Origin of the sequence: Massilia yuzhufengensis (assembly GCF_900112225.1) — a bacterium.
In the GTDB taxonomy this organism is placed as follows: domain Bacteria; phylum Pseudomonadota; class Gammaproteobacteria; order Burkholderiales; family Burkholderiaceae_D; genus Telluria; species Telluria yuzhufengensis.
Genome location: NZ_FOLD01000036.1, coordinates 1 through 54,931 on the forward strand (window position 1 = coordinate 1; position 54,931 = coordinate 54,931).

Consider the following 54,931-nt stretch of genomic DNA (forward strand, 5'->3'; position numbering starts at 1 on the left):
CGCCGAGATGGTAGTGATGCGATGCGTGCGCATTGAAGCCAGTTTCGAGGGCGCGCAAACTCGGCGCTCCGCTGGCCTGCGCATACACCATCGCCGTCATGTGATTCCAAGGCTTGAAGTGCTTGGTATATTTGGCGGCATTGTGGCGGGCGACTGCCTGATCGAAGGCAGCGCGGGGCAGCCCCTTCATTAATTCTTGAAATGTCGTTATGCTGTACATGGTTGCAGGTTTGGTTTTTAAGTCGGCAAACCGAGGTTAACCCTCGTAAACCAATGCCTGCAACCCCTCCTTGCTAAGTCAAGCAAATTATTCCGGACAGCAGTGCGCGCAGGCGGGAACCCAAGTTCAACTCACCCTCAATCCGCCTTCTTCTCCTTCTTCACCGGCACAAACAGCAAATCCTGGAAGTCATAACTGAAGTCCGTCTCCGTTGAAATCGGCTTCATCCGCATCCGTTCGATGCTGCCGTCATGGTCGAGCGAGAACGTCACGTAGGCATCCGCATTGAAGTTGCGCTCCTTCCAGCGCACGATGAAGGTATCGTGCTGGAAGTGCTCCATCTCGCCGGTCAGGTCGGGCGTCTTGGCGAACGACAGCACCAGCTTCTTGCCATCGCGGCGGATCGCCGCCTTGCCGTACCAGGCGTCTTCATACTCGCCCTCGTACGAAGCCAGCGGCAACGACGGCTTCGAGGCCACCGCGCGCGTGGCGGTTTCCTTCTTCAGGCGCGCCGCTTCCTTCTCGGTCATCTCGCGCTCGACATCGGCCACGCGGCCGATCCAGTCGGTTGGCGCCAGGCCCAGGTACTGGTCCAGCAGGCGGTACTGCAGGGAGGACAGCGAGGAGCCACTTTCGGCATTGGTCAGGATCGCGATGCCCAGCTTCGATTCCGGCACCAGCAGCACGCGCGAATAGAAGCCCTGCAGCGCGCCGCCGTGCATCGCCACCATCTTGCCCTGGTAGTCGCGCAGCTGGAAGCCCAGGCCGTAGGCGTAGAAGTTTGGCTTGGTGGCGGCCAGTGGGGGACGCGGCTGGCTGATCTTCATCGGGGTTTGCGGGGTCCACAGCTCGCGTGCCTGCTTCTCGCTGAACAGGCGCACGTCCTTGCCGTCCGCGCCTTTCGCCACGCGGCCGCTGTCGAGCAGCACGTTCATCCAGCGCGCCAGGTCTTCGGCGCTGGTATTGATGCCCACCGCGCCGACCGCGTTATCGACCGGCATCGGCTTGACCGCGGCGATCTTGCCGTTGATCTTGCTGTGCGGGGCCGAGACGTTGGTGAACTTCGCGTTTTCCGCCAGGCTGGTGGTGGTGCCGGCCATGCCGACGGGCTTCAGGATCCACTCGTGCATCGTCTCGCCCCAGGTCTTGCCCGACTTGGACGCGATGATCTTGCCGGCCACGATGTAGAGCAGGTTGTCGTAGGCGTAGCTGTTGCGGAAACTCGTGGCCGGCTTGATGTAGCGGAGGTTGTGGATGATCTCGTCGGTGGTGAATTGGGTGGTCGGCCACCACATCAGGTCACCGGCGCCCAGCCCCAGGCCGCTGCGGTGGGTCAGCAGGTCGCGCACGGTCATCTCGGCGGTGACGTAGGCGTCGTACATGCGGAAGTCCGGCAGGTGCTTGATCACCGGGTCGTCCCATTCCAGCTTGCCCTGGTCGACCAGCATGCCCAGCGCGGCGGCGGTAAAGGCCTTGGAGTTCGAGGCGATCTCGAAAATGGTCTGGCCGTCGACCCTGGCCGGCTCGCCCAGCTTGCGCACGCCGAAGCCCTGGGCGACGACGACCTTGCCGTCCTTGACGATGGCGATCGCGATGCCCGGGACCTGGAACGCCTTCATCACGCGGGTGACGTCGGCGTCGAGATTGTATGCAGGCGCCTGGGCGGCGGCGGTGGTGGACGCCGCGTCCTGCGCGAGCGCGGCGCCGGCGGTGGAAAAAGCGATCAGGATCGCGGCTGCAATGCGGTTCATGGAAAGCACGGGGTTCGATCCTTATTTATTCATCTGTTTGTCGACGCTGCCCTGGGTCTCAGGGTGGTAGCGCTCGCGCGCGGCCTTGTAGATGCGCTCGGCAAAGGCGCGGTCGTCGGCCTTGGCGCGCAGCGCGCCGTAGAGCGGCACCACGAACTTCTGGCGGCCCACGCTCATCAAGAAGGTCTCCAGGTTCGGGCGCACGCCACGGTAGCCGGCATGCACCGCCGCGCGGTAGAAGCGGAAGGCCACTTCGTTGTTGCCGGTTTTCGCCAGGCCGAAGGCCTTGTCGAGTTCTTCCAGCTTTGCGGCACTGGCCTTGTTGTCGATATCGTTCAGGAACTTCATCCACTCTTCCGCTTTCCAGCCCTTGGTATCGAGCTGCGCGGTCTTGATGTCGCCCTTGAGCCAGCGCTCGGTGGTGTCGTTCAGCTTCGTCAGGCGTGCCGAGACGGCGCGCTGGGCGCTGGCCGGGATGCCCGGGCCGTACAGCCATTCATCGAGCTCCGCGTCGCTCATGATCTTCGGGTTCTTCGCCAGCAGGTTGGCGCGCAGGTAGGCGACGAACTGCTCGGTGGTCACGCTCTGGAAGGCACGCTGGTCGAACCAGCCGCGCAGGAAGGGGTCGAACGCGGCGCGGCCGGCGCGCTGCTCGAGGGTGCGCAGGAACCAGGCGCCCTTCGGGTAGGCCAGGCCTTCATCGGTGTAGTGCTCGCTGGAGGTGTCCGGATCGCGCGTGAGCAGCGCCTGCTTGGCCTTGGGCAGGTCCTTGAGCGAGGCCAGCGCTTCTTCCTGCTCCAGCTGCAGGTTCATGGTGGCCACTTCTTCGCCATACATCTTCTCGAGGATGCGGGTGGTCACGTAGGTAGTAAAGCCTTCGTTGAGCCACCAGTGCTTCCACGAGGCGTTGGTCACCAGGTTGCCCGACCAGCTGTGCGCCAGCTCGTGGGCGATCAGGTCGACCAGGCTGCGGTCGCCCGCGATCATGGTGGGCGTCAGGAAGGTCAGGCGCGGGTTTTCCATGCCGCCGATCGGGAAGGACGGCGGCAGCACCAGCATGTCGTAGCGTCCCCAGCGATAGGGGCCGTACAGCGATTCGGCGGCGGCCACCATCTTCTCGGTGTCGGCCAGTTCGTACTCGGCCGCCTTGATGCGCTGCGGCTCGGCGTAGACGCCGGTGCGCCCGCCCAGGGTGCGCGCTTCCAGCTCGCCGATGCCGATCGCCAGCAGGTAGGACGGAATCGGCTGCGGCATGGTGAACTTCCAGCCGCCCTTGCCGGTAGCCTTGGGGTCGTTATCGGCGCTCATCACCACGCGCAGGCCTTGCGGCGCTTCGATGCGGGCGGTGTAGGTGAAGCGCACCGCCGGCGTGTCCTGGATCGGCACGAAGGACCGCGCATTGATCGGCTGCGACTGGCTGAACATGAACGGGTGCTTGCCCGACATGGTCTGCTTCGGCGTGAGCCACTGCAGGGCGGGGGCGGTCGGCGCGGTATGGTAGTGGATGCGCACCTTGCCCGGCTGGCCGGGCAGCGCCACGTGCAGCGCCTGGCCCTTTTCCTTGTCCAGCTTGTCGAGCGTGTACTTCACCGGCTTCCACGCGCCCGCCGCATCCTGGGCCTCGATCTTCGAGATGGTGAGTTCGCGGGTGTCGAGGTCCAGCGTGGTGGCCGACTTGTCGAGCCAGTTCAGCGTCAGGTCGGCATGGCCTGACAGGGTCTTGCGCGTGAAGTCGGCCTTCAGGTCCAGGTGCAGGGCGGTGGTCCTGACCTGGTCATACCTGGCATAGCTGAGGGGATCGAGTGCGAACGCGTAGGCGCTCCACTGGGTGACAAAGGCGCAGGCCGCGGCGCGCAGCAGGGTGCTTTTCTTCATGGTCTCTCGCAGGATGGTAGCTCGCAAACATCGCAGCCCCGTATAGGGGCTGGGGGCGCGAGAAGAATAGCATCTTCACCTGCGGGGGGAAAGCACGCGAAATTGTATTGACGGCCGGCGTCGCAGCTGCACCGGCAGCGTTTGAACGCGCGGCCGGCGAAGCCGGCCACCCTACTCCTGCGTGACCCACACCGGCGCCGACCACAGCACGTTGCCGTCGTCCTGCGTCACCCTGGCGTAGTAGAAGTGCTGGCCGCGCGAAGGCGTGATGGTCGCCGTCGCATTCGGCAACAACTCGGTCACCGCTCCGTTGCGCAGCGGGACGCCTTCCATGATCGCCATCGCCGCGACCTTCTTCCCGGAGGTCGAGGCGAAGTTCACCTTGAGCGTGAGCGGGCCGCGGTTGGTGAAGCGCTCGCCCATCAGTTTTCCATTCGCGGTAAAGACCAGCTGCGAGGTCTTGTCCATGGTGGCGAACACGCGCCGCGCCTTGAGCGCGTCGATGAAGCTGTCGCGCGTAAGCGGCGTCCCGGCGGGCAGCAGCACGCCGGTGCGGTTGGTGTAGGAGGCGCCCCAGTTGGCACAGTGGTTGTCCTGGTTGGTACTGAAGGCCACGTGGTAGCCGGCTTCCAGCAGGCGGTTGCAGGTCTGCTCGAAGTTGCTGCGCCGGGTTTCCGTTTCGGTATCGTTGGTGGAGAAGGCGGTGCTGTTCATCACCTCGCACAGCGCCATCGCCGCGTCGCCGTCGGGCGTGTAGCCAAGCGCCATGCCATCGACCTTGAACTGGCCGTCGCGCGCGGGATGGTTGAACTGCCCCACCCAGCCGCGCTGGCGCATCAGGGTGTAGAGCGCGGCGTAGTCGTTGCGCGGCGTGGCGGTGTCGGCCATCAGCTCGCCCCTGGCATTGGTCTCCCAGCCCAGCAGCTCGTCGCTGTTGAAGATATTGATGTGGCCGCCGTTGTTGATGACGCCCCACTCCATCCCGTACAGCGCCAGGAAGCCGGGCTTGGTGGCGGTGAACGCCGCCGCGCTGGCCAGTCCGGACTGGTACAGCGCCTTTGCCGCCGCCGCGTCGGCGCTTGGGGCGGTGCCGTCCGAGCCGTCGTACATGTGGTTGTGTTCCGAGACGGCGAGCACGTCGAGCCCGCGCCCGCGCGCATAGGCGAACGCCGCTTCGGGGCCGAACCTGGCCTTGAGCGGGTCTTGCGCGCCCTTGCACTCGCCGAGCGCGGCGCCGCCATCGCTGTGGTTGCTCTGGCTGTGCAGGTTGGCGAGATAGACCGTGTAGGGAAGCGATGCAAGCGCCGGCGCCATGGCGGCGCCGCTGTCGCCCCGGCGCACGCCCTGCAGCGGGGCGAAGCGCGGCATTGTTGGCGCCGGCCGGGCGCCCACCAGGATCTGCCAGTCCTGCTCGACCGGCGCTTCATGGTCGCCGCGCAGGCCGGCGCGCAGGCGCACCTGGTACAGGCCGGCCGGGGCCCGGGCCGCCTTGATGCGGCCGTCCCAACTAACCTGCACCGGTACCGGTTCGCCGGAAAACGCATGGCTGCCGCGCCAGCGCTGGACCACGCGCCCTTGCGGATTCACCAGTTCCAGCTGCCAGTCCACGGTACCGGGCTGCTCCAGGCCGGGATAGTGGAAGCTCAGGCTGAAGGTCCGGCGCGCATCGGCCTTGGCCTGGAAAGGCGCATGCAGGGTCGCTTCGAATTCCTTGTGCTCGGCTGGCGCCGCGACCACGTTGCTGCAGCACAGGGCCAGCAGCAGCGCACGGAGGGAGGGGGGCAGAATTGTGGTTTTCATAATGCAATTTTTGCAATTGCACTGAAATTCATCTTGCGCCGATCCGACTCGGCTGTTGTAAATTTATCTACAACAGTTGAGCCAATTCAAGTGGGCCGCGGAGTCCCCTGAATGGCCCTAGAAATGGACGTCCGCCCGCAGCATCGGCGTGCTGGCGCGCTGCCCCGCCCCGCCGGTGCTCGCGCGCGAATTCCCGAACTTGTTGTTCCAGAACTGGTAGCCGACACCGACCCGTATCTTCTTTTTCGCGTAGCCGAGGCGCGGGCCAATATCGAACATGAGCGCCATGTCGAGGTTGGTCTCGGCGCTGGTCGGGGCGCCGGTTTCGTCGAGGCCCTTGGCGGCGATGACGTTCAGGTAGCCTTCGAAGGACCATCCTTCGGCCACCGGGATGCCCCAGCTGGCGCCGAACATCGGGTGCGTGTCGTAGGCATGGCGTCCCCGCACGTTCGAGATCGGCGCGAAGGCGCCGCTTGGCGCGTTACTCTCGCGCAGCCACAGGATGCTGGTGCTCAGGAAGCCCGGCACGTCCCACATCAGGGTCGGCCCCAGCACCAGCATGCGCTTGCGCGAGTTGTAGCCGACGTCGTCCTTGTGGTTGATGTCGAAGCCGGCCGTGAGGCCCACACCCTTCACCTTGCCGTAGCGGATCTCGGACCCGCGCAGCGCGCCGAGGTCGAGCGTGTGCCGGTACAGCAGGTAGGCTTCGCGCGCGCCGCTGCTGCTGCCGAGCGAGCGAGCGTCGCTGCGGTCGGACTTGAGCAGGTCGAGGTTGAGGTAGTTGCTGCCGTACCGGTAGCCGCTGGCGTGCGTGAAGGCCAGCACGTGCTTCTTGATGTGGCTCGGGTTGAAAGGTTCGGCGAAGCGGGTGCCGTAGCGGTAGCCCAGCGCGTTGTCGCTCCAGTCCATGGCGCTCGCCGGCGCGGCGCAGCACAGCGCGGCGGCGCACGCCGCGATGCCGCGTCCTCCAACAGTCTTGTTCATGCCCCTGGTTCCTTGCCGTGCTGCCCGGTGAGTGCATCTCCCGGCTTGCGTTCCACGTACACGTCCACCTTGTGTTCGCGCCCATCGTCGACCAGCTCGATGGTGTTGGCCTGCTGCGTCTGCCCGTCGAGCACCAGCAGCTCGCCCACCGTCGCACGGCGCACCGTGACATGGTAGTCGGTGCGCCCGGCGCGGTAGCGCAGGCGCAGGCTTTCCCAGCCCTCGGGCAGCAGCGGCGCCAGCGCCAGGCGGTCGACCGCGCGGCCGATGCCGAGCAGGCCATCGGTCAGCAGCATGCAGGACCAGCCGGCGGCCTCCCCCGCGCCACCAGCATCCATGATGACGCAAGGGGCACCGTCGGAGCGCACGGCAGCCGCGGCCAGTTCCCAGGCGCGCGTACCGGCGCCTTCGCCGGCCAGGGCCAGCGCACTCCACGCCAGCGTGCGCGCGTCCCCGGAAGCCGCGGCATCGACGCTGCCGAGCGCCGTCACGACGCGCCCAGGCTCGGCGCCTGCCAGCGCGGCCCAGGCCTGGGTGGCGGCGTCGCCGTAGGTGGCGCCATCCCAGCCGTGTTCCGCAGCCTGCGCCTTGAGCGCCAGCGCGGCGCCGCGGCAGGTGGTGGCGAAGCCGAAATCGGCGCGGCGGTCGGCCACTTCGGCAAAGCGCTGCAGCACCGTGGCGAGCCGGAAGGCCAGCCCCACGCTTTCGGGTCGCAGGTCCATGTCCGGGTCGTCTTCGTGCATGCGCGCGTCCACCAGCGGCAAGCCGCGGGCGCCGAAGCGCAGGCAGCCGCGCAGGCCGTGCACGCAGTACTGGTACAGGTCGTCGCGCGCCAGGCGCGTGCCGCTGGTCGGGTCGCCGCCGGCCACTTCGCGCAGCACGCCATAGTCGCCGGTCACGCTGACGTAGCGGTGCAGCGCATAGGGCAGCCACAGGAAATCCTCGACCAGCGCGGCGGTGCTGCCGATGTCGTCGCGCGCCGCCCGCAGGAGCGCCGCGCGCAAGGTGGCGGGGCCGCCGTGCACCGCGGCCATCGCGCCTTGCAGCTGCGCAGCCGGGGCGCCGCCCATGGCGCAGGACAGCGCAGCATAGGGCAGCCAGCCGTTGGCAGCGAGGTCGAAGGCCGGGTCGGGTGTGGCCACCTGTACGCTGCCGAGCAATTCGTCCCAGTAGGCGTGCACCTGGCGCAGCGCCAGCGCCGCCCCCTTGGCGCCGCCGTGCTGCTGCACGATGCGGCTGGCGGCCAGGCTGTCCGGCCCGGCCGCGCCGAGCAGGAACACCAGTTCCACCTGTTCGCCCGGCTGCAGTGCGAGCTTCGTTTGCAGGGCGGCGCAAGGGTCGAGCATGGCGCCGAGCGCGCCGCCCAGGCTGCTGCGTTCCAGCGCGGCCGGCTTCGCCAGGCTGCGGTGGCGCCCGACGAATTCGCGCCGGTCGGACGTGTGGGCCACCTGCGCGGCATCGAGGTGGAAGAAGCCGACCTTGTCGCCGAAGCCGGTGCCGAAGGCGTTGCGCGCAACGAGCGCGCCGCTGGCGACGTCGATGCCGGTCACCACCTGCAGCCCGGGCGCGGCGCCGGCTTCGTCGAGCCACCATTGCACAAAGCCGGTCACGGCCAGGCGGCGCGCCGCGCTGGAGAGGTTGCGCAGCTTGAGTACCGCATATTTGAGCGGGGCAGCGGGCGCCACGAAGCTGCGCAGTTCGGAGCCGATGCCATGCGCCGTATGCTCGAACAGCGTGTAGCCGAAGCCGTGGCGGGTCACGTAAGGCTCGCCCGAGGGCATCGGCCACGGCGTCGGCGACCAGGCCGCGCCGCTGTCCTCGTCGCGCAGGTAGAAGGCTTCGCCCTGCCCTGCCGTTACATGCAGTTCGCGCCGGCCGCACCAGGTGGAACCGGGTCCGGTTGCCGGCAGCACGGCGCCGAAGCCGCCGTTGGCCAGGGCGTTCTCGCACGGGGTCGGGAGCGCCTCGGGATTGTGGATCACGGCTTCGCGGCCGTTCGCCGAGTAGCCGCCGAAGCCGGTCTCGAACTGCAGCGCTTCGTCCGGCGCGGCCGGCGCATCGGCGGTCCACGGCGCCGGCTCGGCGTCCGGTACGAACGGCGGCGGCAGCGCAGGCATGGGCGGCGCCGCGCGCCGCAACTGGTCGGCCAGCGCGCCGCGCTCTTCCAGCAGCAGCACCTGCGCCGCCGACAGCAGCAGGATGCGGTCTTCGTGCGGCACGTCTTCCAGCAGGTGAACGCGGCTGGCGCCCAGACTGGTGACCTGCGCGCGGATCTCGCGGCTCTCGCACAGCACCAGCAGGTCGGCCTCGAGGCCGCGCGCACGCCAATAGGTGTGCGCACCCAGTGCTTCGCGCACCAGGACGCTGTCGGGGCCGGGCTGCAGCACCACCAGCGGGCGGCTGCCGTCTACCCCATAGGCGAGCAGGGCGCCGCGGCCGCGCACGTTGCGCTCGATGATCCCGGCCTCCGCCCGCATGCCCGGCACCGGATCGAGCAGGCAGCCGGCCAGGCGGTTGTAGAGCTGGGCCTGCGCTTCGCTCACGCCAAGCGCCCGCAGGAAGGCCTGGCCATGGGTCCATGCCGCCTCCACGGCCTGCGCCACGACCCCGGCGTCGGCATGGCGCGCCGCCACTTCGCGCGCCGCGGCCGGTGTGGCGGCCGCGCCCAGCACCAGGTCGACGGTGATTTCCTGGAACGGGGCCAGGCTGATGCTACGGCGGATCGCCAGCATCGGGACCTGCGGCCCAGGCTCCAGCGGCGGCAGCACGGCGGTGGGATCGGTGCAGCTGCTGCTGAAGGCGGGCGCGCCGGCCTCGCCGCGCACCGCCATCTGGTGCAGCACCGTCGGCGCGCCCGACCCGAACGAGCACAGGATGGCCTGCGACGCCTCGTCGATGCGCACCGGCGGGCTGTGCGCGTCCCACGCGCCGCTCGGCGGCGGCGCCAGGACGGCATGGCTGGTCAGTTCGAGCGTGCGCGGCGTGTCGCGGGTGTTGCGGATGCGGATGCGGCGCAGCTCGACGTCGTCCTCCGGCGCCACCACCACGTCGGCCAGGATGACCAGGCCGCGGTCTTCGCGGCGGAAGCTGGCGCGCCCTTCGGCGAACACCGCCTCGTAGCGTTCCGGCTCGCCGTAAAGCGGCGCGAGCGTGGCCGACCACCATTCGTTGCTTGCCGTATCGCGCAGCACGCAGGCAAGGCCTCCGCGCGCGCCGAGCGGGTCCGGCTGCCAGCGGGTCAGCGTCAGGCCGCCCCACTGGCTGTAGCCGGCGCCGTCGCTCATCACCACGACGTGGTAGCTGCCGTTGGACAGCAGCTGCAGTTCGGGCGCTGCGGCGCCGGCACGGTCGATCACCCTGCCCTGCGCGGCGCCCGATGGCGCGCCGGCGCTGTCGTAGGCGGCCGGCTGCGAAGCCCCGCAGGCCGGCATCGCTTCGTGCAGCAGCGGCAGCGCGGCGCGCAGCTCCGGATCGGCGGCGAAGCGGCGCTGCATCGGCGCGTCGTGCAGCAGCTGCAGCAGCGCGAGCAGGCCCATGCCCTGGTGGCGGGCGGCGAGCGCGCGCACCACATGGCGCCGCTCGCCATGCGGGAGCCGGCCCGGCGTGTAGTCGACCGCGTCGAAGAAGCCATAGTCGCCCGCCAGGCCTTCCTGGGCCATGCGCTCCAGGTTGGCCAGCGCCGCGCCAGGCGCCAGGGGCAGCGCCAGCATCGCGGCGTAGGGAGCGGCGACCAGGCCGTCGCCGGTTCCGCGTTCGAGCGCGGCGGCGGGAATGCCGAAGCGGCCGAACTGGAAGCGCAGGCCGGCGTCGACCGCATTGCAGGCCGATTCCGAAAAGCCCCAGGGCATGCCGTGGCTGCGGCCGTGCGCCTCCTGGGCGCGCACCGCGGCGCGCCCGGCGTGGTCGAGCAGGGACTCGCGCCATGTGGGCATCAGGAGCTGCGGCGCCAGGTAGTCGGACAGCGCGCCCGTGCGCGACAGCAGCAGCTGCTCGCCGCCGGCGATGCGCATGGGCCGCCCCAGCGCCCACCAGTGGCGCTGGCCGAGCTGGCCCTGCGCGACCGCCACGAAAGCGGCCATCCGGGCTTCGGAGGCCAGCAGGTCGCAGCTGTCGGCATCGAGCCGCGGTTCGCGCACGTGGCAGCCGGCGGCCAGCAGGCCGGTAGCGCCGTCCTGCAGCGCGCCGAAGTCCATGCCGGCGAAGGTGCGCGCCTGCGCCGACAGCCGCCCGCATTCCGCCAGCAGCTTCTGGGCATGCTGGCGCCCGTCGCGCACCAGGCGCGCCAGGCCGTGCTGCGCGCCCTCGGGTGTATCGAGGGCGGCCAGCTCGCGCAAGGTCGGGATGCGCGTGAGGCTGGCGTCCAACACGTACTCCTGCGCCGCCCGCAACCACGGCGCCAGCGCCAGCAAGTCGTCCTGCACCGCACGGCATTGCAAGCCCAGGCGCGCCACCCAGTCGCGCAGCGCGGGGGCGGCGCCTGGCGGGAGCCCTGCCGCCAGGGCGTCGGCGGCATCCAGGACGTGGCGCAGGCACTCGGACAGGCCGGGCAGCGTATCGGCGGCGCGGCAGCGCGGCGGGTCGAGCGCGCCCCAGACGGCGGCGACCAGGGCGCGGTCGCCGTGCGAGCCCTGCTGCGCCAGCTCGTCCACGACGTGCAGGGCCGCGCGGATACCGTCCAGGGTATGCGGTCCGGCGATCGGCCCGTCTTCCAGTTCGTCCAGGCCGGCGGCCAGCGTGCGCAGGCCGAGCGCCAGCCAGCCGCTATCCACGGTGGAGACATAGGCCGGCTCGCAAGGCGCCAGCGTGGCGTTGTCGTAGGCGGCCAGGAAATGGCCGTTCCAGCGTTCCAGCAGCGCCAGCGAGGCCAGCGAGGCGTCCAGGCGCCGCAGCAGTTCGCCCGGCGGCACGAAGCCGAAATCGCGCGCGGCCAGCGTGGAGAGCAGGAATATCGCCATGCCCTGCGGCGTGGTGCGCGCGTCTTCGACCTGGTGCGGATGGTCTTGCACGCTTTCCGGCGGCAGCCAGTTGTTGGCGGGGCCGGCATGGTCTTCGAAGAAGCTCCAGCTGCGCCGCGCCAGGCGCGCCAGCAAAGCCTGGCGCGCGGCGGACAGGCGCGGCAGGCGCCCGCGCAGCGGCAGGCTGGTCCACCATGCCAGCAGCGGCGACAGGAACCACACCAGCAGGATGGGCGCGGCGGGGAACACCGAATACGGATTGACGAAGGTGAGCAGCACCGCGGTGGCCACCGCCAGCACCGGCGCGAACCACATGGTGAGCCAGTTGTTCTCGATGACGCGGGCCGGGCGCGCCAGCGCGGCCGGGCGCCATTCGAGCTGGCGCCGGCGCGACACATGGCGGCGCCATACCGCGCGCACCAGCGCATCGACCTGGCACCAGGCGGCGTGCGGCAGGAAGCTGGTCGCCAGCGCCGCCCGCACCAGCGGCACGCGCGCGCCGCGCGCCCAGCTGTCGAGGTGCTGGCGCCAGGGCGCGTCGTGCGGCCGGTCGATCAAGGCCACCAGGCCGCCCACCAGCGCCGGCAGGAAGAACACCGACAGGACCGCGGCGCTCCAGAAGGCGGGCGCGGACAGCGTGCTCCAACACAGCACCAGCAGCAGCAGCATCGCCGGGGCGACCAGGCTGTCGCGCAGGATGTCGAACAGCTGCCAGCGCGCGCTGGCCGTCATCGGGTTCGATGCGACGGCGCCTTTGGCGCCGATGCGGCCGCGTACCCAGCCTGCCACTTGCCAGGCCGCGCGCACGATGCGGTGGCGGCGCACGGCATGCTCGCCATAGCCGCAGGCCAGCGCTTCCTCGAGCCGCACGCCGCAATCGATGCCCGCATGCAGGCAGCCCTCGTCGACGGCGCCGGGAACCGGCAGTGCGTCGTCAGGCAGGCGCCCGCGCAGCACGCGCTCGTAGGCATCGACGTCGTAGATCGCGGCCCAGCGGAACATGCCGTCCATGGCGCTTTCGCGGCGCGCCGGGCCGGCGGCCCAGGTGCCGCGGCCATCGGCCCACAGCCGCTGGTAGCGGCAGGCGTGCGGGCCGGGAATGGCGCTGCCGGTGATCGGGCGCAGCATGCCATGACCTTCGGCGATGTGGTTGCCGCTGGCGTCGAAGGCAGGCTGGTTGAGCGGATGCGCCATCGCGCCGGCCAGGAGGCGCGCCGCGTCGCGCGGCAGGTCGGTGGCGGCGTCGAGCGCGATGACGTAGCGGATTTCGGCCAGCCCGGCGCTGTTGCCCGCCACGGTAGCGAAACGCTCGCGGCCGGCGCCGGCCAGGTAGGCATTGAGGTCGGCAAGCTGCCCGCGGCGCCGTGCGCGCCCGATCCATTCGTGTTCGCCGCTGCTCCACACGCGCGGGCGCTGCAGCAGCAGGAAGGGCTCGACGCGGGTGCGCGCCGTGGCGCCCTGGCCATCCTCGCCCAGCGTGTCGAGGGTGTACGTGCGCGCATGCTTGCGGTTCAGGGCATCGATGGCGGAGGCCGCGTGGCCGGCCAGCGCGGCGTCGCCCGGCATCGCCTCGGCCGGCGCGTCGTGCAGGTCGGCCAGCAGGCAGAAACGCAGGCGCGGATCGCGGTTGGCAAGGTAGCGCACCTCGAGGTCGCGGCACAGCGCGTCGACCTGCGCCGCGCTGGCCAGGCGCGCCGACACCGCCACCAGCGCCTGCGCATCCGTCGGCACGCCGCCTTCGAAGTCCATGCGCAGCGTGGGGGCCGGCGCGGGCAGCCACACCGCCATCATGTCAAGCAGGGCGTGGGCCAGCCCGCTGGCGCCCAGCAGCGCCAGCAGCCCGGTGGCGGCCTGGATCGGCAGCCCCGCGCCCTGCTGGCGCGCGCATACCACCACCGCGGCGGTGAACAGCAAGCTCAACACCGCCTTCGCGCCGATGTGCAGCGCCAGCGGCGTGTTCCGCCAGCGCCGCTGCAGGCGCGCCTTGATGCCGGGGTCGGGCTGCAGGCGCAGCTCCAGGGCCGCCAGGCCCGGCCCGGCCAGGTAGTAGCCGATGTGGCGGCGGCGCCGGTCGAGGCCACCTTCGGCCGGTGCGCGGTTCACGCCGGCCAGCGCCAGCGCTTCCTGCGCCACCTCGGGCTCGGTGCGCCCGGTGCTGCGCGCCAGCCGCTCCACGGCCAGGCGGTAGTGGTCGCGGGTGGGACCATCCATGCGTGGGTAGCTGCCGTCGGGGTCGGCGCGCAGCAGCGGTTCCACCGGGCTGGCCTGTTCCAGCAGTGCGCGCCAGTCGATCCCGCCCAGCTGGCGCAGGCCGGCCAGGCTGCTGGCGGCATTGATGCCGTCGGCCGCCGTCAGCTCACGTTCGGCCTGCACCTGGCGGGCGATGCTCGAGCCGTCGTCGGCCAGGCGCGCGTCGATCCACGCCAGGGCCTGCGCCACGCTGCTGCCCTGCCCCTGCAGGCGGCGCGCCAGTTCCGCCACGAAGCTGCTGCCCATGGGCTGCACCGCACGCGCCATGTCGGCGACCTGCAGCACCAGGTCGCCCGAGCGCCGTTCGGCGGTGTCGATCATGCGCCCCGCCCATTCGGCCGCAAGGGCCCGCTCGCGGCAGGCTGCGGCGCCGCGCTCGGCCACCCCGCGCAGCCGTTCGAGCAGGGCGACGCGCAGTGCCGCGGGAAGCATGCGCAGTTCGGCCAGCGCCAGCGCCGCCTCGTGTTCGCGCGCGGCGAGGAAGTGCGCCAGGGCGTCGCGCTCGATGCGTCCGCCGTCCTGCGCGGCCAGTTCCTGCGCCAGCACGTAGACGCGCGCGACGCCGCCGCTTGCCGGCAGCACGCCGCGCTCGTGCAGCAGCTGGCCGCGCGCCAGGCGCAGCTGGGCGTCGAGCAGCGGGGCCTGGTCGAGGATGGCGCCGGCGGCGGGCGGCAGCGCGCCGCCGCCGCGGCGGGCGGCGTCGAGCACGGCGCAGGCGGTCTCCAACGCGGCCGCGTGCCCGGACAACAGCGCCTGCAAGCCCGCGGCGCCATCGGCGGCGGAAAATTCAGCCTTCGGGTGTTTCTCTTGATTCAACAGGGACCTCGACACAGAGGCGTGCGCTGTTGACCGCTGGCGCGCAGGGGCGCCCGGGGCGGTTCAGTGGGGCGGTTCAGCTGGACAAAAGCTGCAGGGTGCGCACGGCCACCGCCATGCTAGAAGAAGCGGGTCTTCACCACTGTGCGGTGACGTACACTGGCGCCGGATCAGCCGGCCAGCGCGAGACCGCCGGCCAGGTGCCAGGCCTGGGCATGGCCCAGGCGGCGCAGGGTGCGCGCGGCGCGCGCGCTGCGGTTGCCGCTGCGGCATACGAACACCAGCGCAGGCGGTGCGCCGCGCAGCCACTGCGCGGCCTGCCCGGCCAGCTGCGACAGCGGCACGTTGTGCGCGGCGCGCCCGCCGACCTGCGCCGCGGCGGCGGCATGCTCGGCCAGCTCGCGCACGTCGACCAGCAGCGCATCGGGGTGGGCGCGCAGGAAAGCCTCGGCCGCGGCGGCGTCGAGGTCGATGCCGTCGTCCGGCAGCGAAGCCGCGCCGGGACGCGAGAGCGCCGGTTCGCCGATCCGGTGGCAGCACAGGGTTGCGCCGAAGCTCGCCTGCGGTGCGAGCGCCCCGAACGCGAAGCGCACGGCATCCGCGGCCAGCACGCCCTGGTCCGGACGCCCGAGCAGGAAGGCGTCGCCCGCTTTCGCCAGCACGTCCTGGCCCAGGGCGATGGCGTCGAGCGCGCTGCCGTCGGCCAGCAGCACCTGCTGCGCCCCGCCCGGCCAGCCGGGGGTCATGTCCAGCAGTTCGCACAAGGCGTCGGCGCCGCCGGCGCCATGGCTGGTGTCGAAACAGGCCAGCAGGCGCGCGCCGCGTGCGCGCAGGTCGGCCGCGATGCGGGGCGCGTGCGCGGCCGGCGGGTCGATCGCGATGCAATGGCGGCCATCGGTGTCGAACAGCAGCCAGCCGCTGGCGCCGTGGGATTCGAGCTGCTGCAGCGCGGCCGCAGGCTGGGCCGCAGCCAGCGCGCGGCCGCAGTGCAGCAGTTGCGCGCAGGCGGCGTCGATGAAGGCGTCGTCCACCAGCGGGCCAAACGACAGGCGCACCGCCGACGCGCTGCGCGCCACCGGCACGCCCATCGCATCGAGCACATAGCTCGGCGCCGCCTTGGCGGCCGAACAGGCCGAGCCCGCGCTGACGCGCACGCCGGCGGCGTCGAACAGGTCGAGCAATTCCTTGCTGCTGATGCCGGGCACCGAGAAATTCAGCGTGGTCGGCAGCGCATGTTCGAGCGGCGCGTTGAAGACCAGGCCGGGAAAGGCGTCCAGCAATGTGGCGGCCAGGCGGTCGCGGTAGGCCAGCAGCTGGGCGTGGTTGCGGAAGGTGCCGCCCTGTTCCAGCGCGCCGAGCACGGCGCCCAGGGCGGCGATGCCGGCCATGTTCTCGGTGCCGGAACGCTGCCCGGCTTCCTGGCCGCCGCCGTACATCAGCGGCGTGTAAGGCGCGCCCTCGCGTACATAGAGCAGGCCTACGCCCTTGGGGGCATACAGCTTGTGGCCGGAGAACGGCGCGTAGTCGATGCGGGTGCGGTCCAGCGCCAGCGGCAGCTTGCCGAGGGCCTGCACGCAGTCGACCATCCACAGCGCGGGGCTGGAGGTTTCGGCCAGTACGCGGGCGATGCCGTCCAGGTCGGACACGACGCCGGTCTCGTTGTTGGCCGCCATGGTGCAGACGAAGGCCGCGCGCGGCGCCAGCTCGCGCAGCACCTCCAGGCGATGGCGGCCGTCGGCGTCGACCGGCAGCATGCGCAGTTCCAGGCCGGCGCCGAGCAGCCGGTTCCAGTGCGCCAGGCTTTCCGGCACCGCCTTGTGTTCGGTGGCGCCGACCACCAGCAGGTCGCCGCAGGGCTCGCCGCGCCGGCGCCGTTCGGCCACCGCGCACAGGGCCGACAACACGGCGGTCTGGATGCCTTCGGTGGCTCCGCTGGTAAACAATACCCGTCCGCTGGCGGCGCCCAGCACCCGGCGCGCCTGGCCGCGGGTGGCGTCGAGCAGCGCCTTCGCGCGCAGGCCACTGGCGTGGCTGCTGCTCGGGTTGCCGAAACAGGCCTGCATGGCCGCCACGGCCGCGTCGATGGCGGCCGGCAGCACGGGCGAAGTGGCGTTGGCGTCGAGGTACAGTTCAGTGCTCATAAGAATAATTACAAAAAGGTAATTAGTTGCTGCGGATCGTGTTATTGTGAGTGAGTATGTTACGGAGTCGTGGCGGTAAAGATATCCTAAATTCTCTGCCTTGCGGCGCAGAATTAGCATATGTATTCTCCATATATCGTTATTTGGAAAATGAACTCACTCGACAAGTTTGATTGCGCCATTCTCGCCGCTTTGCAGGCGGACGCTACCCTCTCCATTTCCGGCCTCAGCGAAAAGGTCGGCCTGTCCAGTACACCCTGCTGGAAGCGCGTCAAGCGCCTCGAGGAAGAGGGCTATATCGAAAGCCGGGTCAGCATCGTCAATCGCGAAAAGGTGGGCCTTCCGGTCACGGTGTTCGTCAGCGTGCGCACCAGCGAGCACGATGAAAAATGGCTGGAACGCTTCGCCTCGGCGGTGCAGGCGCTGCCCGAGGTGCTCGAATTCCATCGCATGAGCGGCGACGTCGACTACCTGCTCAAGGTGGTCACCACCGACATCGCCGGCTACGACCGCTTCTACAAGAAGCTGATCAAGGCAGCGCGCCTGACCGGCGTGTCGTCGGCCTTCTCGATGGAACAGATCAAGTGCACCACGGCGCTGCCGCTGGAACTGATCTCGCACGGGCTCGCGACCTGACGCTGCGGCCACGCGCGGCTTAACCGGCCGCGCAAATCATGCGATGATGGCGTCCGTTCGGACTACAACGGAGACTCAGGTAATGCCATCCAAACTGCACATGGCGCCGCTGGCGCTGGCCGCACTGCTCGTCATCGAAGCGGCAAGCGCCACCACCGCCAACGCCGCGGAAACCCTCGTCAAGATCGGCGTGAGCGGCCCGCTGTCGGGCGCCAACGCCTTCGCCGGCAAGGACAACGAGAACGGCGTGCGCCTCGCCATCGAGGAACTCAACGCGCAAAAGCTCCAGGTGGGCGGCACTACCCTGCGCTTCGAGCTGCAGTCCGAAGACGACCAGGGCGACCCGAAACAGGGCGTGAACGTGGCGCAGAAATTCGCCGACGCCAAGGTGAAGTTCGTGCTCGGGCCCTACAACTCGGGCGTGGCGATTCCCGCTTCGCGCGTCTACAACGACAGCGGCATCCTGATGTCGACCGTCGGCACCAATCCCAAGATCACCCAGTCCGGCTATGCCACGGTGTTCCGCATCGTCGCCAGCGACACCCAGGTGGGCGGCTCGATGGCGGCCTACGCCGCCAAGGAACTCAAGCTGAAAAACGTCGGCGTCATCGACGACCGCACCGCCTTCGGCCAGGGTATCGCGATGGAATTCAAGCGCCAGGCGCAGGCCGCCGGCATGAAGGTCGCCGGCCACGAGTACACCACCGACAAGGCGACCGACTTCGCCGCCATCCTCACCGCCCTCAAGGCCAAGCGCGTCGACGCGGTGTTCTTCGGCGGCTACGCCCCGCAGGGCGCCCCGATGGCGCGCCAGATGAAGCAGCTCGGCCTGAACGTGCCGCTGCTCGGCGGCGACACCCTGTGCAGCCCCGAGATGGCCAAGCTGGGCGGCGCGGCCGTGGGCGAAAACGTGCGCTGCGCCCAGGCCGGCGCGATCGTCGCCAGGCAGCCGGGCGGCCCGGCCTTCATCAACGCCTACAAGGCCCGCTTCAAGCGCGACCCGGACGTGTACGCGCCCTCGTTCTACGACCAGACGAAGTTCATCGCGCAGGCCATGAAGAGCGCGAATTCGATCGATGCGGCCAAGGTGGGCGCGGCGATGCACGCGATCAGCTACCAGGGCGTGGTGGGGACCTACGGCTATGACCCGAAGGGCAACCTGAAGAAGACCGCCGTCACCGTTTACACCTTCAAGGGCGGCGTCCTGAGCCCGCTGGCCAGCTATTGATATTCAAGGACCACGCATGAAAGCACACTTCACCGCGCTGGCCGCGGCCGCGCTGCTGGCCTGCGCGCCGGCGTCGGCCGCGCCGGCCACGCCGCCCAAGCCGGCATCGGCTGCCGCCACCGTAGAAAGCCGCCAGATCAACGCACTGGCCGACGAATACTACGAATCGCTGGCGCGCTTCGAGCCGGTATGGGCCACCGAGAACGGCGACAGCCGTTTCAACGACAAGCTTGGCCTGTCGATCTCGCCAACGATCCGCAACAAGCAGTTCGCGCTGTACCGCAGCTACCTCAAGCGCCTCGCCAGCATCCCGCGCGATCGCCTGGGCAGCCGCGACCAGACCAGCCACGACATCCTCAAGTTCGAGCTCGACACCGCGCTGCGCCTGGCTGCTTTCCCGGAACACCTGATCCCGATCGACCAGATGGTCAGCATGCCGGTGATCCTGGCCAACTACGCCGGCGGCCAGGGCGCCCAGCCCCTGGGCACGGTGCGCGACTACCGCGCCTACCTGGCCCGCCTGGCGCAGCTGGTACCGCACATCGACCAGTCGATCACCAACATGCGCGAAGGGATCCGGCGCGGCGTCGTGCAGCCGCGCGAGCCGATGGTCTCCGCCCTGCCCCAGTTCCGCCAGCTGGTCGCCACCAAAACCGAAGACAGCATCTTTTATACGCCCATCAGGAACATGCCGGCCAGCTTCACGGCGGCGGACAAGCGCAGCCTGAGGGACGCCTACCGCAAGGCGATCGCCAACAAGCTCAATCCGGCGCTCAAGCGCCTGTCGACCTTCCTGGAAAAGGACTACCTGCCCAAGACCCGCAGCAGCGCCGGCTGGAACGCGCTGCCGAACGGCGCCGCCTGGTATGCGGCGCGCGCCGCCGCGATGACCACCACCAGCCTCACGCCGGCGCAGATCCACGAGATCGGCCTGAAGGAAGTGGCGCGCATCCAGGGCGAATACGCCGTCACCGGCCCGAAAATGGGCTACACCGGCCCCGCCGCCGGCCTGCCGCGCTGGGTGTCGGAGCAGCCGAAGTTCAAGCCGTTCACGTCCGAGCAGCAGGTGATCGATGTCTACCGCGAGCTCGACGCCAGGGTACGCACCAAACTGCCGGCGCTGTTCACCCTCATGCCCAAGTCGCCGCTCGACCTGCGCCTGGAACCGGAACTCTCGCGCGCCACTGCTTCCGACCACTACACCCCGCCGGCGGCGGACGGCTCGCGTCCGGGCGTGTTCTGGTCGGTGGTGAACGACCCCAGGCTGTACGGCAGCACCGGCATGGTCACGCTCTACCTGCATGAAGGCCAGCCGGGCCACCACTTCCACATCGCGCTGGTGCAGGAACTGGGCCTGCCGAACTTCCGCAAGTTCGGCGGCAACAACGCGTTTACCGAAGGCTGGGCGCTGTACGCCGAAACCCTGGGCAAGGAGATGGGCCTGTTCGAGAAGCCGGAAGATTACTTCGGCCACCTGAACGACGAAATGCTGCGCGCCGCGCGGCTGGTGGTGGACACCGGCCTGCACGCCAAGGGCTGGAGCCGCAGCAAGGCCATCACCTATTTCCAGGACACGCTGGGCTACTCGGAAGCCGAGGCGCGCGCGCAAATCGAACGCTACATGGTGTGGCCGGGCCAGGCGCTGGGCTACAAGATCGGCTCGCTGAAGATCATGGAACTGCGCAAGCGCGCGCAGGACGCACTGGGCGACAAGTTCAGCCTGCCGGCATTCCACGCGATCGTGCTGGGAGAAGGCACGCTGCCGCTGGCGGTGCTGGAGGCGAAGGTGGACCGGTGGATTGCGCAGTCGAAGTAGACCACCCCCACCTTCGCACCTTCGGGGTCAGGTCTGACATTCGGACACGACCTCGACTGTAAATCAGGCCTTCTACACAAAGCGTGCTTTTCAGCAATTTTCCCCTGGCGCTGGAACCATGAACAACGTTGTTTCAGTCGCTCTATAGCCGAGCTCGTGTCCAAATGTCAGACCTGACCCCGAAGTGACGACAGATGCCCCGTGCACGTCGTCCCGGCGCAGGCCGGGACCCAAGTTCTTGCGCGTGCCACCGAGGTCTCAAGCAGTGGGTGGGCGTGCAAGATTGGGTACCGGCCTTCGCCGGTACGACGGTTCAGAGGATGGGGTGCCAAGGGTGAAGTGGCCGATCAGGCGATCATGTAGACCGGGTAGCGGCGCCATTCCGGCTCGCGGTAGCGCTCGCAGTTGGCAAAGATGAAGTCGAGCACCGCTTCCTGGCTTGCCACCAGGGCCGGGTTGGCTTCCTTCCACGCTTCGAACTTCGCCGCCAGTGCCGGTTCGTCGTTCAGCAGTTCGGCCGCGTGGTCTTCGAACACGTAGTCCGAATACGCTTCCTTCTTTTCCAGCACGCTGTTGAAGAAGCCCCAGCGGAAGAAGCTGTCGTGGGCCAACGGCTCGAGGGTCTCGACGGCGTAACGCGCGTTGTCCTGGTCCAGCGGCACAATGACGTCGCCCGCGCGCAGCTGGACAGCACCGCGGCGCTTTTCCAGCACCACGTCGTCGTGGAACATGTGGCCTTCGTACGCATTGGGACGCGAAGTGACCGAGGCGATGTGGTAATACTCCACCTCTTGCACGCGGTCGGCTTCCACCCGATCGAGCTGCACGCCGTTCCACTCCAGGCGCTCGATCGCTTCGCGCCACTGCTGCGGCACCACGTAGGCGCGCGGCGCCGGCACGGTGATGTCGGCCTTGAAGTTGTTGAACCAGGCGATGTCGCGCTCCCACGGGCTGCTGCGGTCGTACCACAGGCGCGTGTAGGTGCCCAGCACGCTCGGCTTGTATTTCGCCTCATATCCCTTGAAGCGGAACGACGACGGATTGGCTTCGTCCATCGCCCAGTGCACCGGCCACTCGGCGCGCGTGCGGCCGGCCTGCTTCGCGGCGCGGCGCAACTGCTGGATCTGGGCAGCGTTGTTCACCGTGAAATCGAGCGCGGTCTCGACCAGTGCGCGCATCGACTCGTAGCGGTCCTGGAAGGGCTTGAGCATGTGCGTCTCGGGCATGAAGCCGATCGTGTGGTGCAGGGCCGCATAGCCGGTCGAGAAGCGCGCGGTCTCGAGGAAGTCGGCGATGCCGTGGTCCGGGCTGTCCTTGACCGGGTTCACGTAGGGGCAGGTCGGCCAGCCGCGCGCCTCCATGCCGGCGTACATCGCGGGCAGCATGGTGGTGGCGAGGAAGGCGCCCAGCTCTCCGCCCAGCTTGTCGGCCTGGGTATGGATCAGGGTCATGGTGTAGCTGTAGTCGGCGCCGTTGGATGTGTGGGTGTCGACCATCACGTCCGGGTCCCAGGCGGTGAACAGCTTGTTGAATACCTGCGCGGTGAGCGTATCGCACTTGACGAAGTCGCGGTTCAGGTCGAGGTGGCGGCTGTTGCCCCGGAAGCCAAACTGCTCCGGGCCATCCTGGTTCACGCGCGAGGTGTCGGCGCGATTCAGGCTGCCGTCCACGTTGTACAGCGGGACGAACAGGAACACCGTGTCCTTCAGCGCCGCAAGGCGCTCGGGCTGGGTGCAGAAGTCGCGCACCAGCGCCATGCAGCTGTCCACGCCTTCCGGTTCGCCCGGATGGATGCCATTGTTGTTGAAGAAGACCGGGCGCCCGGCGCGCTTGATTTCCGCGCGGTCGAACACACCGTCGCCGCTCACCACGCCCGCGTAGATCGGCACGCCCGCATCCGATACGCCGGCCTGCTGGAAGCGCAGCACGGTGGGATGGCGGCGCGCCAGGTCTTCATACCAGGCGATGCATTCGGCCAGGGTGGTGGTCTGGTTCAGGTTGCCCTTCTCGTAGGGCGTCAGCAGTTGTTCGGACATGGTTGCTTCTCTATGGGGTGGATACTAAAAATGCGATGCGACGGGAACCGGTGCGGGCACGGGGGCATTGAGCGGCAGCGTGATCGCCAGCACGGTCCCGCCGCCGGGGCTGGAGCGCACGTCCATCACGCCGTGGACCGCGTACACGCGCTCGCGCATGCCGATAATGCCGATACCTTCCGACGCGCTGGCCGGGTCGAACCCGTTGCCGTCGTCGGCCACGACGATGCGCAGGGTCTGCGCGCCTTCGTCCAGCACCAGGCGCACCTGGGCGGAAGTGGCGTGCGCATGCTTCATCACGTTCGACAGCGCTTCCTGCACGATGCGGTAGGCGGAAATCGCCAGCTCATTCGACAGGCGGGAAAAATCGCCTTCGCCGTGGAATTCGAAACCGCAGCCGGAGCCGCTGTCGTAGTGGCGCACCATCTCTTCCACCGCGCCGTGCAGGCCGAGCATGTCCAGCACCTCGGGGCGCAGGCGCCGCACCAGGCGGCGGCCGTTGGCGTACAGGTCGGCTGCCAGCTTGGTAATGGCCTGCGACTTGCGCCCGATTTCCTCGATCTCCGGGCCGGGAGCGGCCTTGGCGGCCAGCGCGCCGATGGCCTGGGCTTCCAGGCGCGCGGCAATGATCGAGGCATTGAGTTCGTCGTGGATCTCGACCGCAATGCTCTTGCGCTCGTCCTCGATGATCGAGTTCACCTTCTGGATCAGCTTGCGCTTGTCGGCGTCGGCGCGCAGTGCCTCGTTGCGCGAAGCCAGCAGGTCGCGGGTGCGCTCGGCCACCTTGTTTTCCAGGTCGCGCTTGGATTCGTCCAGCGCCAGCGACATCTCGCCGATCGACGCCTGCAATTCGCCCACTTCGCCGCCGGTGCGCACCGGCAGGTGCACGCGGTAGTCGCCGTTGCGGATCCGGCTCAGCGCGCCGATGGCTTCGCGCAGCGGCACCGTGAGCGAGCGCGCCAGCACCCAGGCCAGCACGCCGCTGGCGGCCAGCGCCAGCGCGGCGATGGAGAGCTCGAAGCGGAAACGGCGGGTCTGCTTGTCCATCATGTTCGAGGGCGACATCGTCACCTTCACCCAGCCGACGATCTCGGTGGTGAGGGTGGGCGGGCGCAGGTCGCTCGAGGCCGACACGTGCGGCGTGCCGTTGTCGGTGAACAGGTTGATCCACACCACCTGCTTCTTGATCGGCGCCTCGTAGTGGTGCGGCTGGGCGTCGCTGGCCGATTCGGAATCGACGCGCACCGCCTGGGTGCCGTCCACGCCCACCACCTCGACCCGGTAGATGCTGCGGTCGGACTGCACCAGGCCGTTGATGGTCAGGCGCAGGTCGGACAGGTTGCCCGAGATGACGTTGTATTCGCTGGTCTCGGCCAGCGCGCGCGCCAGGATGCGTCCGCGCTCGGCCAGCTCTTCGGCCACCTGGGCGCGGTGCGAGTACCACGAGTACCACACGAAGGAGGTGAACAGGCAGACCACCGGCAGCATGGTGATGAAGGTCATGCGCCGGCCGATGCTCCAGCCGCGCCAGAAGCGCAGCGTCATGGCTTGGGCGCCGCGGGTGCGGGTACCGGCGCCACCCGCGCAGGCACGCGTGCAATCGCGGGCGCCGGCGCGGGCAGGCGCACCGGCAGGTGGGCGAAGCGGCGCGCGCCGTCGGTCACGCGCACGTCGAGCGAGCGCGCCACGCCTTCGTTGACCAGGGTGCGGAAGTAGCGCGGGAACTGCGGCGGCGGCAGCTCGCCGGTGACGACGAAGGCGGCCGCGATCTCGGCCACCTGGGTGTTGATGTCCTCGATTTCCGAATAGGTGGTCGCGAGCGCGCCGACCTTGACCATGTCGGCCGAGAAGCCGATCACGCCCTGCTTGCGGCGGTAGGTCGAGAGCAGGATGTTGCGCACATTCTCGGGGTTGTAGACGTCGCCGTCGGGCAGCGCCAGCAGCACTTCGGCGCGCGTCATGCGGTTCAGGGCGTGGTTGATGTCGTCGCCCGGCACGAAGGGCTGGATGTCGACGTCCGACGCCAGGGCCGGGGCCAGGAAGGCGGTGTCGCGCCCCAGCACCGCGCCCACCCGCACCGGGCGGCCGTACAGCAGCGCGGCCAGGCGCAGCTGGTCGGCCGGCGCCGGTTCGGCATATACGGCGGTGAGCAGGCCGGCGCGGCTGGCCGGCGCCTTGGCGGTGAGGACGCGCCACACCTGGCTGGAAGTGAAGGCCGAGATGACGACGCAGTCGCAGCGGCGCGCCACCGCGTCGCGCAGGGCCGCGGGGCCAATGGCCACGTACAGCATGCGGCGGCGCTGTCCGAGTTCCGTGCGGAAGGCGGCGAAGGTCGGCACCAGGCGCTTGTACAGGTCTTCGGCGATGCGGCGCGTGACTTCGCTGTCGTCGCCGGTGACGATCTGGAAGCGGTAGCCGGTGGCTTCGTCGTCCCGGGCCGGGTCGGCCTGCGCCGCGCCCGCAGCGCCGCAGAATGCGAGCGCGAGCGCGGCCAGGACCGCATGCATGTGCCTCGTGGGACGCATCGCGGTGCTTACGGTTCGATCAGGCCGTGCTTGACGGCCAGCAGGGTGATGTTGGCCTGGCGGTGCACGCCCAGCTTTTCCTTGATCGACTGGCTGATATTGCTGATGGTCTTGGTCGACAGGTCGAGCTTCTCGGCGATTTCGGCGTTGGTCAGGCCTTCGGCCATCAGCTTGAAGATCTCGAGCCCGCGGTCGTCCAGCTGCGATTGGGGCGTGACGTCGCCGCGCACCGCCATGCTGGCCAGGCGCGAAGCGATCTGCGGCAGGAAGTACAGCTTGCCGTCGTGGGCATGGCGCACCGCCGTCACCAGGTCGGACGGGTCGCAATCCTTGGTGACGAAGGCGTGCGCGCCCATGCGGTAGGTTTCCTTGATCAGGCTGTCCTGGTCAAACTGGCTCAGGAAGATGATCTTCGCGCTCGGGTCGTCCCTGAGGATGCTCTGCGCGGCGTCCAGGCCCGTGAGTTCGGTCCCGAAGCGCATGTCGAGGATGACCACGTCGGGCTTTTCGGACGCGTACAGCGCCACCGCCTCGCTCGGGGTCTTGGCCTGCCCTACCACCTGCATGCCGGCCGCTTCGAGCGACATGGCAAACCCGGTCATGACGATCGGGTGGTCGTCCGCGAGCATCACGCGGATCGGTTTTTTCTGTTCGGACACCACAATTACTCCTGTTTTTTCGCCCGCTCATTTGGCCATTTACATTCGCTTACCAATCTGTGGCACCTATGTGTGCCAATGGACGGAAAGGATACGGGTACCTGGGTGATTATTTCATACAACGCGTCGTGACGCGAGTGCCTATCTATTATCGCTTCCCGGCCAAGAGCGCTTACATATGGAAGCAAAATTACTACGAATTAGCTTTACACACTGCTAGGACCTAGCATATATTCATTCCATCAGCTGTCGAACAAGCATCTTTCCTGAAGCACAAAGCCTTGCGACCTAGTTGCAGGCTACCTATAAGGAGATCGCCATGCACTTCACACAAATCAACGATGGGACCGGCGGCAAGGCCGGTAAGTTCGCCCTCGTCACCGGCCTGCACGTGCTGGTGGCCGTGGGCCTGGTCAATGTGATGAATTCGAAGACGATCAGCATGCCCAAGCTGATCGAGGACGCCACCGTCTGGATCCAGCCCGAGATCACCCCGCCGCCGCCGCCGCCGGAGCCGCCGCAGCCGCGGGTGGAAGTGGCCAAGCCGCAGGTGGTGGTGCCGAAGGTGGAAGTCGAGACGCCGCCGCCACCGGTGCAGGAACAGGTGCAGGCCACCACCGAAGCGCAGCCGCAGCCGGAGCCTGCGCTGCCTTCGTCGAACGACGCGCCGCCGGCCCAGCCAAGCAGCAATACCAACCCGGGCGAGATGCGCAGCGCCGTGCTGGCGGACGCGAATGGATGCGCCAAGCCGGACTACCCGGTGAACGCCGCGCGCAACGGCGACACCGGCACCGTGACCCTGGCGCTGATGGTGGGCGCGGACGGCCGGGTGCAGGGTTCGCGCGTGCAGAAGTCGAGTGGCTCGCGTGAGCTGGACCGCGCCGCGGTGAATGCCCTGAGCCTGTGCCAGTTCAAGCCGGCCATGAACAACGGCAGCGCCGAAGCCGGATGGGCGCAGATCGCCTACGTCTGGACGCTCGAATAATCGATTTCTCGTTTCCCCTTTCAGCCCGCCCCCCGCGGGCTTTTTTTCGCCCCGGCCAAGGAGACCGCTTCCGTACACACCCGCAGGACCGACAACAACACCAATAACTGGAGAGACAAGCATGCTTACCGCTGGAATACCGACGGCGCCGCCGCGCGCCCCGAGCCTGGCCGCGTTCGCGGCCGGCCTGGCTGCCTTGACCGCCGTGCTGGCGCTGGCCTGGCTGGCCCTGGCCTCCCCTGCCCCACCCGCGCAGGCCGCCGCGCCCGCCCTCAAGCACATGCTGCGGCACGTGGCGGTGCTGGCGGCGGCGCCGCGCCCCATCGCCACCCCGGCCAATGCGCAGGCGCGCGACTACATCCTGGGACAGCTGCGCGGCATGGGCCTGGCCCCGCAGGTGCAGAAGACCACCGTGCAGAAATCGACCATCCAGTACTGGGGCGGCACCCACGTGACGCTCGGCGTGGTCCACAACATCGTCGCGCGCCTTCCCGGCAGCGCCCCGGACCGCGCCCGGCGCCCCGCGCTGCTGCTGGCCACCCATTACGACACCGGGAACGCCACGCTGGGCGCGGCGCGCGGGGCGGCGCAGGTGGCGGCCCTGCTGGAAACCGCACGCGCGCTGCGTACCGGCGCGCCCCACGCCAACGACATCGTGCTGCTGTTCGCCGACGGCGAGAGCGTGGGCGCACTCGGCGCCAAGGGCTTCGCCGAGCAGCACCCGCTGGCCACGCGCGTGGGACTGGCCCTGAAATTCGACGGCGCCGGCAGCGCTGGAGCGCAACTACTGGTTGACGCGGCAGGGGCCGATGGCGCCGTGCTGCAGGGCTGGACCGGCGCCACCGGTTCCTCGCTGGCCGCGCGGCTCTACAAGCTGCTGCCGGACACGCCGCGCATCGGCCCCCTGGGCACACTGGACGCGCCGGCGCTGCTGTTCGTGAACAGCGAACAGCGCTTCGAGCGCGCCGGCACGCTCGACACCCCGGCCCGGCTCGATCCGGCCATGCTGGCGCAGCTGGGCGCCGGCATGCTGCAGCTGGCGCGCCACTTCGGCGACGCGCCGCTGGCGCGCGGCGCGCATGCGGCACATGCCTGGTTCCACTTGCCGGTGCTGGGCCTGGTGCAGCATCCAGCCATCCTGTCGTGGGGACTGGCGGCGCTGGCCGGCCTGCTGCTGGTGCGCGCCTACCGCAACGCGCTGCAGGAGGCCGATACCACCGTGGCGCCGCTGGTGCAGGGATTCTTCGGCATGGCGGTGATCCTGCTGGCCACCCGCATGGTGCTGTGGGAACGGCGCGAGGAGCTCGGCGCCCTGGCGCGCGCCGCCGGCGCCGAGCCGGCCCTGGCCTTCGCCGCCGCCGGCGCCTGCCTGTTCGTCGGCGCGCTCTATCTGCTGCGCTGGGTGGCCGGTGCGGTAGCGGTGTTCCTGGGCGCGATGGCCTGGCTGGGCGCGGCGCTGGTCCTGGTACTGGTGATCTCGCCCGATGCGGCCTGGCTGCTGGCCTGGCCGCTGGCCGTGTCGCTGGCCGCCTTCACGCTGCTGCAATCGCCGCGCGCGGCGTTCCTGCGCCTGCCGCTGCTGGCGTTGGCGCTGGCGGTGGTGCTGCTGCTGTTCCTGCCGGCCCTGCGCGACAGCTGGACCGCGCTCGCGCCCGATGGGCTCTACCTGCCGGCCGCTGTCATCGCCGTGCTGCTGGGGTGCTTTGCCAGCCTGCTGCTCCTGCTGCCGGTCGGGCGCCCCGCCGGCGCCGCACTGGCGCTGGTGTTCGCGGCCCAGGCCGCGCTGCCGGTCAGGGCGACCGCGCCGCTGCCGCAGGAACTGCCGGCGCTGGAACCGAACCGCCTGGTGTATTTCAAGGACATGAACAGCTGGCGCTCCTACTGGCTGCTGCCGCCGCAGCCGCTGGACGCCTGGTCGAAGCAGCTCTTTCCCAATCTGGCGCGGCCGGCGATCCACGTCGACGTGTTCGGCTGGCACAGCCCGCGCCAGTGGTATGCGATCGCGCCGCGCGAAGACCGCATCGCCTTCCCGGAAGCCTTCCTGCTGAAAAACCCGGCGCTGGGCAAAGCCGGCACGCGCCAGGTGGAATTCACGCTGCGCTCGAAGAACCGGGCGCCGCACGTCGAGCTGTGGGCGGGCGGCACCAAGCCGCTGCGATCGACGGTCAACGGGCGCGTGCTCACATCGAAGGAAACCCGCTGGTCGCTGTCGCTGTACGGGATGGAAGACCAGCTGCTGCGCTTCACGATCGACGCCAAGGCGGACGAGCTGCTGGCGGTGGTGGTCGAGGAACGCATTCCGAGCCTGCCGACCCACCTGCTGCCGCCGGGCGCACCGAACTGGATGCCGGGAACGGGCATGACGATCTCGTCGGACGTGTTGCGGTTTTACTGAGCGCTTGGCATACAATGCGCGATGCACGCCGTGCACACCCCATCAACTCACGCAGCAGGATTCCATGTACAAGATCGTCTCCTCCGTTGTCCTCACCGCCCTCGCAGGCAGCCTCGCACTGGCCTATCCGGCCCACGCGGCCGGCGCAGCCAAGTCGCAAGTGGCGACCGTCAAGGAAGCGCCACTGCGCGCCCACCTGGCCTTCCTGTCGTCCGACGCGGTGGAAGGACGCGGCACCGGCCAGCGCGGCGGCGAACTGACCGTCACCTACCTCGAAACGCAGGCCGCCGCGATCGGCCTGCAGCCGGGCGCGAATGGCAGCTTCCGCCAGCCGGTGAAGATCGCCGGCGTGCGCTCGCTGCCGGAGAAGAGCAGCATCGGCGTGGTCGCCGGCGGCCAGCCGCTGCCGCTGCAGTTCGGCGCCGACTGGGTCTGGGGCCCGGGCGACGCGAAAGCCGACCACACGCTTGACGCCGAGATGGTCTTCGTCGGGTACGGCATCAATGCGCCGGAAGAAGGCTGGGACGATTTCAAGGGCCTGGACGTCAAGGGCAAGGTCATCGTCATGATGGTGAACGACCCGGCGCCGACCGCGGCCGAGCCGAAGCGCTTCAACGGCGCCGGCCTGACCTACTACGGCCGCTGGACCTATAAACTGGAAGAAGCGGCGCGCCAGGGCGCGGCCGGCGTGCTGCTGATCCACACCGATGCCTCGGCCTCCTACGGCTGGAGCGTGGTGCAGAACAGCTGGGCCGCGGCCGAGCGTTTCCAGCTGGCCGAGGGCAAGCTGGGCACCGGCCTGCAGGGCTGGATGACCGACGCCACCGCGCGCAAGCTGTTCGCCGCCGGCGGCCAGGACCTCGACAAGCTGCGGGCTGCCGCCGAAAGCAAGGACTTCAAGCCGGTGGTGCTCAATGCCCGCGTCAAGGGCGAAGCGCGCGCCGAAGTGCGCTCGCTGAACGAATTCAACGTGGCCGGCATCGTGCCGGGCACCGACCCCAAGCTGAAGGACGAGCTGGTGGTCTACAGCGCGCACTGGGACCACATGGGCAAGCAGGGCACGGAAGGCGACACCATCTTCAATGGCGCCGTCGACAACGCTTCCGGCACCGCCGCGCTGCTGGCGATGGCCCAGGAAGCCGTGCGCAACCCGGCCAAGCGCAGCCAGATGTTCCTGTGGGTGGCGGCCGAAGAACAGGGCCTGCTGGGCAGCGCGGCCTACGCCGCCAAGCCGCTGTGGCCGATCGAGAAGACCGTCGCCAACCTGAACCTGGACAGCCTGAACTTCGTGGGACTGGTGAAGGACGTGAGCACCCCGGGCAGCGAGCGCACCGACCTGGGCGCGATGGCGGCGACCACCGCGAAAGCCATGGGCCTGCAGATCGCCGCGGCCAAGCCGGACCTGGGCGGCGGCTACTTCCGCAGCGACCACTTCAGCTTCGCCAAGGCCGGCGTGCCGGCGTTCTCGGTGGGCGCGGGACACGGCTGGGTGAAGGATGTGGAAGCGAGCGACGCCAAGCAGAAGGCCTACCGCGCGCGCTACCACCAGGTGTCGGATGAATATGATCCGAGCTGGGACCTGGCGGGCATGGTGCAGCAGGCGCAGTTCACGCTGAACCTGGGACGCATGGTGGCGGATGCGCCGAAGGCGCCGCAGTGGAAGGCGGGGGATCCGTTTGGGAAGGCGCGCACGGCGGCGAAGTAAGCGGCGTATCGACTTCGGCAAATAAATTGGGTACCCGCCTTCGCGGGTACGACGTGCCTATTGTGTTGGCCTCAATACCGTCGTTCCCGCGCGGGCCCCCAGCATCGACCCCGTCTCCCGATACCGCACGTGCCACGAGAACGCCTTCTCCAGCACGTGCGGCGTCTGCCCTCCTCCCCGGTTCGCTTCTTCCACATAGTCCCGCAGCATCTGCCGGTACGGCTCGGCCACGCATTGTTCGATGATGCGCTGCGCCCGTTCGCGTGGCGCCAGGCCGCGCAGGTCGGCCAGGCCGACTTCGGTGACGACGATGTCGACGTCATGCTCGTTATGGTCCACGTGCGACACCATCGGCACGATGCTGGAGATCTTGCCGCCCTTGGCCACCGACTTGGTAGCGAACACCGATAGATAGGCGTTGCGGGCGAAGTCGCCGGAGCCGCCGATGCCGTTCATCATGTGGGTGCCGGCGACGTGGGTGGAATTCACGTTACCGTAGATGTCGAACTCCAGCGCCGTGTTGATCGCGATGATGCCGAGGCGGCGGATGACTTCCGGGTGGTTGCTCACCTCCTGCGGGCGCAGCACCAGGCGGTCCTTGTAGCGTTCGATATTGGCGAATACCTGCCGCCCCTTGGCCTCGGACAGCGTGATCGACGAGCCCGAGGCGAAATCGAGCTTGCCGGCGTCGAACAGTTCGAAGGTCGAGTCCTGCAGCACTTCCGAATACATGGTCAGGCCGCGGAACGGGCCGTCGATCAGGCCCGACACCACGGCGTTGGCGATGGTGCCGATGCCGGCCTGGATCGGCATCAGGCGCTCGGTCAAGCGGCCCTGGGCGATCTCGTCGACAAAGAAATCTGTCAGGTGGCCGGCGATCGCCGCCGTTTCGGCGTCCGGCGGCAGGATGGTGGACGCGCTGTCGTGCTTCTCGGTCATGACGATGGCGACGATTTTTTCCGGCGGGATCTCGATGGCGCTTGTGCCGATGCGGTCGTGCACGTTCATGAGGGGCATCGGCTCGCGCTGCGGGCGGTGCTTCGGGATAAAAATGTCGTGCAGGCCTTCGAGGGCCGGCGATTGGCTGAGGTTGATCTCGACGATTACCTTGTCGGCCAGGATCGCGAAGCTGGCGCTGTTGCCGACCGATGTGGTGGGGATGATGGCGCCGGTCTCGGTGATGGCCACCGCTTCGATCACGGCGACATCCACCGGCGCGATCTGGCGCGTGCGCAGCAGCTCCACCGTTTCCGACAAGTGCTGGTCGACGAACATCACCTCGCCGCGGTTGATCGCCGCGCGCAGCGCCGGGTCGGCCTGGAAGGGCATGCGGCGTGCCAGCGCACCGGCTTCGGTGAGCGTCTTGTCGATGTCGCTGCCGAGCGAGGCGCCGGTCATGAGGGTAATCTTGAGCGGTTCGCGGCGCGCGCGATCGGCCAGCGCCAGCGGCACCGCCTTGGCGTCGCCGGCGCGGGTGAAGCCGCTCATGCCGACAGTCATGCCGTCATGGATCCATGCGGCCGCCTCTTCGGCGCTGGTGATGCGCTGGCGCAGCAGCGGCAGGCGGATGCGGTCGTGCCGCAGGTGTTCGTCGTGGTGCATATGGTCCTCGGCAGGTGCATCAGGTAAGGCAGTAATTCACGGCGGCCAGCGGCGGCGGCGGGTCTTCGTCCCCCAGCGCGGTGCGCAGGTCGATCTCGATCGCGCGGCAGATGGCGTCCAGCGGCAAGTCGTTGTGCTCCACGCCGAACGGCTCTTCCAGCTCGTCCCCCAATGCGTCGAGCCCGAAGAAGGTGTAGGCGACGATCGCCACCACCAGCGGCGTCATGAAGCCGATCGTGTCGACCAGGCCGAAAGGCAGCAGGAAGCAGTAGAGGTAGGCGGTGCGGTGGAGCAGCAGCGTGTACGAGAACGGGATCGGCGTATTCTTGATGCGCTCGCAGGAGGCGGCGGCCGCGGTCATGGCCGACAGGGTGGCGTCGATGTTGGCGGCCAGGCAGGCTTCGATGCGGCCTTCCTTCAGGCTCTGGCGCAGGTCCTGGCCCATCTGCTGCATCAGGAAATCGGGCTGGTTGGAGGCCTGGGCCATCCGCGCGAATTCGCCGGCGGGCAGCAGGCGGGCGGTGGCGGCGTCGGTTGGCAAGTTGCGCAGCAGGTCGCGCAAGGCATGGGAGAATGCGATGGCGCGCAAGACCATGCGGACCCGCACATCCTGCATGCCGTTGCGGATGTGGGCCGGTTCGGCCCCGTCGATCAGGCTTGCGCATTGGCGCGCCAGGTTACGGCTGCGCAGCACCAGCTCGCCCCACAGCTTGCGCCCTTCCCAGAAGCGGTCGTAGGCCGAGTTGTTGCGAAAGCCGAGGAAGATCGCCAGCGGCAGGCCGATGAGGGTGAAGGGAATGGTGGTAAGGGTGATCTTGACGTCCCACAGGTCGCCGTGCGACCAGGTGACCAGGGTCGCGACGATGACGTTGACCAGCAGCGAAGGCAGGATGCGCGGCAGCACCGAGCCACGCACGAGCAGGAACAGCTTGAGCCCCGAGGGCCGGTCCCGGATAATCACGGTCGTTGTCGCAAACGTAAGAAGATGGAAGTGGACGAGCGTTATTCGCTAATATGTTCGTAAGTTAATCACTAATGTGTTAGCGAGTCAAGGCATCATCCTGCCTTGGCATGTGTACCGATACAGACTGGAGATCCATTTTGGCCCGCCGCATTTCCCACCGTAACCTGCCGCAGCAGCTATTGAAGGCGCGCGATGCGCTGATGTCGCATTTCCGTCCCGTGCTGAACCACTTCGGCGTGACCGAGCAGCAGTGGCGCATCCTGCGCGCGCTGGACGAGCGCGGCCCGCTGGAGCCGCGCGAGCTGTGCGAGTTGTGCCAGATCCTGAGCCCGAGCATGGCGGGCGTGCTGGCACGCATGGAAGAGCTGGAGCTGGTCGCGCGCGCGCGCGTGGCGGCCGATGGGCGCCGTGTGATGGTGAGCCTGGCGCCGGAGGGCGACCGGCTGTTCGAGGAGATCGCGCCGCTGATCGAGCGCCAGTACCGGCTGATGGAAAAAGCCTGGGGCAAGCGGGTGGTCGACGATGTGTCGGCTGCGCTGGAGGGGTTCATTGCGGCGCAGGCGACCCCGGTGCCGCAGGTGGAACTGCCGCCGCATGGGCGGCGTTCGGATTCCTGAGCCTAGCGTTTGCGCCGGCGGGTAAAGCCCAGCAGGGCGGCGCCTCCGACCGAATCCTGCAGCGAGCCGTCCAGGTTGAACTGGTGGATCAGCGCTGCATGGCTGCTGGAAGCGGCGCACAGCAGCGCCGCCGCCATCAGGGAGTGAAATTTCATTTCGTTTAATCCTTATTTCTGAAATTTTATTTCATCCCTGATCCTCCAGGGATGGCTACTTGATGACGCCGCAGGCCATGCGCGCGCCGCCGCCGCCCAGTGGGGCCGGGTGGTCGGCATGGTTGTCGCCGCCCGCGTGCACCATCAGGGCCTTGCCCTTCACGTCCGCCAGCTTCAGGCGCGGCGCCAGCACCGGGTTGGTGGACGCGCCCTTGTCGTCGACCGCCAGCGCCGGGAGGTCGCCCAGGTGGCCTTCGCCCCATGGCAGGCCGTGCTTGCCGGTCTTGGCCGGATCGAGGTGGCCGCCGGCCGCGCCCGCAGCGACCGTCTTGCCGTCCTTCTGATTCGGGCCGCAGCTGCCGTTTTCATGCACGTGGAAGCCGTGCAGGCCGGGCGGCAGGCCGGTGAGCGCCGGGGTGAACACGAGGCCGTGGCGCGTCTCGCTGATGGTCACGGAGCCGGCATCGGCGCCGTCTCCCTTTTCGGTCGCCATCTTCATGGTGACCTTCACGTCGGCAGCATTGGCAACGGCACAGCTGGCGCCCAGCACAACAGCGCACATCCATCGAATGTTCATGGCAAACCTCCTTCGAGATGCAGTTGAGAGAATAGACAACAAGACAAGTGTATTCCATCCCCCCGGGTGGGGGGTGTTCGGCTGAGCTGGTACATGGGGCGCGCTGGAGGCAGGCGCGCGGCGCCTTACATGCGCGAGATGGGGGGACGCAGGATGGCCAGCAGGCCGGCCTCGGAGGTGCAGCCGAATTTCTCGTAGACCGCCTTGACGCAGTCGCGCAGCACGGCGTCGCTGACGTCCATGCGCGAGCGCGCGGCTTCGCGTCCGCCGCCCAGGCCCATCCAGAACGCCACTTCCATCTGCTGGGGAGACAGTTCGACGCTGCCCAGCGCGCGCCAGATCCGCAGCGGCATCGGCACCACGAACTTGAGAAAAATGCCGACGGTGCGGCTGTGGATCGCGTCGTGCGAGCCCGAACTCATCCACTGCGCGCGCGCTTCCAGCACGCCGCCGGCCAGTTCCAGGGTGCCGGCCGGCAGCCGCCACGGATAGCGCTCGCCGTACACCACCGACTCCACCAGGCGCAGGCAGAACGGCGGCAAGCTGCGGCGGTCGAATACCTGCTGCTCTTGCGAGGCCAGCTGGTCGAGCAGCGCGCCGGCCGAATCGCTCAGGAACAGGATGTCGCCGCCGGTGGTGGCCAGCAGCATGGCTTCGTCCTCGATCACGCCCGACAGGCCGGTGCCGAAACTGGCGGCATTGCGCAGCGCATGGTCGAAATAATTGGCGACGCGGCCCAGGTCTTCTTCGTCGTCCGCATCGAAAGGCGCGCCGCCGTCGCGCAGCAGGGTCAAGGTGCCGAGCGGCGCGGCGCTGGAACCGAGGCGCACTTCCAGCACGTGGGCCGCGCGTGCGCGCGCTTCGACAGACCCCACACCGCCGAATGCGGCCGAGTCGCCATAAAAATACCCGTTCGGCGGCGGCAGCACGCCCAGCACGTTCGCCTCATGCACGTCTTCCGGCGCGCGCTGGGCGAGCAGGAACAGCTGGGACGCGCTGTTGGGAATCAGCTCGCGCACCAGCTCCAGCGCATCGGGGATGAGGGTCATCAGGTGCAGGCCGCCGGAACACAGGATTCGCAGGCGCGCCCACTGGCGACTGTTCTTTTTACGGGACACGGGGTGGGACAGGGATCAGGGATTGAACAATATTGCTGAGTTATGGCAACAAAGTCAACACCCGATCAATCCACGCTTGCAATATGCGGCAGCGGTGCGGCGGGCAGCTGGCCCAGGATGTCGGCCAGCGCGCGGAATTCCACCGGCTTGACCAGGTGATGGTCGAAGCCGGCCTGCTTCGACAAGTCGCGGTCGCGCTCCTGGCCGTAGCCGGTGAGCGCAATGAAGGTCGCGGCCGGATGCTCGCGGCGCAGGCGGCGCGCCAGTTCGTAGCCGGTCATGTCGGGCAGGCCGATGTCGAGGATGAAGGCCTGGGTGCCCGCGATCTCGCTGGCGGCCAGCGTGCGCACGCCGTCTTCGAACACGTGCACGCCGTGGCCCTGTTCGCGCAGCAGCACCGCCAGCGACTGGGCCGCATCGACGTTGTCGTCGACGATGGTGAGCAGGCAGGGCGACACGGTGCGCGCGGTGGTGTGCACGCGCGCCGGCGCCTGCACCGCATCGGCGTCGGCCAGCGGCAGCAGCACCGACACCGCCGCGCCCAGGTTCGGGCCGTCGCTGTGCGCCTCCACCTGCCCGCCGTGCATCTGCACGATGGTCTTGACCAGGGCCAGCCCGATGCCCAGGCCACCCTGCGAGCGGTCCGGCGTGCGCTCGGCCTGGGTGAACAGGTCGAACACGTGCGGCAGCAGCTTGGCGTCCATGCCGGCGCCGTTGTCGATCACGCTCAGGCGCGCCTGTTCCGGCCCGGCTTCGAGCCGCAGCGTGATGCGCCCGCAGGCCGGCGTGTACTTGGCCGCGTTGTTGAGCAGGTTGACCAGCACCTGCACCAGGCGCGTGCGGTCGCCCGCCACCATCACCGGGCGCATCGGCGCCTCCACCGTCAGCGCGTGGCTTTTCGCGTCGATGTGCGGGCGCGCCTGCTCGACGGCCGAGCGCATCACGTCGCTCAGTTCGAGGGTCTCGGTTTCCAGTTTGACCAGGCCACGCGTGACGCGCGAGACGTCCAGCAAATCGTCCACCAGTTCCGTCATGTGGCGCACCTGGCGCGAGATGATGTTGCCGGCCTTGAGGCGCAGATTCTCGTCCACCGTCGGCATCTTGAGCAGCTGCGCCGCATTGGTGATGGGCGCCAGCGGGTTGCGCAGCTCGTGCGCGAGCATGGCGAGGAACTCGTCCTTCATCTTGCTGTGCCGCTCGGCCTCGGCGCGCGCGGCGCGCTCGCTGGCCAAGATGCCTTCGCGCTCGGCGGCGGCGCGCTGGGCCAGCTCGTACAGGCGCGCGTTGTCGATGGCGACGGCCGCCTGCGCCACGAAACCGGTGATCAGCTGCTCGGTGCGCTCGTCGAACATGTGGGTCCTGGAGTGGCCGAAGAACAGCCCGCCCAGCACTTCGCCGGAGCGCGAGCTGACCGAGGCCGCCAGATAGCTGCGCACCGGCAGGTGGCCCTGCGGCATGCCATGGTGCGGGCCCATGCTGCCGTAGCGCGGGTCCTTGGTGATGTCGTCGCTGCGGATCGGCGCCGCGCCATGGAAGGTAGGGCCGAAGATGGCGGTCGGGCGCGGGTGGCCCAGGTGGGCAAAGGCTTCGCGCGGCGCGCCGCTCAGGGTGTACAGCAAATAGGCGTCGCCGTTGGCGTCCCTGCCGTTGTAGAAGAAGGCGCCGAATTCGGCGCCCGTCAGTTCGGTGGCGGCATCGGTGACCGACTGCAGCAGCGTATCGATATCGAGCGTGGACGCCAGCACGCTGCCGGCGCGGTTAAGCAGTTCGAGGATGCGCGTCTCTTCGCGCAGCGCCTCCTCGGCGCGGATGCGGCGCAGCGCTTCCCAGGTGCGGCGCGCCAGGTCTTCGGCCAGCGTGCGCTCGTCCTCGGTCCAGCGGTAGGCGTGGTCCTTGTACAGGAAGCCGGCGCCGTGCAGGCGGTCGCCATCCTTCAGCGGGATCACTACCACCGAATGGATGCCAAGCGTCAGGCAAGGCATGGCGACCGGCGCGCAGGCGGGATCGGTGGCGACATCGTTGATGCAGATGGTGGTACCGGCGCGCAGCTGCTCGAGCTGGTCGGGCGAGAGCATGTCCAGCGGCAGCGTACCGTGGGCGCCGCCGGTTTCGACGCCATCCATCCACTCTTCCTTGACCGCGAAAGTGCGCAGCGCTTCGTCCAGTTCGACGTAGGCGACCTTGGCGCCGGTGAAGTATTCGCTGGTGAGGCGGATGGTGGCCTTGAGCATCGGACCGAAGGCGGTCTCGCGGCGCAGGGTGTCGGCCAGTTTCAATTGGTAGGCCTGGCGGCGCTCGCCCATCACAGCCTTGGTGATTTCCACGAGCGTGGCCAGCACGCCGGCGACCTGGCCATGGTCGTCGTAGACCGGGCTGTCCGAACGATTGAAGTAGCAGCTTTCCGGGTAGCCGTTGCGGTTCAGGGTCAGCTGGAATTCAGCGTGGCCGAAGGTTGCGCCCTGGCGCACTTCGTCCCACATCGATTTGACGACCGGCCAGGCCTCGGGCCAGGTGGCCTGGGTACTCGCACCCAACGCGCCCTCGAACTTGGCGCCCAGGACGGGGATGTAGGCGTCGTTGAAGAACTGGGTGTAGTCGTCGCCCCATGCGAGGTAGGCAGGAACGCGCAGGTCCAGCACGGTGCGGACGGCGTGTTTCAGGCTCAGGGGCCAGTTGCCGACCGGGCCCACCGGCGTGGTGTCCCACGGGTAGGCGCGCATGTGGCGCTCCATCGCCGAGATGCTGGTGGGGGCGCTCGCAGCGTCCAAGGTCGCGTCAAAGGGCCAGGGCATGTTGCTCGGTGGGGAAGAAGTGTGAAAAGTACAAGAACTTAGCGGTGCATCATAGCAGTCATTAGGTGAGGCGGGCGTACGGATGAGTTAGGTGTGCAACATAGCGGTGCAACACGTCCTTGCCAACCGCTACCTTGGGGGAATAAAGTGCATTTGTCAGATTCAGGATTGGAAAGGAATTTAGGCGACCCGTTGTATTCTTCTCATCGGCCTGCTCGGCCTGTCGGCGACTGCTAGTGCCCGTGCAGAGGCACCCTCCGACCGTGCATCAGCGTATACCTCTGAAAAGCAGCTATGCACGAGCCACGCTAAAAGATTGACCGGACTCGATATCAAGCCTTCGTTGTAGGAAACGAACCCGTTTCCCCGGACTGGGGACATCGGACAAGTTAGTTCAGACTCGGCACTGGTAACCGATCGCCACGGCGTCCAGAAGCGTAACCGCGAACGGGTCGAGGCCTGTAACGCGAGCTATTAGCGCCACACCAGTGCGTGCGTGCCCGCGGATGCGCCAGCAGCCGAGCGGGCTGTTGTAGCGAAGTAGTTGTCCTGAGGCTTTCGCGTTGTTGTTCTATCGCATGCGGCCACCTGGCCAGAAGAAAATTCATGTGAATCGAACACGTAATACAGGACATGCTGCCCGCTGATGACGTTAGCTTTCAATGAATCGTGCTGCACCAGCGGCTGCACCAGCGGCTGCATCAGGAGTGCGTCACCCCGCTCCATGGCAAAGCTGACAACCCTCCCGGACTGACGACACGCCTGCACTTCGCCCTCCCCCATCCTTTGGTATTGATGAGAACCTGAGACGAACTGAAGCGAACCGTCATGCTCCCTGCACGGGTCATGGTGGATGCGGAGGCAATGAGTTGGGCGAGAAACTCAGAAAGCAGGTGCACGGGCAGACTACTCCCCTTCCCAGACCACCCTCGCAGTTCCGGGTGCTCGACGCGAGTAACGCCCGAAATGCTTAAATTGTGGTGGATCGACACCAATCAATTCGCATAATCGATTCCGGACGGGCGAATTGCACTGCAACTTAATCGCGAGAAATGACCGGTGGGAAGGCCGTGCCGAAGCGAAGACGTCGGGCCAGATTCGGCATTATTCTTGTGCAAGCAGGCCGCGCGTACCGGCTGCACCACTGCCAGCAAGGGAGTCGAGGCAGTAGTTACCTCGCACGCTCCTGATATAAGAATCGTCCGGACTAGGATAAATTCATGCAAGCTAAATTCCTCAAAAACAATTCGCTATCTTGCGCAAGGATGGTATCTGAAATATCTTGTGAAAGTATTTTTCGAATGCTACAAACTTTCAACAAAATGGCAGAAATTTTCAGCTTCCTTGCAGCGTGATCGAATCTTAGCCAGGTCTTTCGTCATGTTTTGTGCATAGCCGGCGTATAGATCTGTATCCTTCTTAATGCGCCCAGATTTCTTTTTATACCCCAATGTTAATAACCTCCCCTCCGCGTCAGGGATATCTTCGTAATTAAACGGGATAGGCAGATCAGCAAATACTGGATCATTCGGTTCATGGCAAGCCAGCAGCCATGTTTCAGTAGAGTACGTCGATAGTACGAGGTACATATCCTTATCTACCTTCGGAACACGTAACCAATGGGCGATTGCCGCCTCGCAATAGGCACGCCTAGACAGCCCTGAATCTGCGAATGACGCCGGCACATCAACGATTTTCTCGGCGATATCTGTGTCAAGCTGAACTATAATTCCGTGAGCACCAGACGCTGCAACGATCGATCGCCAGTTTTTACGGAGCACCGCAGCTCGCAATTTTTCGTCAATTCCCGCCACATCAGCAGGGGTTTTCTCGCGATTCGCTAAACACCATGCTCGAACTGCAGTCCAACCATGCGCGGGATACTGACCCGACGTCGCATCTAACTGAGGAGACAGTTCCACAATTTCAATTTGACAGCCATTTTTATTGACTAGAGCTTTTGCTATCGAGGTTAGGACGGGTATATCGGTAGGGCCTTCACAAACCAATAGGAACTTTTTTTTAGTCATCGTCAGAATCCTGTCGGCAGGCCACCCATTGCGCCCGACAGCCATATTTCAGACATTTTTAATCCAAAATATTGGTTTTGCCATCCATCCTTTGTCATCCCATCTGGTGGTTCTATGCGCCGGAATTCAGTTTGCCCATCCTCCATTCGCTGCACGACAAACAACCGGTGCTCAGGATTGAAAATATCGATGGCATCGAGAGTGGTGGGATTATGCGTTGTAATAAATATTTGCTTTTTTTCGGAAGCGCATACGAGTTCGATAATGTGGGACATAAATTGTCGCACAAGCCCTGGATTTAATGCTGTGTCTACATTATCTAATGCGAATATATTGGGAGCGTCTTTATGGGTGAGTAAAACGAGGACAAATAAGACGTATAACGCCCCTTCGCTTACATCGTAACCGTAAAGATGATCGAAACTTCCTTTCATGAACTTATCACGATAGGTTAGAACTGTTCTTCCTAGAGTGACCTTATCAGAAATTAAGGTTTTATCCACTTCTGTCGTTACTCCGATAGATCTAAACCAATCCATCAGAGCAAAGAAACGCTGCAAATGCTCTCGATTTCCTTGGTCTCGGGCGACCTCATTAAATGCTTCGGCTAGACGCCCTCCGTAAAGGCCCAAGGGAGACTTCTGACTTTTATCTTCAGCGACACCACGCAATATTGGTGTAGATAGTGAAAATATTCCATATTTTTCGATATCTTCGAGCACGCCACGAGCGCTCGCATCTTCTCCAAATGCGCGATACGGAGCAATGATACTTTTAGTAGGATCCAGTTTCCCCTTAAGTGGAACACCGTCGATCCGCGCTCCTACGTTGGAACGCCCAGCAAGCTTTGCTCCATCTTTTGAAACCAGAGATTCCGAATGATAGTTGAATTTGCTAACTGAAGTAACCTGAGAGCTATATACCATCTCGCCCATTTCCGCTTCTATCGAGAATGTCTTTAAGCGCTCTTTGTTTTTCAACGAACTCCTAAATATTTCAGGAGATGAAAGCCTAGCGCCACGCCTGGCCAACCTCTCGTAGTCAATTCCGCCCTCGAACGATGACGATAGCATGGCAATGGCTTCAAGAAGATTGCTCTTTCCTGCTCCATTTGTTCCAATAAAAACATTTACTCTACCGAGGCTAATATTAGCGTCTGAGATACTCTTGAAACCTTTTATGTGGACTCTATTTAGCATAGTTTCTCTTACCAGGTCGTTTCTTGAATTCTAAGTGTTAAATTGAGCGCAGATGTGCCACTCATCAATCCAGCGGTGAATTCGTTGATGCCGTTGCAAAATTGCAACTCACTTTCTTCTATTGTAGCGGGTATAAGAACGGAAGTGTTGCGTGCCCTATCGCAAGCGAAGATATTAATCTTCGACCCTAGCGGGTGACCATCTCATTGACAGTACTAGCGTTCGAGCCTCAGGTATTCATATCTTATGAATTTCAAAAATCAGATCATCATGCAAAAAAAACGGCACCCCTGGGGGTGCCGTTTTTATTTACATCAAGCTAGGAACCCTTACTCCCCATCCCCATGATGCTGCTCCGCCGGAGCCGCAGCATTCTGCTGGTCTTCCATCGCCTGCAGTTCGGCAGCCATGTTGGCCTTCTCTTGCTGCAGCAGTGCCTGACGCTCTTCCGCCTCCCACACTTCCTTCTCCTTGCGGGCGCGGTGGAATGCCAGGCCGGTACCGCCAGGAATCAGGCGGCCGACGATGACGTTTTCCTTCAGGCCGCGCAGGCCGTCGCGCTTGCCCATGATCGCCGCTTCGGTCAGCACGCGGGTGGTTTCCTGGAACGATGCGGCCGAGATGAACGAATCGGTCGACAGCGATGCCTTGGTAATACCCAGCAGGACGTTGTCGTAGGTTGCCGGCAGTTTGCCTGCAGCCGTGACGCGGTCGTTCTCGTCCAGCAGTTCCGAACGTTCCACCTGCTCGCCGACGATGTAGTCGGTGTCGCCGGCTTCGACGATGGCCACGCGGCGCAGCATCTGGCGCACGATGACTTCGATGTGCTTGTCGTTGATCTTCACGCCCTGCAACCGGTACACGTCCTGCACTTCGTCGACGATGTAACGTGCCAGCGCTTCGATACCCAGCAGGCGCAGGATGTCCTGCGGATCGGCCGGACCGTCGACGATCATCTCGCCCTTGTTCACGACCTGGCCATCGTGGACCAGCACTTGCTTGTCCTTGGTGATCAGGAACTCGTGCTTGTTGCCGTCCATGTCGGTGATCTCAAGGCGCTGCTTGCCCTTGGTCTCTTTACCGAACGCGACGGTACCAGTGACTTCCGCCAGCATGCCGGCGTCCTTCGGCGAACGTGCTTCGAACAGCTCGGCAACGCGTGGCAGACCACCGGTAATGTCGCGGGTCTTCTGCGATTCGGTCGGGATACGTGCCAGCACTTCACCGACGGTAGCTTGCTGGCCGTCCTTGACCATGATCAGCGCGCCAACCTGGAAACCGATCGCCACGGCGTGTTCGGTGCCGGCGATCTTGACTTCCTGGCCTTCGTCGTTGAGCAGCTTGACCTGTGGACGCACCACCTTGCCAGCCGAACCACGGCGCTTCGGATCGATCGCGACCAGGGTCGACAGGCCGGTGACTTCGTCGACCTGGCGAGCGACGGTGACGCCCTCTTCCACGTTTTCGAAGCGAATCGTACCTGCATACTCGGTAATGATCGGACGGGTCAGCGGATCCCAGGTCGCCAGGGCGATACCGGCCTTGACTTGCTGGCCATCCTTGACGATCAGGGTCGCACCGTACGGCACCTTGTGGCGCTCGCGCTCGCGGCCGTGGTCGTCCGTGATCAGGACTTCGCCCGAACGCGAGATGACGATCTGCGCGCCCTTGCCGTTGGTGACGTAACGCATGGTCGCGGTGAAGCGGACCGTGCCGTTCGACTTGGCTTCGACCGACGATGCCACTGCTGCGCGCGATGCCGCACCACCGATGTGGAAGGTACGCATGGTCAGCTGGGTACCCGGCTCACCGATCGACTGTGCAGCAACGACGCCGACTGCTTCGCCGCTGTTGACCAGCATGCCGCGGCCGAGGTCACGGCCGTAGCACATGGCGCACAGGCCGAAGCGCGTGTCGCAGTTCAGCGGGGTGCGGACCTTGACTTCGTCCACGCCCAGGCGTTCGATCTCTTCGACCATGTCTTCGTCCAGCAGGGTGCCGGCTTCGAACACGGTTTCCTGGGTTTCAGGATTGACGACATCGGTGCCGGTGACGCGGCCGAGGATACGGTCGCGCAGGGCTTCGATGACTTCACCACCCTCGACCATCGCCTTCATGTGCGTGCCGTTGCTGGTGCCGCAATCGTCCTCGATCACGACCAGATCCTGGGTCACGTCGACCAGGCGGCGGGTCAGGTAACCCGAGTTCGCGGTCTTCAGTGCCGTATCGGCCAGACCTTTACGCGCGCCGTGGGTCGAGATGAAGTACTGGAGAACGTTCAGGCCTTCGCGGAAGTTTGCGGTAATCGGCGTTTCGATAATCGAACCGTCCGGCTTGGCCATCAGGCCTCGCATACCGGCCAGCTGGCGAATCTGGGCTGCAGAACCGCGGGCGCCCGAGTCGGCCATCATGTAAATCGCGTTGAACGATTCCTGGGTGCCTTCGGTGCCGTCGCGGCGGGTGACCGGCTCGACTTTCAGCTGGTCCATCATGGCCTTGCCGACTTCATCGGAGGTCTTGCCCCAGATGTCGACGACCTTGTTGTAACGTTCGCCGGCGGTGACCAGGCCCGAGCTGTACTGCTGCTCGATCTGCTTCACTTCCGCTTCGGCCGAAGCGATCATGCCCTTCTTGACGTCCGGGATCTTCATGTCGTCGACCGCGATCGAGATACCGGCGCGGGTCGCCAGGCGGAAGCCCGACTGCATCAGCTTGTCGGCGAACACGACGGTGGCGCGCAGGCCGCACTTGCGGAACGACGTGTTGATCAGCTTCGAGATTTCCTTCTTCTTCAGCGAGCGGTTCAGCACGCTGAACGGCAGGCCCTTGGGCAGGATCTCGGACAGGATCGCACGGCCGACGGTGGTCTCGTAGCGCGTGACGGTGCGCTCGAATTCCTCGGTGCCGGCAACGCGTGGGAACTCGACGATACGCACGGTGATGCGGGTCGCCAGTTCGACTTCCTTGTTGTCGTACGCGCGGATGACTTCCGACACGTCCGGGAACAGCATGCCCTCGCCCTTGGCGTTGATCGCCTCGCGCGATGCGTAGTACAGGCCCAGCACGATATCCTGCGACGGGACGATCGACGGTTCGCCGTTCGACGGGAACAGGATGTTGTTCGACGCCAGCATCAGCGTACGCGCTTCCATCTGCGCTTCGATCGACAGCGGGACGTGGACAGCCATCTGGTCACCGTCGAAGTCGGCGTTGAAGGCCGCGCAGACGAGTGGGTGCAGCTGGATGGCCTTGCCTTCGATCAGGACCGGCTCGAACGCCTGGATACCAAGGCGGTGCAGGGTTGGTGCACGGTTGAGCATGACCGGGTGTTCCTTGATGACTTCTTCAAGGATGTCCCAGACCACTGGTTCCTGGATCTCGACCAGTTTCTTCGCCGCCTTGATGGTCGTAGCCAGACCCATCAGTTCGAGCTTGTTGAAGATGAACGGCTTGAACAGTTCCAGGGCCATCAGCTTCGGCAGGCCGCACTGGTGCAGTTTCAGCTGAGGACCGACCACGATGACCGAACGGCCCGAGTAGTCGACGCGCTTGCCCAGCAAGTTCTGGCGGAAACGACCGCCCTTACCCTTGATCATCTCGGCCAGCGACTTCAGCGGACGTTTGTTGGCGCCGGTCATCGCTTTGCCGCGACGGCCGTTGTCCAGCAGCGAATCGACCGCTTCCTGCAGCATGCGCTTTTCGTTACGCGTAATGATTTCCGGTGCGCGCAGTTCCATCAGGCGCTTCAGGCGGTTATTACGGTTGATGACGCGGCGGTACAGGTCGTTCAGGTCGGAGGTCGCGAAGCGGCCACCGTCCAGCGGGACGAGCGGACGCAGCTCCGGCGGCAGGACCGGGAGCACTTCCATGATCATCCAGTCAGGCTTGATGCCCGAACGCTGGAACGCCTCGAGCACTTTCAGGCGCTTGGCGTATTTCTTGATCTTGGCTTCGGATTTCGATTCCTTCAGCTCCACGCGCAGGGCTTCGGCATCGCGGTGGATGTCGATCGAGCGCAGCAGCTCACGGATGCCTTCGGCGCCCATGAATGCGGTGAAGTCGTCGCCGTACTCTTCGTACTTGGCGGCGTAGTCGTCTTCCGACATGATCTGGCACTTCTTCAGCGGGGTCATGCCTGGATCGGTCACGACGTATGCTTCGAAGTACAGGACGCGTTCGATGTCCCGCAGCGTCATGTCCAGGACCATGCCCAGGCGCGACGGCAGCGACTTCAGGAACCAGATGTGCGCGGTTGGCGAGGCCAGCTCGATGTGGCCCATGCGCTCACGGCGCACCTTGGCCAGCGTGACTTCGACGCCGCACTTCTCGCAGATCACGCCGCGGTGCTTCAGGCGCTTGTACTTGCCGCACAGGCATTCGTAATCCTTGATCGGGCCAAAGATCTTGGCGCAGAACAGGCCGTCGCGTTCCGGCTTGAAGGTACGATAGTTGATGGTTTCCGGCTTCTTGACTTCGCCGAACGACCACGAACGGATTTTCTCAGGCGACGCCAGGCCAATCTTGATGGCGTCGAAGGTTTCGTTCGTTTGAACTTGCTTGAATAGATCGAGCAGTGCTTTCATGTATCACTCCAGGTGATTGAATTCTGTACTTGGTACAACTGGTACAACTGCCGCCGCTTCTCGCCGATTTTCGCCGGCGCTTGCTGAACCCACCCTACCCTTGAAAGCGTCATCCCGGCGCAGGCCGGGATCCAATTTTGTTGGCTATTCACCAAACTTGGGTCCCGGCCTGCGCCGGGACGACGACTCGAAGGTCGCGGACCAGCCCGAAGGCTGGCGGCCATGCTGGCCCTGCTTAGTTGCGCTCGAGATCGATGTCGATACCCAGCGAACGGATTTCCTTGACCAGCACGTTGAACGATTCCGGCATGCCGGCGTCGATCACGTGGTCGCCCTTGACCAGGTTCTCGTACACCTTGGTACGGCCGTTCACGTCATCCGACTTCACGGTCAGCATTTCCTGCAGCACGTACGATGCGCCGTACGCCTCCAGTGCCCACACCTCCATCTCACCGAAGCGCTGGCCGCCGAACTGGGCTTTACCGCCCAGTGGCTGCTGCGTCACGAGCGAGTAAGGACCGGTCGAACGCGCGTGCATCTTGTCGTCCACCAGGTGGTGCAGCTTGAGCATGTGCATGAAGCCGACGGTGACCTTGCGCTCGAATGCTTCGCCGGTGCGGCCGTCGAACATCGTGACCTGGTTCTTCGACGGGGTCATGCCGAGGTTCGCAGCGATGTCGTCCGGGAAAGCCAGGTCGAGCATGCGGCGGATTTCGGTTTCATGGGCGCCATCGAAGACCGGGGTCGCGAACGGCACGCCGTTCTTGAGGTTCTGCGCCAGGCTCAGGATTTCTTCATCGCTGAAGCTGTCCAGGTCTTCCTTGCGGCCGGTTTCGTTGTAGATCTTGTCCAGGAAGACGCGGATTTCCTGCGCCTTCGCCGAGGCACGCAGCATGTCGCCGATCCGCAGGCCCAGGCCCTTCGCTGCCCAACCGAGGTGGGTTTCGAGGATCTGGCCGACGTTCATACGCGACGGGACGCCCAGCGGGTTCAGCACGACGTCCGCAGGGGTGCCATCGGCCATGAACGGCATGTCTTCCACCGGCACGATACGCGAGACCACACCCTTGTTACCGTGGCGGCCCGCCATCTTGTCGCCCGACTGCAGGCGGCGCTTGACGGCCAGGTAGACCTTGACCATCTTCTGCACGCCAGGCTGCAGCTCGTCGCCTTGGGTCAGCTTCTTGCGCTTTTCTTCGAAGGCCAGGTCGAACTGGTGGCGCTTCTCGTTGATCGATTCCTTGATCGCTTCCAGTGCGTTGGCGGTGTCGTCGTCGGCCGGGCGGATGTCGAACCAGTGGAACTTGTCCAGGTCAGCCAAGTATTCCGAGGTGATCGCCGCGCCCTTGGCCAGCTTCTTCGGACCGCCGTTGACGATCTTGTTCACCAGCATGCGCTCCAGACGCTGGAAGGCGTCGCCCTCCACGATACGCATCTGGTCGTTCAGGTCGAGGCGATAGCGCTTGAGTTCATCGTCGATGATCTGCTGGGCGCGCTTGTCGCGCTGGATGCCTTCGCGGGTGAACACCTGCACGTCGATGACGGTGCCGACCATGCCCGAAGGCACGCGCAGCGAGGTGTCTTTCACGTCCGACGCTTTTTCGCCGAAGATCGCGCGCAGCAGCTTTTCTTCCGGGGTCAGCTGGGTCTCGCCTTTCGGGGTGACCTTACCGACCAGCACGTCGCCAGCCTGCACTTCGGCGCCGATGTAGACGATGCCCGATTCATCCAGGCGCGCCAGCTGGTTTTCCGCCAGGTTCGAGATGTCGCGGGTGATTTCTTCCGCGCCCAGCTTGGTGTCGCGAGCGACCACGCTCAGCTCTTCGATGTGGATCGAGGTATAGCGGTCGTCCTTGACCACGTTTTCCGAGATCAGGATCGAATCCTCGAAGTTCAGGCCGTTCCATGGCATGAACGCCACCAGCATGTTCTGGCCCAGGGCCAGTTCGCCCAGGTCGGTCGATGCGCCATCGGCGATCACGTCGCCGCGGGCGACACGGTCACCCACCTGCACGATCGGACGCTGGTTGATGTTGGTGTTCTGGTTCGAACGGGTGTACTTGATCAGGTTGTAGATGTCGACACCGACTTCGCCCGCGGTTGCTTCGTCGTCGTTGACGCGAATCACCACACGGCCTGCATCGATGTAGTCCACCACGCCGCCGCGCAGGGCCTGCACGGTGGTGCCCGAGTCGACTGCCACGGTGCGCTCGATGCCGGTACCGACAAAGGCTTTTTCCGGACGCAGGCAAGGCACGGCCTGGCGCTGCATGTTGGCGCCCATCAGTGCACGGTTCGCATCATCGTGTTCCAGGAACGGAATCAGCGAGGCTGCGACCGACACGATCTGGCCTGGGGCGACGTCCATGTACTGGATGCGCTCTGGCGAGACCAGGATGGTTTCGCCGGCTTCACGGGCCGACACCAGTTCATCGTCCAGCTGGCCTTCGGCGTTGATGGTCGCATTCGCCTGGGCGATGATGTAGCGGCCTTCTTCGATCGCGGACAGGTAGTCGATCTTGTCGGTGACCTTCGAATCCTCGACCTTGCGGTACGGGGTTTCCAGGAAGCCGTATTCGTTCAGGCGGGCGTACAGTGCCAGCGAGTTGATCAGGCCGATGTTCGGGCCTTCAGGCGTTTCGATCGGGCACACGCGGCCGTAGTGGGTCGGGTGCACGTCGCGCACCTCGAAGCCTGCACGTTCGCGCGTCAAACCGCCCGGTCCAAGGGCCGAGACGCGGCGCTTGTGGGTCACTTCCGACAGCGGGTTGGTCTGGTCCATGAACTGCGACAGCTGCGACGAACCGAAGAACTCGCGGATAGCGGCCGAAATCGGCTTGGAGTTAATCAAATCGTGCGGCATCAGGTTGTCCGCTTCGGCCTGGCCGAGGCGTTCCTTGACGGCGCGTTCCACGCGGACGAGGCCGGCGCGGAACTGGTTTTCAGCCAGTTCGCCGACGCAACGCACGCGGCGGTTACCCAGGTGATCGATGTCATCGACTTCGCCGCGGCCATTGCGCAGCTCGACCAGGATCTTGATCACGGCCAGGATGTCGTCGTTCGACAGGGTCATCGCGCCCAGCAGCTCGTCGCGGCCGATGCGGCGGTTGAACTTCATGCGGCCGACGGCCGACAGGTCGTAGCGTTCCGGGCTGTAGAACAGGCCGTTGAACAGCGCCTCGACCGATTCTTCGGTCGGCGGTTCGCCAGGACGCATCATGCGGTAGATCGCCACGCGCGCGGCGGTCTGGTCGGCGGTGTCGTCGGTGCGCAGGGTCTGCGAGATGTAGCCGCCCTGGTCCAGGTCGTTCGTGTAGAGCGTCTGGATGTCGGACACGCTCGCATCGCGCAGCTTGCCCAGCAGTTCCTCGGTCAGCTCGTCGTTGGCCACGGCGATGATCTCGCCGGTGTCCTGGTCGACGATGTTACGTGCCAGCACGCGGCCGAGCAGGTAGTCTTCCGGCACCGAAATCGACTTGATGCCGGCCGCTTCGATGTCGCGCACATGCTTGGCATTGATGCGCTTGTCCTTGGTGACGATGGTCTTGCCCGACTTCGGATCGACGATGTCGAAGCGCGCGACTTCGCCGCGCAGGCGTTCGGACACGAACTCCAGCTCGCCGCCTTCATTGCGGAGGGTGAAATTGTCGAAGACGAAGAAGTTCGCCAGGATCTGCTCCGGCGTCATGCCGATGGCCTTCAGCAGGATCGTGACCGGCATCTTGCGGCGGCGGTCGACGCGGAAGAACAGGATGTCCTTCGGGTCGAACTCGAAGTCCAGCCACGAGCCGCGGTAAGGGATGATACGAGCCGAGAACAGCAGCTTGCCCGAGGAGTGGGTCTTGCCGCGGTCGTGTTCGAAGAACACGCCTGGCGAGCGGTGCAGCTGCGAGACGATGACGCGTTCCGTGCCGTTGATCACGAACGAACCGTTCGTGGTCATCAGCGGCAGTTCGCCCATGTACACTTCCTGCTCTTTCATTTCCTTCACGACCGGCTTGGTCGGCGATTCCTTATCCAGGATCACCAGGCGCACCTTGGCGCGCAGCGGCGAGGCGAAAGTCAGGCCGCGCTGCTGGCACTCTTTCACGTCGAACGCAGGATCGCCCAGCACATAGGACAGGAACTCGAGACGCGCAAAACCATTGTGCGACACGATCGGGAAGATGGAGCTGAAGGCGGACTGCAGGCCTTCGTTCTTGCGCACGGAGGGAACGGCATCCGCTTGCAGGAAATTCTCGTAGGATTCGAGCTGGGTAGCCAGAAGATAGGGAACGTTGTGAACGTTGGCGCGCTTCGCGAACGACTTGCGAATGCGCTTCTTCTCAGTAAATGAGTAGTGCATGGACACTCCGTGAGTGACAGAAAGGATGAGAATTCAGGAATTGCCAGTGGTGGAGCCACCACACGCAAGGCCTGAAGCCTCTGCTTTCCCGCCAGGTGATAAAGGACGAGCTACTGCTGTGTTACGATAATTCTGAAACCAAGGCGGCAAGTGCTGCCTGACGCGTTTGCCGCAGGGACGACAAAAGAGCCAAAGCCGCTAACCCTCCCTTTCGGCAGGTTTCGCAAGCTTTGACTCCCGCGCTGGGCGCCTTGTCAGCGCCCAATGCATATGTATTACTTCAGCTCGGCCTTGGCGCCAGCTTCTTCCAGCTTCTTCTTGGCGGCTTCAGCGTCAGCTTTTGGCATGGCTTCTTTCACGGTCTTCGGTGCGCCGTCAACCACGTCCTTGGCTTCTTTCAGACCCAGGCCGGTGATTTCGCGGACTGCTTTGATGACGCCGACTTTGTTGGCGCCGATTTCGGTCAGGACCAGGTTGAACTCGGTCTGCTCTTCAGCAGCAGCAGCAGTTGCGCCGCCACCAGCTGCCGGTGCTGCCATTGCAGCTGCCGACACGCCGAACTTCTCTTCGAATGCCTTGACCAGGTCGTTCAGGTCCATGACGGACATTTCGCTCACTGCGTTCAGGATATCGTCTTTGCTAATTGCCATTTGAAACTCCAAATATGTTGTGTGTGTAGTTCAGGTTGGTACTTGAGAAAAGAGGCGCGGCTATTAAGCTGCTGCGGTTTCTTCGGCTGCTGGAGCAGCTTCCGAACCTTCGCCTTTTTTCGCTGCCAGGGCAGCCAGACCACGTGCAAAGCCCGACACTGGAGCCAGCATCACGCCCAACAGCTGCGAGATGAGGACTTCACGCGAAGGAATGCTTGCCAACGCGGTAACTGCAGCTTTATCCAGCTGCTTACCTGCGTAGTTACCGGCTTTCACGACCAGTTTGTCGTTGGTTTTAGCGAAGTCATTGATGACTTTAGCTGCTGCAACGGCGTCGTCCGAGATCGAATAGATCAGCGGACCGGTCATGGAATCAGCCAGCGAGGCAAACTGCGTGCCTTCGACAGAGCGACGAGCCAGCGTGTTCTTCAGAACACGCAGGTACACGCCCTGGGCACGTGCGGTTGCACGGAGCTTGGTCAAGTGAGCAACCTGGATGCCACGGTACTCAGCCACGACGATCGTTTGCGCGGTTGCTACTTTCGCGCTCACTTCTTCGACGACGACCTTTTTGTCATTCAGATTAAGACCCACGGTCAATCTCCTTAAATGATGCAAACAAAAGCGCTTGCATCGGTTCGAACACGGCGTCCGAAGTTAAGAAGCCAATCTGACGCGGATACATTCACGCAGCATGGACTACAAAACTTGTTCGGGTGCACCATCTGCGTTGGGTGGTCTATTAACCTCCAGCTCAACTTCTGCCTTCGGCCCAACGGTCTTTGATTGCCTGGTGAGACGCTTCCGTCTCACCAGCCCAAAGATGTGCCCTGCAATAAAACCACAAGGACTTTAACTTGGATCCCGGCCTGCGCCGGGACGACGAGAGCGCTTCGCACTCTCATCGCTTGATTCTTAATACTTAAGCAGCGATCGAAGCGTGATCGACACGGACGCCAGCGCCCATGGTCGACGACAGGGCGACCTTGCGCAGGTACACGCCCTTCGAGGTGGCCGGCTTGGCCTTGTTCAGCGCTTCCAGCAGGGCAGCCAGGTTCGACTTCAGCTGCTCGTCCGAGAACGATTTGCGGCCGATGGTCGCGTGGACGATACCAGCCTTGTCGGTGCGGTACTGGACCTGGCCGGCTTTGGCGTTCTTGACCGCGGTAGCGACGTCAGGGGTGACGGTGCCGACCTTCGGGTTAGGCATCAGGCCACGTGGGCCCAGGATCTGGCCCAGGGTACCGACGATACGCATGGTGTCTGGCGAAGCGATGACGATGTCGAATGGCATGTTGCCGGCCTTGACCATGTCGGCCAAGTCTTCCATACCGACGATGTCGGCGCCGGCTGCTTTAGCAGCTTCAGCCTTGTCGCCCGACGCGAAGACAGCGACGCGCACGGTCTTGCCGGTGCCTGCTGGCAGGACGACCGAACCGCGGACCACTTGGTCCGACTTCTTCGGGTCCACGCCGAGCTGGATCGACACGTCGATCGACTCGTTGAACTTGGCGGTGGCGAATTCTTTGACGATCGACACTGCGTTGTCGAAACCGTACACCTTGTTACGGTCGACTTTAGCTTTCATTTCTTTGACGCGCTTGGACAGCTTAGCCATTACACACCCTCCACCGTGATGCCCATCGAACGTGCCGAACCGGCGATGATACGCACTGCGGCGTCCATGTCGGCTGCGGTCAGGTCCGGCTGCTTGGTTTTTGCGATTTCTTCAGCCTGCGCGCGGGTCAGCGTGCCAACCTTGTCGGTATGTGGCTTCGGCGAACCTTTGGTGATGCCAGCGGCTTTCTTGATCAGGTAGGTTGCCGGTGGGGTCTTCATCACGAAGGTGAAGGACTTGTCGGCGAACGCGGTGATCACGACTGGAATCGGCATGCCCGGCTCGAAACCCTGGGTCTGGGCGTTGAACGCCTTGCAGAATTCCATGATGTTCAGGCCGCGCTGACCCAGTGCTGGGCCGATCGGTGGGGATGGGTTTGCTTTACCAGCTGCAACTTGCAGCTTGATAAAACCAATAATCTTCTTGGCCATGGATGGCTCCTTGATTTGGTTTGAGTAGTAGCGCCCCACCACTACTACTCTGGCGGGGCTCCTCTGACCGGATTCCGCCTTTGCTGCGCGACGCTCCGATGAAGCGTTTTAAACCTTTTCTACCTGCCCGAACTCCAGTTCCACCGGAGTTGCGCGGCCGAAGATGGTGACAGAGACACGCACCTTCGATTTTTCGTAATTCACTTCCTCGACGTTGCCGTTGAAGTCGGTGAACGGGCCTTCCTTGATACGGACCTGTTCGCCCACTTCGTACAGCACTTTCGGGCGGGGCTTCTCGACGCCTTCCTGGACCTGCTGCATGATCTTGTCGATCTCGCGCGCCGGGATAGGGGTCGGCTTGTTCGATTTGCCGCCGATGAAGCCGGTGACTTTCGAGGTGTTCTTGACCAGGTGCCAGGTCTCGTCCGTCATTTCCATCTCAACCAGGACATAGCCCGGGAAGAAACGACGCTCGGAGACGGCCTTGGTGCCGTTGCGCATTTCGACCACTTCCTCGGTAGGCACCAGGATTTGTCCGAACTGCTGCTGCATGCCGGCGCGTTCGATGCGCTCGGTAAGGGCGCGCATGACGCTCTTTTCCATGCCGGAGTAGACATGCACGACGTACCAGCGCTTGTTATTGACCGGCACGCTCATCGGCGCGGCGGCATCAGCGGCAGGAACGCCATCCGCCGGGACATCGCCCGGCAAGTTCTCAACGTTATCGCTCATTAGTTTTTCCAACCCAGGATCACGTCGTACAACAGGAATTCGAGAACCTTATCCGTGCCCCACAGGAAAATCGCCGTCACGACCACGAAGGCAAACACGATGCCGGTGATCTGGGTGGCTTCCCGACGGGTCGGCCAAACAACCTTCTTGGTCTCGCGCACCGACTCCTTGGCGAAGTTCAGGAAATCGCGGCCAGTGGCGGAGGTCGACAAAAGCAGGACAGCAAAAACTAAACCAGCCAAGAGGGCGCCGCCGGCGACCAAGGCTGGTTTGTTCTGGCCAGTCAGGTAAAAGAACCCGACGACGCCTGCAATCACAGCAACCACCGCCAGGGCTACCTTGAACTTGTCATTCGAGGTGCTGACAGTTTGCACGGATTGATTAGACATTCTTCTTTACTTTCGGTGCTGCGCACCAGAATTCGGTGGCAGGGGCGGAGGGAATCGAACCCGCGACCTTCGGTTTTGGAGACCGACGCTCTGCCAATTGAGCTACACCCCTACGAGAACTTCTCGCTGAATCCAGCATTATACCGCATGCTGACGCATGTAGGCAATGCTGTTCGAGGGAAGCAACAGCCTTGCTTCCCCCTACCCTTGGCGATTAGGCCAGGATCTTGGCAACCACGCCGGCGCCGACGGTACGACCGCCTTCGCGGATTGCGAAACGCAGGCCTTCTTCCATCGCGATCGGGTTGATCAGCTTGACGGTGATCGACACGTTGTCGCCTGGCATGACCAT

General features: G+C 65.5%; 36 protein-coding genes and 1 tRNA gene. 7 read left to right on the forward strand and 30 right to left on the reverse strand.

Annotated features, from left to right (window positions below; translation table 11 throughout):
* The 7 genes from BM031_RS21685 to BM031_RS21715 all read right to left on the reverse strand — a co-directional run.
* Positions 1–190: DUF4372 domain-containing protein (locus BM031_RS21685; RefSeq protein ID WP_177207819.1), on the reverse strand; the 190-nt coding region annotated here is incomplete at its 3' end.
* A gap of 167 nt (positions 191–357) precedes the next feature.
* Complete coding sequence (locus BM031_RS21690; RefSeq protein WP_091876638.1) at positions 358–1,971, reverse strand: serine hydrolase; 1,614 nt, start codon at positions 1,969–1,971, stop codon at positions 358–360.
* Between the two features lie 21 nt (positions 1,972–1,992).
* A complete protein-coding gene (locus BM031_RS21695) occupies positions 1,993–3,846 on the reverse strand; it encodes a M1 family metallopeptidase (protein WP_091876639.1) in 1,854 nt (617 codons plus the stop codon).
* Positions 3,847–4,017: 171 nt separating this feature from the next.
* A complete protein-coding gene (locus tag BM031_RS21700; RefSeq protein WP_091876640.1) occupies positions 4,018–5,646 on the reverse strand; it encodes a CehA/McbA family metallohydrolase in 1,629 nt (542 codons plus the stop codon).
* 117 nt (positions 5,647–5,763) lie between these two features.
* Positions 5,764–6,630, reverse strand: coding sequence for an outer envelope protein (locus BM031_RS21705; protein ID WP_091876641.1), 867 nt, complete (start codon positions 6,628–6,630; stop codon positions 5,764–5,766).
* The gene (locus tag BM031_RS21710; RefSeq protein WP_229409125.1) at positions 6,627–14,651 is read right to left on the reverse strand and encodes a GH36-type glycosyl hydrolase domain-containing protein; all 8,025 of its coding nucleotides are present in this window, start codon (positions 14,649–14,651) and stop codon (positions 6,627–6,629) included. Before BM031_RS21710 ends, BM031_RS21705 begins: the two co-directional genes overlap by 4 nt.
* 170 nt (positions 14,652–14,821) lie before the next feature.
* Positions 14,822–16,792, reverse strand: a complete 1,971-nt coding sequence (locus tag BM031_RS21715) for an aminotransferase class V-fold PLP-dependent enzyme (RefSeq protein WP_091876643.1) — start codon at positions 16,790–16,792, stop codon at positions 14,822–14,824.
* A gap of 150 nt (positions 16,793–16,942) precedes the next feature.
* On the opposite strand from BM031_RS21715, the gene BM031_RS21720 reads away from it, so the two are divergent.
* The 3 genes from BM031_RS21720 (at position 16,943) to BM031_RS21730 (ending at position 20,472) form a co-directional block, all read left to right on the forward strand.
* Positions 16,943–17,428 carry an Lrp/AsnC family transcriptional regulator gene (locus BM031_RS21720; protein ID WP_091876644.1) on the forward strand — a complete coding sequence of 162 codons (486 nt, stop codon included), beginning with the start codon at positions 16,943–16,945 and terminating at the stop codon, positions 17,426–17,428.
* Positions 17,429–17,510: 82 nt separating this feature from the next.
* Positions 17,511–18,656 carry a branched-chain amino acid ABC transporter substrate-binding protein gene (locus BM031_RS21725; protein ID WP_091876645.1) on the forward strand — a complete coding sequence of 382 codons (1,146 nt, stop codon included), beginning with the start codon at positions 17,511–17,513 and terminating at the stop codon, positions 18,654–18,656.
* Positions 18,657–18,672: 16 nt separating this feature from the next.
* Positions 18,673–20,472 carry a DUF885 domain-containing protein gene (locus BM031_RS21730; RefSeq protein ID WP_091876646.1) on the forward strand — a complete coding sequence of 600 codons (1,800 nt, stop codon included), beginning with the start codon at positions 18,673–18,675 and terminating at the stop codon, positions 20,470–20,472.
* A 347-nt stretch (positions 20,473–20,819) separates the two neighbouring features.
* Here BM031_RS21730 and BM031_RS21735 read toward each other — a convergent pair whose 3' ends face one another.
* Genes BM031_RS21735 through BM031_RS21750 form a run of 4 tightly spaced genes read right to left on the reverse strand, consistent with a single transcriptional unit; the run spans position 20,820 to position 25,692 of the window.
* Positions 20,820–22,508, reverse strand: a complete 1,689-nt coding sequence (locus BM031_RS21735; RefSeq protein ID WP_091876647.1) for a M14 family zinc carboxypeptidase — start codon at positions 22,506–22,508, stop codon at positions 20,820–20,822.
* A gap of 24 nt (positions 22,509–22,532) precedes the next feature.
* Complete coding sequence (locus tag BM031_RS21740; protein WP_091876648.1) at positions 22,533–24,053, reverse strand: HAMP domain-containing sensor histidine kinase; 1,521 nt, start codon at positions 24,051–24,053, stop codon at positions 22,533–22,535.
* Positions 24,050–25,015 (reverse strand): hypothetical protein, encoded by a 966-nt coding sequence (locus BM031_RS21745; protein ID WP_229409126.1) that lies wholly within the window; start codon positions 25,013–25,015, stop codon positions 24,050–24,052. The genes BM031_RS21740 and BM031_RS21745 overlap by 4 nt, the downstream gene beginning before the upstream one ends.
* A gap of 26 nt (positions 25,016–25,041) precedes the next feature.
* Complete coding sequence (locus BM031_RS21750) at positions 25,042–25,692, reverse strand: response regulator (protein WP_229409127.1); 651 nt, start codon at positions 25,690–25,692, stop codon at positions 25,042–25,044.
* 319 nt (positions 25,693–26,011) lie between these two features.
* Between BM031_RS21750 and BM031_RS21755 the strand changes: the two genes are divergently transcribed.
* The 3 genes from BM031_RS21755 (at position 26,012) to BM031_RS21765 (ending at position 30,777) form a co-directional block, all read left to right on the forward strand.
* On the forward strand, positions 26,012–26,677 hold the full coding sequence (locus BM031_RS21755) for an energy transducer TonB (protein WP_091876649.1): 666 nt from the start codon (positions 26,012–26,014) through the stop codon (positions 26,675–26,677).
* 121 nt (positions 26,678–26,798) lie between these two features.
* A complete protein-coding gene (locus BM031_RS21760; protein ID WP_229409128.1) occupies positions 26,799–29,072 on the forward strand; it encodes a M28 family peptidase in 2,274 nt (757 codons plus the stop codon).
* 64 nt (positions 29,073–29,136) lie between these two features.
* Positions 29,137–30,777 carry a M28 family peptidase gene (locus BM031_RS21765; protein ID WP_091876650.1) on the forward strand — a complete coding sequence of 547 codons (1,641 nt, stop codon included), beginning with the start codon at positions 29,137–29,139 and terminating at the stop codon, positions 30,775–30,777.
* Between the two features lie 57 nt (positions 30,778–30,834).
* Here the strand turns inward: BM031_RS21765 and scpC are convergent, their stop codons facing one another.
* Entirely contained in the window at positions 30,835–32,379 is a 1,545-nt protein-coding gene (scpC, locus tag BM031_RS21770) for a succinyl-CoA:acetate CoA-transferase ScpC (protein WP_091876651.1), read from the reverse strand.
* A gap of 19 nt (positions 32,380–32,398) precedes the next feature.
* Positions 32,399–33,340, reverse strand: coding sequence for a bestrophin family protein (locus BM031_RS21775; RefSeq protein ID WP_091876652.1), 942 nt, complete (start codon positions 33,338–33,340; stop codon positions 32,399–32,401).
* A 140-nt stretch (positions 33,341–33,480) separates the two neighbouring features.
* On the opposite strand from BM031_RS21775, the gene hpaR reads away from it, so the two are divergent.
* A complete protein-coding gene (hpaR, locus tag BM031_RS21780) occupies positions 33,481–33,960 on the forward strand; it encodes a homoprotocatechuate degradation operon regulator HpaR (RefSeq protein ID WP_091876653.1) in 480 nt (159 codons plus the stop codon).
* 2 nt (positions 33,961–33,962) lie between these two features.
* Here the strand turns inward: hpaR and BM031_RS25685 are convergent, their stop codons facing one another.
* The 17 genes from BM031_RS25685 to BM031_RS21855 form a co-directional block, all read right to left on the reverse strand.
* Positions 33,963–34,115: a hypothetical protein gene (locus tag BM031_RS25685; RefSeq protein ID WP_177207858.1), complete on the reverse strand. Its 153-nt coding sequence runs from the start codon at positions 34,113–34,115 to the stop codon at positions 33,963–33,965.
* 55 nt (positions 34,116–34,170) lie between these two features.
* On the reverse strand, positions 34,171–34,692 hold the full coding sequence (gene sodC, locus BM031_RS21785) for a superoxide dismutase family protein (protein WP_177207859.1): 522 nt from the start codon (positions 34,690–34,692) through the stop codon (positions 34,171–34,173).
* A 125-nt stretch (positions 34,693–34,817) separates the two neighbouring features.
* Positions 34,818–35,741, reverse strand: coding sequence for a helix-turn-helix transcriptional regulator (locus BM031_RS21790; RefSeq protein ID WP_091876655.1), 924 nt, complete (start codon positions 35,739–35,741; stop codon positions 34,818–34,820).
* 134 nt (positions 35,742–35,875) lie between these two features.
* The gene (locus tag BM031_RS21795) at positions 35,876–38,530 is read right to left on the reverse strand and encodes an ATP-binding protein (RefSeq protein ID WP_177207860.1); all 2,655 of its coding nucleotides are present in this window, start codon (positions 38,528–38,530) and stop codon (positions 35,876–35,878) included.
* A 546-nt stretch (positions 38,531–39,076) separates the two neighbouring features.
* Positions 39,077–39,457 carry a phytanoyl-CoA dioxygenase family protein gene (locus BM031_RS26265; protein WP_143084672.1) on the reverse strand — a complete coding sequence of 127 codons (381 nt, stop codon included), beginning with the start codon at positions 39,455–39,457 and terminating at the stop codon, positions 39,077–39,079.
* A gap of 449 nt (positions 39,458–39,906) precedes the next feature.
* Positions 39,907–40,632: a hypothetical protein gene (locus tag BM031_RS25290; protein WP_143084673.1), complete on the reverse strand. Its 726-nt coding sequence runs from the start codon at positions 40,630–40,632 to the stop codon at positions 39,907–39,909.
* Positions 40,633–40,634: 2 nt separating this feature from the next.
* Positions 40,635–41,831, reverse strand: a complete 1,197-nt coding sequence (locus BM031_RS21805; protein WP_091876658.1) for an AAA family ATPase — start codon at positions 41,829–41,831, stop codon at positions 40,635–40,637.
* A 329-nt stretch (positions 41,832–42,160) separates the two neighbouring features.
* A complete protein-coding gene (rpoC, locus tag BM031_RS21810) occupies positions 42,161–46,414 on the reverse strand; it encodes a DNA-directed RNA polymerase subunit beta' (protein ID WP_091876659.1) in 4,254 nt (1,417 codons plus the stop codon).
* A 235-nt stretch (positions 46,415–46,649) separates the two neighbouring features.
* Entirely contained in the window at positions 46,650–50,759 is a 4,110-nt protein-coding gene (gene rpoB, locus BM031_RS21815; protein ID WP_091876660.1) for a DNA-directed RNA polymerase subunit beta, read from the reverse strand.
* Positions 50,760–51,034: 275 nt separating this feature from the next.
* The gene (gene rplL, locus BM031_RS21820) at positions 51,035–51,409 is read right to left on the reverse strand and encodes a 50S ribosomal protein L7/L12 (RefSeq protein ID WP_091876661.1); all 375 of its coding nucleotides are present in this window, start codon (positions 51,407–51,409) and stop codon (positions 51,035–51,037) included.
* A 63-nt stretch (positions 51,410–51,472) separates the two neighbouring features.
* A complete protein-coding gene (rplJ, locus tag BM031_RS21825; RefSeq protein ID WP_091876667.1) occupies positions 51,473–52,003 on the reverse strand; it encodes a 50S ribosomal protein L10 in 531 nt (176 codons plus the stop codon).
* 328 nt (positions 52,004–52,331) lie between these two features.
* Entirely contained in the window at positions 52,332–53,027 is a 696-nt protein-coding gene (rplA, locus tag BM031_RS21830) for a 50S ribosomal protein L1 (protein ID WP_091876662.1), read from the reverse strand.
* Positions 53,027–53,458: a 50S ribosomal protein L11 gene (rplK, locus tag BM031_RS21835; protein WP_020653552.1), complete on the reverse strand. Its 432-nt coding sequence runs from the start codon at positions 53,456–53,458 to the stop codon at positions 53,027–53,029. Before rplK ends, rplA begins: the two co-directional genes overlap by 1 nt.
* A gap of 108 nt (positions 53,459–53,566) precedes the next feature.
* Positions 53,567–54,115: a transcription termination/antitermination protein NusG gene (gene nusG / locus BM031_RS21840; protein WP_229409138.1), complete on the reverse strand. Its 549-nt coding sequence runs from the start codon at positions 54,113–54,115 to the stop codon at positions 53,567–53,569.
* 74 nt (positions 54,116–54,189) lie between these two features.
* Positions 54,190–54,579, reverse strand: coding sequence for a preprotein translocase subunit SecE (secE, locus tag BM031_RS21845; protein WP_091876664.1), 390 nt, complete (start codon positions 54,577–54,579; stop codon positions 54,190–54,192).
* 36 nt (positions 54,580–54,615) lie between these two features.
* A tRNA-Trp gene (locus BM031_RS21850) sits at positions 54,616–54,691 on the reverse strand.
* A 102-nt stretch (positions 54,692–54,793) separates the two neighbouring features.
* The coding region (locus BM031_RS21855; RefSeq protein ID WP_502501408.1) for an EF-Tu C-terminal domain-related protein at positions 54,794–54,931 on the reverse strand (138 nt) is incomplete at its 5' end.

Bases quoted from the DNA above. Each gene is read 5' to 3' on its own strand.
- BM031_RS21690 (WP_091876638.1), bottom strand. From the start codon at position 1,971: ATGAACCGCATTGCAGCCGCGATCCTGATCGCTTTTTCCACCGCCGGC.
- BM031_RS21695 (WP_091876639.1), bottom strand. From the start codon at position 3,846: ATGAAGAAAAGCACCCTGCTGCGCGCCGCGGCCTGCGCCTTTGTCACC.
- BM031_RS21700 (WP_091876640.1), bottom strand. From the start codon at position 5,646: ATGAAAACCACAATTCTGCCCCCCTCCCTCCGTGCGCTGCTGCTGGCC.
- BM031_RS21705 (WP_091876641.1), bottom strand. From the start codon at position 6,630: ATGAACAAGACTGTTGGAGGACGCGGCATCGCGGCGTGCGCCGCCGCG.
- BM031_RS21715 (WP_091876643.1), bottom strand. From the start codon at position 16,792: ATGAGCACTGAACTGTACCTCGACGCCAACGCCACTTCGCCCGTGCTG.
- BM031_RS21720 (WP_091876644.1), top strand. From the start codon at position 16,943: ATGAACTCACTCGACAAGTTTGATTGCGCCATTCTCGCCGCTTTGCAG.
- BM031_RS21725 (WP_091876645.1), top strand. From the start codon at position 17,511: ATGCCATCCAAACTGCACATGGCGCCGCTGGCGCTGGCCGCACTGCTC.
- BM031_RS21730 (WP_091876646.1), top strand. From the start codon at position 18,673: ATGAAAGCACACTTCACCGCGCTGGCCGCGGCCGCGCTGCTGGCCTGC.
- BM031_RS21735 (WP_091876647.1), bottom strand. From the start codon at position 22,508: ATGTCCGAACAACTGCTGACGCCCTACGAGAAGGGCAACCTGAACCAG.
- BM031_RS21740 (WP_091876648.1), bottom strand. From the start codon at position 24,053: ATGACGCTGCGCTTCTGGCGCGGCTGGAGCATCGGCCGGCGCATGACC.
- BM031_RS21745 (WP_229409126.1), bottom strand. From the start codon at position 25,015: ATGCATGCGGTCCTGGCCGCGCTCGCGCTCGCATTCTGCGGCGCTGCG.
- BM031_RS21755 (WP_091876649.1), top strand. From the start codon at position 26,012: ATGCACTTCACACAAATCAACGATGGGACCGGCGGCAAGGCCGGTAAG.
- BM031_RS21760 (WP_229409128.1), top strand. From the start codon at position 26,799: ATGCTTACCGCTGGAATACCGACGGCGCCGCCGCGCGCCCCGAGCCTG.
- BM031_RS21765 (WP_091876650.1), top strand. From the start codon at position 29,137: ATGTACAAGATCGTCTCCTCCGTTGTCCTCACCGCCCTCGCAGGCAGC.
- scpC (WP_091876651.1), bottom strand. From the start codon at position 32,379: ATGCACCACGACGAACACCTGCGGCACGACCGCATCCGCCTGCCGCTG.
- BM031_RS25685 (WP_177207858.1), bottom strand. From the start codon at position 34,115: ATGAAATTTCACTCCCTGATGGCGGCGGCGCTGCTGTGCGCCGCTTCC.
- sodC (WP_177207859.1), bottom strand. From the start codon at position 34,692: ATGAACATTCGATGGATGTGCGCTGTTGTGCTGGGCGCCAGCTGTGCC.
- BM031_RS21790 (WP_091876655.1), bottom strand. From the start codon at position 35,741: ATGACCCTCATCCCCGATGCGCTGGAGCTGGTGCGCGAGCTGATTCCC.
- BM031_RS21795 (WP_177207860.1), bottom strand. From the start codon at position 38,530: ATGCGCGCCTACCCGTGGGACACCACGCCGGTGGGCCCGGTCGGCAAC.
- BM031_RS25290 (WP_143084673.1), bottom strand. From the start codon at position 40,632: ATGACTAAAAAAAAGTTCCTATTGGTTTGTGAAGGCCCTACCGATATA.
- BM031_RS21805 (WP_091876658.1), bottom strand. From the start codon at position 41,831: ATGCTAAATAGAGTCCACATAAAAGGTTTCAAGAGTATCTCAGACGCT.
- rpoC (WP_091876659.1), bottom strand. From the start codon at position 46,414: ATGAAAGCACTGCTCGATCTATTCAAGCAAGTTCAAACGAACGAAACC.
- rpoB (WP_091876660.1), bottom strand. From the start codon at position 50,759: ATGCACTACTCATTTACTGAGAAGAAGCGCATTCGCAAGTCGTTCGCG.
- rplL (WP_091876661.1), bottom strand. From the start codon at position 51,409: ATGGCAATTAGCAAAGACGATATCCTGAACGCAGTGAGCGAAATGTCC.
- rplA (WP_091876662.1), bottom strand. From the start codon at position 53,027: ATGGCTAAGCTGTCCAAGCGCGTCAAAGAAATGAAAGCTAAAGTCGAC.
- rplK (WP_020653552.1), bottom strand. From the start codon at position 53,458: ATGGCCAAGAAGATTATTGGTTTTATCAAGCTGCAAGTTGCAGCTGGT.
- nusG (WP_229409138.1), bottom strand. From the start codon at position 54,115: ATGAGCGTGCCGGTCAATAACAAGCGCTGGTACGTCGTGCATGTCTAC.
- secE (WP_091876664.1), bottom strand. From the start codon at position 54,579: ATGTCTAATCAATCCGTGCAAACTGTCAGCACCTCGAATGACAAGTTC.